We start from the raw sequence: 57,671 nt of genomic DNA, 5'->3' as shown, positions 1-57,671 counted from the left end.
TTAGCGGATTGCCGCCACGTTGGGCCAAGAGAGCGAAAGACGTCGGCTACCTCGAGCGCGCGATGCACCACGAAGGCGACCTATTCGCGATTCAAACCCTCAAGAGGGCTGATCACCTCACGCAGAATATCGGTGGCGACCTGGGCATAAAGCGCTGTGGTCTCAAGCTTCTTGTGCCCAAGCATGACTTGAATCACGCGGATATCGACCTTCTGTTCCAGTAGATGAGTGGCAAAGCTATGGCGCAAAGTGTGCATGGACACGCGCTTGTCGATTCCGGCGGCCTCGGCGGCCGCATGGATCGCCCGGTTGAGTTGACGGGTGCTGAGAGATTCAATCGGGTTGAGCCCGGGAAAGAGCCAGCCGCCGTCGAGCATCTTGCCTTGGGCTCGAGCCACTCGCCACCAGACCCGCAGCCGCTCAAGCAGGATCGGCGAGAGCATGGCGTATCGATCCTTCTGACCTTTGCCCTGTTCAACGCGCAGCGTCATGCGCTGGCTGTCGATGTCACCGACCTTCAGGGCTGCCACTTCACTGGCGCGCAATCCGGTCCCATAAGCAACGGCGAGCGCCGTCTGATGCTTGAGATTACTGGCTGCTGCTATCAGTCGACCCACTTCATCGCGACTGAGGATGACGGGCAAAGTGCGCGGGAGATAAATCGGACGCATCTTGGCCATTAATGCTTCTTGACCGAGCGTGGTGCCGAAGAAGAACTTCAACCCGGTAATCGCGGCGTTTAGAGAGACTGGCGACACGCCGCGGTCAACTAGATGCAACTGGTAGCGTCGCAATTCCTCAACGGTCGCGGTGTCGGGCGAGCGTCCGAGGAAGACTGTGAACTCGCGTACGACGCGAAGGTAGTTGGATTGCGTGGTCGGCGCGAGGCGACGCATCCGCATGTCGTCCATCATGCGCTGGCGTAACGGGCTGATAACTTCGGTGGATGTCGTCATGGCTCGGCTCCTGTCGAGTAACGAGGCGGATCGCCTCATCAATCAACATAGGAAATCAAGCCGGGTCCTTCCGAAAAACCACATGCCTCAAACGGAGGGCCTACCGCGCGAGCGGTTTAGTCCTCTGGCCGGGTGCTGCCTTTCAGTGATCGGCAGCACCCGGGACCCACTATGGACTTCTAACATAAGCAAAAAGCGGACGCTCAATCGCGGTCATCAGCGCATGGGCAGTCTGCACGGTAAGCCATGACCTGCCGAGGAAAAATGCTCATCGCTGGTGATACGTCGACGATGTCAATCGAGAGCATTGTGCGAATCGTCCGTGAATATGCGATGCGGAAGCCTGACGCTGTACTCGTGAAGAACGCCCAGCGTGCCCTTGACTTCCACTATCGATGCCTCTGCGAGCAGTTGCAAACGACGCGACGGGAATAAGTCACCGATGCTGCGACGGAACTCGCGGTGATAAGCGTCAAGAGCTTCGCCAACTACGCGATTCGCCCGAGTCCATTGGTCTCCGACGAACCGAAGAATCCATCTATCGAAGTAGTCATCCGATACAGAGACCAATTGTCCGTTTGCATCGACAATACGAAGGATTGCATCCTCTTCCATGAGTCGCTCCCAATCTGCGAGCGATTCCTGAACCAGACGAGGGTCTGCAAAAGCTGGTTCGTTATTCCGCAATATCTCAGACAGTGTGCGAGGTAAGAAGCTACCGATGGACGTTGGGCTCGCCAACCCCGCTTGGTAGGAATCTTGAAACTTGATGTCTGTCACATCTATAAGCCGGAACGGACGTCCACCCGTGTTGACGATGAATGCTAGAAGCCCAGTCCGTTCCTGCGGAGAGGTTCGATTGACCCACACTATCGGCTCGACTTCAACAGAAGAAGCCATTGTCCAAAACCGAGCTTCAAGCCTAGAAATCGTGTCTTCGTGATCGTTCTTATCCTCGTCGTCAAAATTCTCTCGCCACCATTCCGCTCTACGTTTTGGATTGAGCGGGCCGAAGCTCAAGTCATCGAATAGCGTAAGAACCTCTGGTGACGGCCCGCTCTGAGAGAGTGCGTAACGCAGGCTACCGGCACCTGACGGACAAAAGAGGAAGTGAACAGGGCGCATGACGGGGTTACTGGAAAAGGTTACAACTACAGACCGACGCGCGAGTATGTCTTAGCGTGCATCAACTCGACGACCCATTACGGCTGTACACAGACGGTTTTACGATGGGGCTATCTTCACGATAAGAACTCGTCCATCAGTATCGACTGCGTAGGTCACCGTGACTTTGTCTCCGCGATGCACGGAACTAGGTACTGACCATTCAACCTGTACGCCTTCTATACGGAATGCTGCGAGTGGACTTATTCCAAAACCGCCTCGTGGACCGGGTCGAGCCCAACGAACGTCGTCAACCGTCGTTTGGATGGTTTTGTGAGGCATGTTCGCTGCGTTGTGTCGAATCGGCCAGCTCGGCATTGCGATGACGAAAGCTATCGCGCCAGCGATTGCGAACGGCGTTATAAGCAAGCAGAACACGTCCCGCGGCGCTCGTGGCCTCGATCCGAGAACTTCGAGCAGATAAATGTGCGCATCGAGCTTTCTTCTTTCCCAGAAATTAAACGTTACTTTTTTGTTGGACATGCCCCTACTCCAATGGCTCATAAAGCAATGTACCTGATAAGGTCAAACCTTTATAGGCGTGACTCCATGTAACCGCGGAGTGCTCCCCATGAAGGCGAGGAGCTGAGATTCCGGGCTAGAGATTCGGAACGTTGCCCAATTCCATCACGCCAGTTGAGACCGGTGGTCCAATGCTTTTACGGCGTCCGGCCCACTTTCTGAAGGTAATCGGAGTAGTCTTTTCGTTCGGTAATCGCGAGACCGCTGTAATTTCGTAGGCTGATTGCGAGCCCATCGTTTCTTGTCTAGCCAAACATCGAAGGGCGGCATCAGTGCCGGCGCCCCAAACAACGACATATAGGCCCGAGCGACGAGCTATCCGAATTTTTCTCCGTTGTCTGTGCTATCGGATTGTCGGCGATCTAGCTTTCAGCGTCGAGCGTCCGCTGGTGGTCGAAATCTGCCTCATGTAGCGCTTGTTTGATGGAAAAGTCGAAGCTTTACGAAACCTCCAAGAAAGCCGTTACGATAGCAGTCGCGACGAAGTGTGGTCTCGCTGCTATCTGACTGACCTGCTCTTCAGAAGGATCGCAAACATAGAAAGCTCTAGCAAGACCAGACATCTCAGATTAAATATGGAAATTTTCCGTCAGAATAAGCTTGCAATCGGCGTACTCTTAGCGTGCACATTTGGTGTTTTTTACTTGTTTATCCTGCTTCCGTCAGCAGTCACACGAGACTTGAAGGAAAGTCCTTCAGTGACAGAACACGGGATGATAATTTCCATTGTTCAAGGGCGCGGAACTCCGACAAATATTCGAATCACGGTGCAAATCGGCTTGGACTCGATAAATATACCATCGACATTGGACGTTAAGGTCGGGGACGTCGTCGAGGTTACACACCTTCGCGATTACCCGAGTAGAGTTATTAAAGTTTGGGTCGAAACGACTGAGTAACAAAAATATTTAACCCGTACAACGTTCGACAATATGGACCTTGCGCGACGCCGCTGCGATTGTCGGCGATCTTTGCGAGGGAGTTGGGTGTCTCAACCTTCCCGGTTTCTGCCTGACACCGACGGCTCCACACGGACCCTGAGCGAACTCTCGTATTCTTAAAAACGGTCGTTGCGCGAGCCCGCTTCAACCTCTGCCTGACGTTGATATAGAGTTGCTAGCACGTTCAAGCCATATATACGTTACGCAGAGCTGGCTAACCCGAAAGGTCACTGGCCTAGCTAACGATAAGGTAACTGAATGATTCGGCGACAACTAGAGGGCGAGGTTCGTTATCCCACTCATTGCATGCAAAACGCACCATTCCATCATTAATGGCGACTTCGCACGACAAGATCAAGCCGTCGTACGAAGCGTCATGGCTGTACTCAAATCGAGAAACACCCGCGAAAATCAATTTGAATATTTGAATTCAGCTGGAGGCTTTCCAATTTGACTGTCCAAGCTCAGGGTCAGTTTGGCTTTAGTGCCGGCCCCGCAATGCATACCCCCGTTCTGATCGACAAAGCGTCCATCATTAAACTCAACGGATGTAACGCATGAATCATGCAATCGATGCGTTTCGTTCAAGAAGCAAAGGATTGAAGCTTCGGAATCGACATTCCTAATTCCATTGTTGGACATGAGTTGCTCATTCGCTTAGATTCGATCTTATGGATCGGAGCCACGAGAATACTCTCAACGACTTTTTCTGTCTTACCGAACGTCTGGAACTGGCCGAACCCGGTCCGACGTTGGACTGGCGAAGTGTGTAGCCGTTGATTAATCCGCATCAAGCAAAACCGACTTTTAACCGGCATGTTGCCTGCTCGAGACCTCTGTGGCTCGTCTTTGAGTATACAATCCGGCCACTCCTTCTAGCTATTACCGGCTTTTGGCAAATCATGCCTGTTACGTCGCTTGTCCTTAATCTACGGGTGCGCTCACGCCGCATTTTTTTTCTTCTCAATATCCTCGTCGTCATCAACCCGCAAGTCTTCCGTCAGCTTGTTCGTCTCGCGAACCGCGGCCGCGATGTCGGACGTTTTGGTCGCATTGAACACCACGAAGCTCCGTAGCCCCGCCTTAGCGTCAATCTCGAAGCACCGCTTTCCAGAGATTGTCGATTTCGCATCGTCGGCCTCGATCCTGGCGATCTCGTCTGCGAGCGGGTGGGCCTGTCTCTTGAGGATGGCACCGAGGCGCGCGTCGACCATCACCCGGTCGACGCTCCAAGATGCGCGATTCGAAAGCGCGTGTTCGCCGGCAAGCACGCTATCAGCCACGACATCGAGACCCATCGCCCTAAGCTTTGCAAGGTCAGCGCGAAGGCTTTCCGTGTTGACGCGGGCAGTACCGCGTTCGAGTCGCAGTTCGAGGCGGTTCGCGTCCACGCCGCTCTCTCGCAGCGCCAGCGTCAGCGTCACGGCGAAGTCGCTGGTCAGGAGTTGCTTCGGATAGACGGACACGCAAACGGTAATCTCGGCCAGGCGCGCGGCGAGCTTGCAGGCCTCGCGCACGATCCAGTCTCCGAGTGGAACGACAAGACCGCTTTGTTCGGCGACGCGCAGATAGGTTTCCGTACCGAGCCGTCCGAGCGTCGGATGGTTCCACCAGGGCTGGACCTCGACGGCGATCGCGTTCGTCGCACAGACGCGCACGCTGCAGGCAAGATCGAACTCACGCGCCTTGATCCCGATCGGCATGTCGTGCGCCAGATGCCTCTCGGTTTCGGCGGAAGTTTCCGCATCTTCAGTGTAGAAGGTGAAGGTGCCGCGCTGATTGCCCTTGGAACGATAGAGCGCGACGTCGGCAAAGCGGAAGAGCTCGTCCTCTTCAAGCGTATCTTGCGGCGTCAGCGCGATCCCGATCGACAGACCGACCTCGAGCCACCGCTCACCGTAGGCGATCGGCTGCGACACCGCCTCGATCAGGCGTTCCGCGAGTTCGACGACCTGCGGCCGCGAAAGGTTCGAGGCGGCGACGACGAATTCGTCGCCTCCGATCCGCGCGACGAGCTGACCCTCCGTCACCTCGCCCGTCAGACGGGCGCGACGGTGCGCAGCACGAGGTCGCCGATATCATGGCCGAACGTATCGTTGATTGGCTTGAAGTGATCGAGATCCAGATAAAAGAGCGCGAGTTCGCTGTCGGTCGCCGAAAGCGCCTGACGCATGAACTTGCGCAGACCGAGCCGGTTCGGCAGGCCCGTCGCCGGGTCGTGCTGGACTTCTTTCTGGGCGCGCGAAAGATCGGCGCGAGCGAAACGTCGGCGGTGATGTCGGTGGCGATCTTGACGATCTTGAAGGGCTTGCCGTTCAGGTCGTAGACGGGTTATAGGACGCCTGGATCCAGACCTCCGCCCCGTTCGCGGCGATGCGTCTGAACTTCGACGAGAGGACTTGCCCTCGCGCAGATCGCACCAGAAGCGCGCGTAAGCGGTATGCGCGGCGGTTTCCTTGTCGAGGAACACGCGATGGTGCTGGCCGAAAATTTCGCGGAGCGTGTAGGCCATCAGGATCAGGAAGTTGTCGTTCGCCTCGAGCACATTGCCGTCCATGTCGAACGATACGACACTCTGCGACTTGTTGATCGCGGCGATCTGGCCTTCGAAATAGGCGTTCTGCTACTTCTCCAGCGTGACGTCGACGGCATATTTGACGATCTCGAACGGGCGGCCTTCGATGTCGAGAATAGGGTTGTAAGTTGCACGCGGCCAGACGGCCTTCCCGTCCTTGCGGAATCGTCGATATTCGCCGGAAGCGTGCGAACCCTTCCGCAAATATTCCCAGAACGCAGCATAAGACGGATCGATCCTCGCCGGCAGTGATGAACATCCGATGATGATTGCCGACGACTTCATCGAGCCGGTAGCCGGTCGGGTCCAGAAACTTGTCATTGGCGTGAAGGATTGTGCCGTCGATCGCGAAATAAATGATGGCCTGCGAGATGTTGATGGCGGCGATCTGGTCGGCTTCATCGGCGGCCGACATCAAGCGGTTGGTGACGTCGCGCACCAGCATGACGATCTCGCCGACCGCGCCGTCCTCGGCGGCGATCGGTATGCAGGAAACCTCGGCCCAGAAGGACGTGCCATCGCGCTTCAATTGCTGCATCTCGCCAAAGAAGGCTTCGGCGGTTTCGAGGACCAGATCAATCTCGTCCGACGCGCTTGCGCCTGTTGCAAGCGGCTTGAAGATGCTGCGATTGCGCCCGATGAGTTCCCAACCCTTGTAGTCGAAGAGTTCCAAAAAGCGCTCGTTCACACGAAGGATGCTGCCGTCGGGTGCGAAGGCGATTCGCCCTATGCTTCTCTCCATTGCTTGCGCATCGGCGGAAGTAAGGAGTAATTCATCGGATTCTCAAGCATTGTCACCCGCCAATAAGAGTTCCGACCATACGCGCTGATGGCAGGAAAACGAAGTTAGCTTATGGATCGAATACGATGACCGCTTAACCTCTTCCCTCCGCGCAGATTCTTGGTTAACGACACGTATCGGAAAAAATTAAACTAGGCGGCGTGAGCGGATCTGACCAAGGTCAATCCTGCTGCGAGCGCGACAAAGGATACGAAGATCGCCGGCGACCAGTCCCGCGACGTCCCGTAGACCTGCCAAGTTAGGAACACGGGCGTCCCTAGTTTGACGACAGCATGGTTGCAATAGCTCTGCTGCTTGAGCGCTCGGAGATTGACATTCTTCCCGTCGGCGCTCATACGGCCGCCCTGTTCTGTTGCCACAACGCGATCAGGCTGACTCCATGTTCGGCTGGCGCATGAATGAAAAGCGCCCCCTGTTCGGAACGGTTGGACAGGGCGGAACCGAATCGGGTGCAAGCGGAGTGGACGTTAACTTGCCGATCGATTAGACGGGCGTGAGTTTTTTACCTTGTATTGAAAGACTTGGTAAGTGATCTGCTTATTGAAATTTCTGTATGCAATGATCCGCGCAACCGCAGCCAAGATTTTTTGATTACTCAACATACCTAAGCGAAATCGGCCATACGTGTCGTCGCTGGCGCAAATAGTTCGGAGAGACAAGTTATGACAAATCGCTTCAGGATCCCGTACGCCATTTTTATCGGTGCTCTTTTTCTGAGTGCGTGCGGGGGAGGTGGCGGCTCGAACAGCAGCACATCCACAAGTCCCACGACAACCGGGACCGCACCCGCGACAACGCCAGCAAGCGATGCGACGCCAGCCAGCGCTCCAGTAACTGCTAGCAGCCCAACAACAGCCAGCAGTCCGTCATCCGCCAGCAGCCCGTCCAACGCGACCGAAGCTCCCACGCTCGCTGCGAAGTTTGCGATCGCCGACGGCACCGCGCTCGGGACGCAACAGTGGCCAGCAGGCTCGACCAGTGCTGGCGGTACGGGACAGGCCATTGCAGGGTTGTCGTGCACAGTCGCCGGCAGCAGCTATAACTACGCGCATATATCAATCTATCAGGATGGCAAGCTACTCGCGCTGCCCTCGAGCATCGGGACCGTGGAGCCGACACTCGCATTGCAGACGGGTTGCGTGTATCCCGTTCACACCGTCGATAACACCGGAAAAGTAAGGATGGCGGCAAATCCGGCGTCGCCGTACACGCTCGGTCAGTTTTTCGCGGTCTGGGGGCAGACGCTCTCCAATACCAACATCGCGGGCGTGACGTCGAGCACAGTCACGACTTACGTGAACGATGGCGGCACGTTGATCCAGTACAGCGGCAACCTGTCAGATATCGCGCTTGTTCCAAACCGCGAAGTCACAATCATGCTCGGCTCGCCGCTCTCGCAGATCCCCACTTACGCCTGGAGCGATCCGCCTCCATTCGATCCGACGCCCATCACGCTCAGCTATGGCGGCACGGTTGGCAACCGTTACTGGCCTGACGGCGATACGGCTACCGGAGGAACTACGGGTCAGACGATCGATGGAATTATCTGTGCGGCAGGCATGGTCGAGACATACCACGTGCATGCGCATATCGCGATCTACAAGGACGCGCAATCACTGGCTTTGCCATCGCACATCGGCATCCCGGCAACTTGCAACTACGAGACCCATACGCACGACAACACGGGCATCGTTCATATGGAAACGCCCACGGTCAAGAACTTCACGCTTGGCAAATTCTTTGATTTATGGGGCGAACCGCTGACGCTCACGAACGTTGCCGGCGTGCAGGGGCCCGTAGTCGCATACATTAATGACAACGGCGATGTACGGCGTTACATGGGCGCGCTCGGTGACATAGAGTTGACATCGCATAGGTCGATCACGCTGCAAGTGGGCACGTCGATTCCAACGTTACCAACCTATACGTGGTACGACGAGGCTCAATAGTTCTATGCTTACTTGGTCGCGCTCCCGCAAATTGCCAAAGCGCATTTGCGTTGAAGCCTTCTTAATTCGCTGCTCGGCGATCAGCCTGCACGCGGCCATTTTGATGGAAATGCGATTGGCGCCATAAACTTCTTCTGAAGATGTCTTTTTCAAATATTAATAGCGTTGTTGCAAAAATCGACGGTGCAGGCGGGCGTTCACCCGCGATTCTAAATTCATGAAATACGCACGGACTGCGGGCGTGCAAGCGTGACCATGTGGTTGATGAAGCCAACACGGATGGCGACCTCCGTCGCTTGTGAACCAATGCAGCGCGCCCAAAGACAGTTCCCCGTGAGCGTTTTTTACCGGTACATCGTATTTTCGATCAGCGAACGTCGGTGGTAGCCAGTGTGCTTCTTCCATTCGCCTCGGCCATCTCGCGCGATGTCGTCGATCGCCTCATTGCGCCAGCTTGCTCCGGGTGTGCCCTCAGACCAAGGTTTGGCGCCTTCACGCGGCGGAATCGATGACGTAGCGCCGCGCCCAGCGATCGCCTGATGGCACTGCTTTGTATCGTATGCACCGTCACCACCTATCGTATCGATGGGCTCATCGGCAGGAATCTGGGCTAACAAACCGGACAATGCGCTGGCGTCGTCGACGTCTTGATGCGTCATCAGCGCGGCTCGTATCTGGCCCGTGTTCACGTCCAGCCCGAGATGGACCTTAGGCCACGTGTGCCGCTTGGAGTAGCCGTGCTTGCGCACCTTCCATTCGCCTTCGCCGTAGAGCTTCACGCCAGTACTATCCACAACCAGATGAATCGGGTCGCCGCTCGACATCTCGAGCAACGTCACCTGTAGTTCCTGTGCACGGCGGCTTAGCGTCGTATAGTTGGGCACAGGCAGGTCCGCAAACGCGAGTTCACGAAGACTTTGCACAAAACCCTGAGAGGCTCGAAGCGTCAAATGATAAACGTGCTTAAGCGTTAGCACGGCCTGAAGCATGGCGTCCGAGTAGACCTGCGGCCTGCCGCGCTTGACGGCTCTGGCTTCGCTACCGCTCATGAATGCGCTCTCGTCGATCCACATGGTCAAGCTGCCTCGTGCGATCAGCCCTGCGTTGTACTCCGCCCAGTTCCTGACTCGATAGATCCCTTTAGGCTCGCGGCTCTTGGGTTTGTCCTTGCGCATCTTCCCGCCAAATATCGAGAATCTACGCAGTTCCTTCCCAAGTTAACAGAGCCAGTCTCACGATCCTTGCGAGTGAACGTCACCCCTACAGCGATCGCTTTTTGCAACAACGCCAATATCAATCGCTAGGATGATGATGGGCTAAACACATAGCGCAAAAGCAACGAGTTCTACGACCGAGTCGAAGTGCTCCCCAGCTGGCTTGTCAAGAATATTGAGCGATCTGATGTGACGCAGAAATAGGCCAAAGTTTTGGGTGCGAAGGTCACAGACATGCCTTTTTCTATGGTCGATTGCGACGTCTGGTCCGGCGCTGCAGTGTACATTTGCCGCAGTCGATGATCGTGTTGATCGCCTTCGGCGCTTGAAGGAAGGAAGCAAGGCCTTGCCGCCGTGTCGAAGAACGGACTACATTTGGCGATCAGCTGATCAGCTCCGCCAGCATTGGCGGTCACATGCTATGGTTCGTCGGCGAGGCGACCCCCCTGCGTCACAATAGTTGTCGCCTCTGAATTTTCTTAGTGAAGAGATCAGAGGTGGTAGATTGAAGACGAAACAAACGTATTCAGCCGAGTTTAAAGAGCAGGCGCTTGCGAAGGTCCTAAACCGCGGAAGCCGTACAGTCGGATCCGTGGCCGACGAATTGAACATGAATGCACTGACCTTAAGGAAGTGGATGAGAGGTAGCGCCACGGCAGGTCGGAGCTTGGACTCCGGACACGCAAAACGTCCAGAAGACTGGTCGCCGGAAGAGCGACTGGTGGCTTTGCATGAGAGCCATGGGTTGGTCGATGAAGCCCTGAACGCGTGGTGTCGCGAGCGGGGTTTGTTTGCCCATCATCTTGCGCAGTGGGGTGCGGATTTTTGCGTCGCCGGCAGGGCTGGCCATCGCCAAGAGAGCGCTCAGGAGATCCGTGAACTGAAGCAGGCCAATATGCAACTTCAGCGCGAATTGAACCGTAAGGAGAAGGCCTTGGCTGAAGCGGCAGCGCTGTTGGTGCTGCAAAAAAAGTATCGTGCGTTGTTCGAGGACGAGGCGTCATGACCGCCCTTGAAGATCGCAAAACAGTGATCCGTTTGATCGGCGAGGCCACCTCGGCCGGGGCTCGGCAAGCACCTGCGTGTAGCATACTGGGATTGAGCGAGCGTACTGTGCAACGTTGGCTGTGCGGTGAACCTGACTCGCTCGATGGGCGCTCGACGCGACACTATGAACCGTCCCATAAGCTTTCTGCTGATGAACGCGCGGAACTGCTGGCCGTGGCGAACTCTGCCGAATTCGGGCATCTGCCGCCCAGTCAAATCGTTCCCCGGCTGGCCGATCAGCAACGCTACATTGCCTCGGAATCAACCTTCTACCGCGTCCTGCGAGACGAGAACCAACTCGCTCACCGGCGCAGCGAGCGGGCGCCCCGCTCGTGCCGCAAGCCACGCGCTGTCATGGCCGATGCGCCGAACCAGCTTTACAGCTGGGATATCACTTACCTGCCTTCAGCGATTCGCGGGCAGTACTTTTATCTCTATCTATTTATGGACGTGTTCAGCCGCATGATCGTCGGCTGGCAGGTCTATGCCGAGGAGAGCGGTGCCCAGGCAAGCGAGGTCCTCAAGGATCTCTGCGCGCGTGAGGCGATACAGCCAGATCAAGTCATTCTGCATTCCGACAATGGTGGCCCGATGAAGGGCGCCACGATGCTGGCTACCTTGCAGTCCCTGGGCGTCATGCCGTCATTGAGTCGCCCGGGAGTCAGCAACGACAATCCTTATTCAGAATCGCTGTTCAAAACGCTGAAATACCGTCCGGCCTATCCGCTCAAACCGTTCGACACATTATGCGCCGCGCGCGATTGGGTCACCGAACTGGTGCGCTGGTACAACCATGAGCATCGCCACAGCGCGATTCGCTTCGTCACGCCAGCCCAGCGTCACCGAAATCTCGACCAAGACATCTTGAATCGTCGTGCAACCCTCTACGAGAGCGCTCGACAAAATAATCCGCTGCGATGGAAAAGCCAAACGCGCAACTGGCAACGCATTCATGTGGTCCATCTCAATCCGGATCGCGACGACAAAATCAGCGCCGTTTCGCAACCCCGTAACCAGGAGCTAAAAGCAGCTTAAATCTCATGCGTCGAGGCGACAACTAGCTTGAAAACTTCCGCGACCGCCCTTGATACCCCGATCACGCACTGCTTGAGGACCGAGCAGTCGCGGGCGACCGCCGACGTCGGCATTGGCGTGTGCATCGAAAGCTGTGAAGGCGACAGGGAACTGCGCAACGCGCTCGTCGGCACGGGAAGGTTCGAACTGAGTGAGAAGGCTCAGTGGCTCTACTAACCGCGCCCGATTCATGCGAGAGGATATGGCTAGATATTCTTCCCTTCAGGTGACTTGGGCGTAAGCGCCCGGCGATCCCAGGGGTTCGGCAGCCGACGTCAGCCTACTGTTGAAGCTGAGGCTGCCAAGAGGTGCGGCAAAAGCTCATCGAGCCGGCTGGCAGGCTGCGTAGGCAGTCGTGTGAGGATGTCTTTCAGATAGACATAGGGATCGTGCCCATTAAGCTTAGCCGACTGGATGAGACTCATCACTGCGGCTTGACGCCGGCCGGCGCGAGCTGAACCCGCGAAGAGCCAGGTTCCCCGGCTAACGCGATCAGCCTTACCTGGTTTTCGCACCAGTTGTTATCAACGGGAAGCTGCGGATCATCGAGGTATCGGGTTAGCGCTGCCCACCGCCGCAAACTGTAATCGAGCGCCTTCGCTATGGACGAACCCTCGTTCACGCGTGCACGCTGCAGAACCATCCAGGCGTGCAGCGCTTCGGCGACGGGACGCGCGCATCGTTGGCGAAGCGCTGCAGAACCATCCAGGCGTGCAGCGCTTCGGCGACGGGACGCGCGCATCGTTGGCGAAGTTCTAATTGATTTTCGCAGGAAAGATCACGAGCCTCGCGCTCGATATCTTGCAGCTGGCTGATGTAGCGCAACGCATTTTCAGCAATCTGGCTTCGACTGGCGACATGCAAGTCATAGAACTTACGGCGTGCGTGAGCAAGGCAAAAATCTCGCGCAGTTCTTAACATTAGCCAACCACGCCGGTGCACGCCCTTTACCGCTCCACGTCGCACCTGACTTGGGGTTGCGGTACTTGGCCGGCTGCGGGCCCGTTCATTATCCTCGACGCGCGTCAGTCGCCGTTGCTTTCCTGTTTAAGGTCTTGAGCTTATCTGGTCCGTCGTTCGAGACCGCGTCATCCAAGCAGACACCGAATTCGGTCTTTGCCCTTTGCGATCTAAGCGGGCGCACGTCCACGGCCAGTCCACGATGCACCGCGCTCTTAGGATTGCGGTACTTCGGCGCAACCTCGGGCCGTCTCCACGCACTAAACTTTTACTATCATTTTTCTTTACTCATACAAATTGCAGTCCATTTGGGCTATCTGCGGATCAATCCGCAAACGATTGGCACTGCGCCATCGATGAATATCCAATCAGGACAAACAATTCCGTTCGTCCGCAAGCCTGCTCGCAAGCACCCTCGATACCTAAAGTTTTCTAAAGTCGAGTCGTTAATAGACTCACCCGGGTAAGGCACTACCGACAAAGGGACGAACTAAGGCATTAACTGCCCTCTGTCGGGTCTTTTGAAATTCACAGCCTTGGGTACGATCTGTCAGCCAAAGGGACATCCCGTTCTCTGCGCTGACGCTAACCATCGAGTTTAGGGGAATAGACATGACCAAGTTCATCAAGTTTTTCGTTCGTGACGAGCGCGGCGTCAGCGCCATGGAATACGCCGTCCTGGCCGGTATCGTTGCAGTGGCGCTCGGCGCAATGGCCACGACGTTCAATTCAAGCGTCGCGACCATGTTCACGAGCATGTTCAAGACCATCTCGACGAGCCAAGCCAAGTAATACCGCCGTCCCGGGAGGTTCGGGCTTCGGTGTCCGAATCTCCACTTTTCTCCCTCTTCCGGATCGCACCATCGTGCAGACACTGTCCCTCGTCATCCGCCTTGCCGTACTGGTCGCACTGCTGTCGCTCGCAGTCGTCGACGTGCGCGAGCGACGCTTGCCAACCCGACAGGTCCTCATAATTGGTGCGCTGTTCTATGTAGATGCACTCGTCATGCGTATGCCGATTGCCGCGGTCCTCGAACACACGCTGATCGCGCTCGCCGCGTTCGCCGTCTGCGCGCTGTTGTTCGCCTTGAAGATGCTGGGCGGCGGTGACGCCAAGCTCGCTTCGATCGTCTTTCTCTGGGCTGGCGCGCCGTTGTGGCTGCCAGCGCTCATGCTGATCTCGGTGATCGGCACGGCGGTGTCGCTGGTCAGCCTCGCGACGCGCCGCATCAATCCCCACCGACGCACGCGTCTCGCCGCCGCGCTGGCCTTGTTCTCCGGTGCGCGCGGCGTGCCCTACGGTGTCGCGCTCGCCCTGGGTGGCGGAACGGTGATCGTGCTGCCCGCCGCGTTGCCCTTGTTCCTGTCGCGATAGAGGCCTTCTCCATGTCCAACATCATCAAAATCGGCATCCTGATCGTCGGTGCGATCCTGATCGCGCTGGTCGTGCGCGTAGTGGTGGCAAGCGTCTCGCGGCCGTCCGTCGCCACCGTCAACACGGAAAAGGTGCGCATCGCAAGCGACGACCTGCCGCAAGGGCTCCTCATGCGCGAAGACGACCTGAAGTGGAAGGACGTCGCGCTCGAAGCCGTGCCTGCAGGCGCAATCGTTTCCGGGGTGCCGGGCGCGGTCGAGCTGAAGGGCGCGCTGCTGCGCCATCCGGTCGCCGCCGGCACGGTGCTTGTCGCCGACGACGTGATCCTGCCGAACGCGCCGGGTTTTCTCGCGGCAACGCTCAAGCCGGGCATGCGGGCAGTGTCGGTCGCGGTGGACGACGTCTCGGGCAACGCGGGCCTGATCCAGCCGGGCGACTACGTCGACCTGCTGCTCACGCAACAGATGGACCACAAGACCGAAGCGCCGGACTTGGCGGTGTCGAGCGAGACGGTGGTCGAGCACGTGCGCGTTCTCGCGTCGGGGTCCGACATTATTCGCCCGAAAAGCGGCAACATGCCCGACCACAGCGAGCGCGCCCGCACGGTCACCATCGAAGTCACGCCGCACATGGGCGAAGTGGTGGCGGTCGCCGCGCGCCTCGGCAGCTTGTCGCTCGCGCTGCGCAGTTTCGCGACGGTCTCGAAGGACCGCAACCCGCTGGCCTCGGGCGTCGCGGTTTCGTCGAGCGCCGATGCCGGCACGCCAGACACCACCGCCGACACCCCGCGTGCCCCGGTCTGGGCCGGCGACATCTCGCGTGCGCTGCGCGACCTGCCGCGCGCGCGCGCCGTCGCGGTCACCAACGCCCCGATCAATGTCGCGGCGGCGCCGGCGCCGAAGGTCGTCACTGTCTATCGCGGCTCGGAGAAACCCGACACCAGCATGGGCGCCCAGCCGGGCGGCACGGGCACCGAAGGCTTGCCGCCACTGCCGGTTGCGCGTTAAGCGTATGCGTTCCTCCCGACATCGCACCCATTGCTCAAGACAGGAAGTCATGAAAACGCAGGTCAGTTCCTCACCCCTTAGCAGAGCGCTCGCGGCCATCGTGTTGTGGGCCGGATCCCTGCTGCTCGCGACGCCGGCCTTCGCCGCGACGCCTCTTCCCGCGACGCCTCGCGGGGTGCCGCTCAAGCCTGCCGCCATGGCCACCGCGGGCGAGCTCGATATCGACGCCGGCAAGGGCAGCCTCGTGCATCTGAACGAAGACGCGACGTCGGTGTTCGTCGCCGATCCGGCGATCGCCGACGTGCAAGCGCCCTCGCCGAAAGCCGTGTTCGTGCTCGGCAAGAAGGCCGGCACCACAACGCTCTACGTGCTCGGCGCAAACAACAAGACGCTCCTGCAGCGCACAGTCGTGGTGTCCCGCGACATGGGGGCGCTGCGCACGATGGTCGCGCAGCGTTTCCCTGCGATGAACCTGCAGCTCACGACCGGCAACGGCTCGCTGGAAATCTCTGGACAAGCCGCCAACGCCGCCGACGCCGATGCCGTCGTGCAATCGGTCACGCCGTATCTCGGCGAGAAGGAAGTGCTCGTCAACCGCATGACGATCGACCGGCCGCAGCAGGTGCAATTGCGCGTGCGCATCACGGAGGTCGATCGCAACATCACGCAGCAGCTCGGCATCAACTGGCAGTCGCTCGGCCACGCAGCCGGCAACTTCTTCGCGGGCGTCTACAGTGGCCGGCCACTCTACGACCTGACCAATCCGTTGACGAGCTCGACGGGCCAAGTCAGCTACCCGGTCAACCTGCCGACCAACAACGCCTACGGCATCTTCGGCGCGTTCCATACCAACGGAACCGACATCCAGGGCGTGCTCGACGCGCTGAACCAGGAAGGCCTAATCACGATCCTCGCGGAGCCGAGCCTCGTCGCGTTGTCGGGGCAGACCGCGAGCTTTCTCGCGGGCGGCGAATTCCCGATCCCGGTCTCGCAGATCAACGGCGTGATCTCGATCGAGTTCAAGCAGTTCGGGGTGAAGCTCGATTTCACGCCGACCGTCTTGAGCGAAGGGCGCATCAGCCTGAAAGTGCGTCCCGAAGTGAGCCAGATCGACACGACGGTAAGCGTCACGACTGGCGGCGTGACCGTGCCGGGCCTGAGCGTGCGCCGCGCTGATACCACCGTGGAACTCGCAAGCGGCCAGAGCTTCGCGATCGGCGGCCTGTTGCAGAGCAACACCACCGACGTGGTCTCGCAGATCCCGGGCATCGGCTCGATCCCGATCCTCGGCAAGCTCTTCTCGTCGTCGAACTACCAGAACAACAAGACCGAGCTCGTGATCATGGTGACGCCGTACCTGGTCGAGCCGACCAATCCGGGCCAGCTGCGCACGCCGATCGAATCGCTCGTCTCGCCGTCTAACGACGTGGAGTACAGCTTGCGCCGCCAGCAGGGCGACACGACCTCGTCGCAGGGCCCGCAGCCGCGTCTCGTCGGTGCGGCTGGATATGTCTACTGAGATCTACCGAGCCGAAACCATGAACTACGCACGCACCTTCAAGCTTCTCGCCGCCTGCATCGCGGCGCTCCCGCTAGCCGGCTGCCTGACGCCGCCGCGCGGCATGCCGGACGAAACGGTCATCGGCTACGACGGCCACAAGGCGATCGCCCCCGACTGCGAACCGCTCGAGCACCGCTCACTGCTGCTCGATGGCGGCTTGCCGCGCCCGACCATGGCGTGGGGCTGCGCGACCTATACGAATCTCGCCGCGCAGGTGGCCAATCCGCGCGACTTTGTGGCGCCCGCCAAACTGGCGCCGGCTGATGCCGCCGTCGCCGCGAGCGCGGTGCGCCGCTACGAGACCGGCCGGATCATTCCGCTCGACGAAGCGACTTCGCGCAGTTCGAAGTAAGCCCGCCGACGCCCTCCCGTATCCAGGAACCGATGCCATGAGCACCACCGACTTCAAGCTCGCGAAACCGAACTCGGCCGTGAGAGCCGCCGACTTCATCGCCTTCGTCTCCGACCGCGCAACCGAGCAGGTGCTGAAGAGCTTCGTGCTCGAGCAAGCAATGCCGCACGTTCACGTGGCCGTCGGCGACATCAACGCGGCGATCGCGTATGTCTCGAAGCTCGAGCGCTCGCCGCTCTTCCTTCTGATCGACCTGCATGGCTCAGCGATGCCGTTGTCCGACCTCGGCCGCATGTCCGAGGTGTGCGAGCCGTCGGTGCAAGTGGTCGCGCTCGGCGAGCGCAACGACGTCGGCCTCTTTCGCAGCCTGCTCAAGCTCGGCGTGCGCGACTACCTCGTGAAGCCGCTGACGGTGGAACTGCTCAAGCGCACCGTCAACGTACTGGAGGGCAAGGTCACCCAGGTCACCTCGGCGCGCGTCGGCAAGACGATCGCCTTCACGGGCACGCGTGGCGGCGTCGGAGTGACGACGCTCGCGCTCAATCTCGCGCGGCATCTGGCCGACACGACGCACCGCCGGGTCGCCTACATCGACCTCGACATGAACGGCGGCGGAGCCAACAGCATGCTCGGCATCCAGAGCAACGGCGGCCTGACCGACGCGCTCACTAACATGCACCGGCTTGATCCGCTCTATCTCGACCGCACGCTGGTCGCGAGCAGCGCGCGCCTGTTCGTCCTGTCGGCCGAGCTCGACTATTCGGTCGAGCATCCATTCCAGGCGGGCGCGTTGAAGCGCGTGCTGCAATTGCTGTGCGACAGCTTCCACTACGTGCTGATCGACATCGCCGATCCGGTCGGCCCGCTCGCCTCCGAGGCGCTCGACCACGCGACGCGCGTCTACCTGATCGCCGACCGCACCGTCCACTCGACGCGCCAGACCATCCGCATGCTGCGTTACATTGAGGATCGCGACAACGGCCCGCAGACCTCGCTCCTGCTCAACAGCCCAAACGCATCGACGGCGGGCAAGGTGCAGACCGTCGACTTCGTCTCGGCGGTCGGCCGCAACGTGCTGCATGAGGTGCAGTTCGAGGCGAAGGCGCTGTCGGTGGCCGAGAATCTCGGCGAGGCGCCGAAGGATAAGACCTCGACCGGCATCAACCAGTCGATCACCCGCATTGCGAACGACCTGACCGGGCAGCACGTGAGCACTGAGCGCTCGCTCCTGCAGATGTTCAAGCGCAGGAGGTCCTGATGTTCGGACAGAAACTGATCGCGCCCGGCGAGAACGTCGCGCCGCTCATCGTCAACGAAGCGCGCTCGCTGGGCGCGGAATCACATGTTGCGGCCAGTCCGCCGGCGGCCGTCACGCCAACCTACACGCCGATCGTGGCGGGCAACGAGGCACTGGTGCGCTCGGAGCTCTTCAAGATCGTGCGCACGGGCGTGTTCGCCTCGATGAACGCGTCGGCGGTGGTCGGCAAGACGCGCGAGCAGATGAAACCGGGCGTGGAGCAGCTCGTGCTCACGATCGCCGAGCGCGAGCGCCTGAACGTGACGATGTCCGAGCAGGGGCAGATGGTCGTGGAACTGCTCAACGACATGTTCGGTCTCGGTCCGATCGAGCCGCTGCTTGCCGACGACACTGTGTCCGACGTGCTCGTGAACGGTCCCGACCAGGTCTATGTGGAACGCTTCGGCCGCCTCGAACTCACGCCCTACAAGTTCCGCGACAACGCGCACGTGACGAGCGTGGCGCAACGCATCGCGGCGGGCGTGGGCCGCCGCGTGGACGAGAGCAGCCCGATGGTCGACGCGCGGCTCGCCGACGGCAGCCGCGTGAACGTCGTGCTGCCGCCGCTTGCGATCCACGGCGCGAGCATCTCTATCCGGAAATTCTCGAAGCGCAACATCACGCTGCACCGCATGGCCCAGCAGGGCAACATGTCCCACGCAATGGCAGACGTGCTGAAGCTCGCGAGCACCTGCCGGCTCAACATAATCGTGTCGGGCGGCACCGGCTCGGGCAAGACCACGTTGCTCAACGCGCTGTCCCACTTCATCGGGCTCGGCGAGCGCACCGTGACGATCGAGGACGCGGCTGAACTGCAGCTCGTGCAGCCGCACGTGGTGAGCCTGGAAACCCGGCCGGAAAACGCGGAAGGGCTCGGCGCGGTAACGCAGCGCGATCTTGTGCGCAACGCGCTGCGGATGCGCCCGGACCGCATCATCCTCGGCGAGACGCGCGGCGCCGAAGCCTTCGACGTGCTGCAGGCTATGAACACCGGTCACGACGGCTCGATGACCACGATCCACGCGAACACGCCGCGCGATGGCATCACGCGTCTGGAAAGCATGGTGATGATGGCCAACGGCAACCTGCCGCTGCTCTCCATTCGCCGCCAGATCGCGAGCGCCGTGCACCTGATCGTGCAGATCGAGCGGATGCGCGACGGCATGCGCCGCGTGACGCGCATCACCGAGGTGGTGGGCATGGAAGGCGACGTCATCATCACGCAGGACCTCTTCACCTTCCGTTTCGACGCGTCAGGCTACAGCGAGGAAGTGAAGGGCATCTACGAGAGTGCCTCGGTGCGCCCGGCCTTCTCCGAGCGCGCGGCCTATTACGGACTTGAGGACGCGCTGATGGAGGCGATGAAGTCATGAGTCCAGTCGACCTCTTCACGCTCTGCTCGTTCGTATGCGCGATCCTAGGCGGACTGATGGTGATCACCGTGCTCGACCTGCGTAGCAAGCTGCCGGAAGCGCGCATCAGGACGCGCATGCAGCAGTCGTTTGTGGCCAAGCCGACGGTAAAAGGCGTCCTCGAAGCTGACGCGATGTTTACCGTCGACCGTCGCGAGAACGCGCTCACCCGCTGGTTCAGCCCGAAGCTCGCGCGCTTGCGCACGGTGTCGGGCAAACGCGGTATCCGCATCGTGATCGGGGCGATCGTGGGCGGGGAGCTGGTCGCGCTGCTCATGACCCATTTCATGCCGTTGCCCGACTTCAGCAAGCCGCTCCTGATCTTCGGCCTGCCCGTGTTCCTCTGCATGCGCGCGTACAACGGACTCGTGCAGGGTTTTCGCAAGAAATTCCTCGACGGCTTCCCGGACGTCATTGACCTCATCGTGCGTGCGGTCCGCGCGGGCGTGCCAGTCACGCACGTGATCGGTTCGGCGGCGGAGGAGTGTCCGGAGCCGCTCAAACGCGAGTTCAAGCTGATGGGCGATTCGCTGCAGGTCGGGCGCGATCTCGACGAAGTGCTTGCCACCGCGATGCGGCGCATCGAGGTAGCCGACTTCTCGTTCTTCTGCGTGTGCCTGCTGCTGCAGCGCGAGACCGGCGGCCAGCTCGGCGAAACGCTCGAGAACCTAGCGGTCATCGTGCGCACGCGCCGCGAGATCCGCCAGAAGACCAAGGCGCTCACTGCCGAGGCCCGCATCACGACGAAGATCCTCGCCGCGATCCCGATCTGCATCATGGCCTGTCTCTACCTGATGAACCGGGACTACATCATGATCCTCTTTAACACGGAGGCCGGTCACAAGCTGCTCACCTACGCGCTCGTGTCGGTCGTCTTCGGTCTCGTGCTGATCAGCAAGCTGGCCCGCCTGGACACGTCGCGATGAGCCCCGAGAACACCCAGACCCTCATCAACCTGCTGATGCTGCTTGCGCTGTTCGCCGCGCTCGCCATCTGGTGGCAGACGAAGCACGGCGGCAACCGCGGACGCATTGCCGAGCGGGCGCGCCTGGCTGTGCGCAACCAGCAGCTCATCACTGCGCCCGAGGACGAGGTGGTGGAAGAGGAAGCGTTCAAGGCGCGCCTCGTGCGCCGTCTCGGCGCACTCGGCGAGAAGCTCCCGCTGTTTGACGCCAAATACCGCGCGAAGCTGCAGCGGGACATGGTGCAGAGCGGCTACCGCAGCCAGTCGGCCGCCTCCGTGCTGCTCTCGGTCAAGTTCTGCTTCGGTCTGGCGGCAGCCGCCGTGACGATCATGATGGGCACACACCTGCCCGTCGTGGGTCCCTATCCGCTAATGCGCGGCGTCGCGATGCTCGGCGCGTTCATTGTCGGCATGATGATTCCGGAATACGCCGTGTCGTTCCGCTCGTCGCGCCGCAACAAGCGCATGGCGGGTTCCCTGCCCGACGCGCTCGACCTGCTCGTCATCTGCACGAACGCCGGTAACAGCCTCGCCGTGAGCATCCGGCGCGTCGCCGACGAACTCGCGACCATCTGCCCGCCGCTGTCCGAGGAATTCATGCTGACCGCCGACGAACTCAAGCTCTCCGGCGACAGCACCCGCGCGCTGATGAGCCTCGGCGAGCGCATAGACCTGCCGTCGATCCGCGCGCTGATCTCGACCCTCACCCAGTCTATGCGGTACGGCACCCCCATCACGCAGGCGCTGCGCACGCTTTCGCGCACGGAGCGCCTGCAGCACATCGTCTCTCTCGAGGAGAAGGCGGCGAAGCTCGCCCCGAAGATGGTCCTGCCGATGATGCTGTTTATTCTCCCGGCGGTCGTCGCCGTTGCGGCCGGCCCGGCCGTCATCCAGCTCATGGACTTCCTGCACAAATGAACGCTTTACGACCCAACACGTTCGCGCGCGGCGCATGCTTCGCGGCCATCGCCGCCACGCTCGTCTTTGCCACGTCCGCATGCACGACGACCACGCAACGCGTCGCGGAGACGCGTCCCGTCACGCGCAACTCGGCGCCTAGTTCCATGAGCGAGTTACGCATCGCGCAAAGCGCGCTGGACTCGGGGAACATCGATCTCGCGACCACGCTCTTCGAGAAGGTGGTGAAGGCGGACCCTCATTCGGTGCCGGGCCTGGCGGGCCTTGGCGACACGCTTTACGCCGTGGGCGACTTCACGCGCGCGGGCGTGTACTACGAGCGCGCGAGCGCGGCCGACGCGAGCGCGGCCGCGCCGCTCGTCGGAAGCGCCCGAGTGGCGATTCGCCAGCGCCGTTTCGACGACGCCATCGCGACCTATCGCAAGGTGCTCGCGCGCACGCCGGACGAGCCGATGTCGTCGGCGGGGCTCGGCGTCGCGCTCGACATGAAGGGCGATCATGCGGCAGCGCAGGCGGTGCTGCGCCAGGCGCTCAAGACCAATCCTGGCGATCCGGTGCTGAGCGTGAACCTTGGCCTGTCGCTCGTGCTCGGGGGCAATCCGCGCGAGGGCGCGAACGTGCTGCTCGACGTGACGCGCTTTCCTGGCGCGCCGCCGCAGGCGCGCCAGGACCTGGCGCTCGCCTACGGGCTGCTCGGCAACGACGACGCGGCCGCGCAGATCCTCGGGCGCGACCTGCCGAAGGCTTCCGTGCAGGACAACCTGCGCTTCTACGAGGCGCAGCGCACGCGCACGGGCGCGGTCTCGAGCGGCGCGGCGCGGCCGACGGCGGTGCCACTCGCGTCCGTGCAAGCGGCGAGCATCAAGTGAAGGCCGCCGTCGTGTGCGCTTCGCAGCGCTTCCTGAACCGGCTGACACGCGAGGACGGCGGCGTGTCGGCTATCGAATTCGCAATCGCGTCGCCGCTCGTCTTCATCCTCGTGCTGGGAACCGTGGAACTGGCGGTGGACATGAGTATCGACGCGACGGTGCAAATGGCGGCGCAGAGCGCGTCGCGGGTGGGGCTGACCGTCACGCCGCCGAGCTCGGGCACACGCGAGGCGCAGGCCAAGAGCATCGTCCTGTCCGTGCTAGGCGGCTGGCTCAAGATGCCCCGCACCACGGTGACGGTCACCGAGCTCGACTACGGCAACTACAGCAACCTCGGCACTTCGAGCTATTCGGCCGGCGCGGGCGCCTACGGCGACGTGGTGTCGTACAACATCGTGCTGACGACACCGGGCGTCTCGGGTATTCCGCAATTGTTCGGCGTGCCGATGCTCACTTTCCAACGCAACTTCATCGTACAGAACGAAAAATGAGCAGCGTTCCTCCTTCGCTTCCGAAGCGCGTTCGCGCAGTCCTCGGCCGGCTCCTGCGCTCGGAGCGCGGCGTCGTCACGATTGAGCTCGCCATTATCGTGCCGCTGATCCTGTTTGTGATGCTCGGGTTCTGTGAGATCTACCTCTACATGCGCGCGAACAGCATGGTCCAGCAGGCGGCCTTCACGCTCGGCGATTCGCTCGGCCAGACACCGACCGTGATCGACGACGCGTCGACCAGCAACGCCAACAACCTCGGCGCAATGTGGAACGCCGCCGTGATGCTGAGCGCGCCGATCGCGCTGCAGAAGTCGGGCGCCGTGTACATCACGTCGATTTGCGACGGGACGACCACGCCATGCGGCACCGACAAGCCCGTGCAGTATTCGATGGCGTCGGGCGTGGCGAAGATCTGGTGGCAGCAGGGCGCGCCGTGGAACGCGAGCGGTCTCGGCTCGCACGTCGCGAGCGGCAATCTGCTGCCGGCCACCTGGCCATTTCGCAACGGCGATTCGGCCATCGTGGTGGAGGTGATGTACCAGTACGACCCGTTCGCGATCCTGCGGCAGTTCTGGGGCGCGGCCCCCGGCGTCCAGACGCTCTATCAGCGCATCTACGTGTTGCCGCGCTCCGGACAACCGCTCAAGCTGGTGGCCTCCTCATGAAGCCGAATTCTTCACCTGTACCCGCGTCCCGTCGGCGCGACCGCGTCGCGCGTTTCCTGCGGGACGACCGTGCCTCGATCACGGTCGTGTTCGCGTTCTGCATGAGCATGATGATCGCCGTGATGTCGATCGCACTGAACATGATCGACGGCGCCACCTCACGCGCGCGAGCGCAATGGGCTGGCGACATCGCCGGCATCTCGGCCGCGTGGAACTCGCAGCGCTTTAAGACGGTGTACGGCAACGATCTCATGCAGTGGCGCAAGGACGCGCGCGCATACTACGACGCGAACATGCCGACCGGCTTTATGAACATCACCATGCAGGCGAGCGATTTCAACGCCACGATGACGCAGAATTCCGCCGGCGCGCGGGTCGTGAGCGTCTCGACTACCAGCACGCTGCACCTGCTGGCGCCGGTCGTCGTCGACAACAACACCAGCAATGCCGGATCGAGCAGCGCAGCGGATCCGACGGCACTCGGTCCCAATCCCACCGTCTCGACCACCAACCAGATCACGTTCCAGCCGAAGGGCTCGATCGAACTCGTCATGGTGCTCGACAACACCGGGTCAATGGCGGATTCGATCGGCGGCGGCCAGAGCAAGATGGATGCGTTGAAGGCGGCGGCCAACACGCTGCTCGAAAAGCTCACGAACACGGACGTGGAAACGTACATCGGCATCGTGCCGTTTACGACGACGGTCAATCTGACGGGCGGGTTGCTCGGCAGCGGCACCTGGATGGCGCAGGACGCCTTCGCATACAACCATACCAACGTGGCCATGAAGCCGTCGCCGGACGGCACGGTGGCGGGCTGGGGCGGATGCGCAGCCGAGCCGCGCACGTCGGAAACCCACTATCTGTATCCGAACGCCTACAGCCCGGGCGACTCGATGAAGTTCACGCCGTATTACTACAACGTGCCGCAGACCGGCATGCAGGTGCGCAACTACACCGACGCGCTGTGTGGCACGCCCGCCAGCACGCAGTCGGCGCCGGTCATGGGCGTGCCGCTGACGATCGGCGGCGGGCGCGTGAACTATTGCGGATTTTCTCCGCAGGGGGCGGGCATCGGTTCCGTGTACGACAAGCTGAGTTCCGCCAAGTCCACGACGAAAGTGACGCAGAACGCCGATTGCATCGCAAACCCGGTGACATTCCTCACGAACGACGTCAATGGCAAGCTCAAGCCTGCCATCAGCCGGATGTCGCCGAACGGCTCCACTATCGTGCCCGGCGGCCTCCTGTGGGGCTGGCGCATGCTGGATTCGGACTGGTCGCAACAGAGCGCCGGCGTGAATAACGGTTGGATCTCCGACGACAAGACGCTGCCGCGTCCCGAAACCACGCTCGGCCTGCACCGCGTGCTGGTCGTGCTGTCGGACGGTGAAAATTCGGTCGGTTCCGCGAACACGGTCCCGGCGGACAACTACTTCAACGGCTTGTCGGGCGTGGGTTCGAACGACATCTCGGCGCCGACAATCGCGCGCTCGGACGGCACCCCGCTGATCGGCGGCAAGGTCGAAAATTCGACCGACCTCAACACCTTCCAGCTTGGCGTATGCAGTGCGATCAAGGCGAGCGGGGTGACGGTGTACACGATCACCTTCGGCAGCGTGTCGTCCGCGGCGATGTCGACGATGAGAAACTGCGCGACCACCGGCAATTACCTGCCGGCGCCAACCAACGATCAGCTCGACGCCGCTTTCGACACGATCGCCAATAATCTTTCCACACTCCGGCTGACTCAATGACAGGTGGCCCTTCGAGGAAGGGCCGTGGCGACTGGACGACATCGAATGGTTGCGATCGAGTTATTCGCCCGACGTATGCGATCGGTGGCTCACCCTTCTCATGCGACGGCAGTGCTCTTTGTCTCTAACATCGAAGTAATCAATGCGACTGCCAGCGGAGACGGGAGCGAAAAGGGGAATGGGGAAGGCATGCGGAGGGTTCCGAAGATGGCGAGCCCTTAAGAAGAGCAAAAAGGAAGCGGCAAGGAACAAAGGTCGTGCTTTCTCCGGAAATCCGAATTTTCTCTGTGAGAAAACGAAACCGTCATCGGAACATCCGGCTTAAAGACGGTTAGATTGCCCGCTGTGTCCCCTCCTCTGTCCGGCCCCGCTATGCTCGATCGAGTCAATGCTTTATTACCCGTCGGCGCGACGCATGACGGGTTAGCATATTGCGCATCGCGCAATCTGCCTTTGCAGGTACGCGCCCGACGGCAAGAAAGACGGCATCCGGCTCATACCCGTTTCAGAGGTCACGGGGAAGGACGAATGTTTCAACGTCCCGGGCGGTCACCCAAATTCCTCCGGGTGTGGTCACTTCTAACTCCTCTATACGAACGGCCCCCTTTGCCCTCGTTTTCAAGCGTGATAACGGACAGGATGGTTGCATCTCTATATTCGACCTTTTTACGGCCTGCTGCACCGTGCGTCCCTATGAAATCCGCTGACTTGCGCCTCAATCCACCCGCGAGCTAGAAACTCCTTGAAGTTTTCAGGTTTAGTAAGTCCCGGTCCGACCTAGTTTGTCATCTCACTTAATTTCCAACGCAACTTTCGACGTTCATCCTGCTGTGATTGTTATCATCGGCAAGGCCTGATGTTCAAATTGGTTTTTTGCTGACATGCTCCTTTTGATATGGCGTTTGGTTCGCCAATACTGCCCAAATCATTCGCGCCATCATGTTTGCAAGCGCGACCGCCACCACGTTCGAAGGTCGTCGCGTCTGTATTTGCTGGATCCATTTCGAAGGTTTTTTCGCATGTGCCAGAACACTTCTGGCGCCCTGGATCAGTAAAGTCCGCACGTAGGCGTCTCCTCTCTTGCTAATTCCTAGTAGCTGAACCTTTCCGCCCGATCCAGTTTGCCCTGGCACCAGCCCAAGCCATGCGGCAAACTCACGTCCTGACTTTAAAGGCTTCGGATCACCCATCGTCGCGACTGCTGCAGTCGCCGCCGACTCCCGGTATGGCAGCGATTGCCTTGCAAGCCTCGTCCTGCTTCATCCACGCATGCAGACGTCGCTCGATTTCAGTGATCTGCTTGTCAAGGTCTTCTAAGCCGCGCCATTGCTCACACGGCGTGTCTAAAAGAACGGCAGGCAAGCGCTGCAAAACACCCAGAACGGCCTTGTCCAATGCAATCCTGCTTCGAGCCATCACTTCGCCGTATTCAGTGGGCAAAACGAAGGTTGTTAGTTGCATGGTACGAAACTTCACGAGCTGTTGACGCATGCGATGCAGTGCCAAGACGTCTTGTTGTGCCTCGGTCTTTACGGCAATCGCCTTGCTATTCATCTGCGTGGCCATCCAGATCGCACGTGCATCGGCTGCATCATGACCCATTTCGATCAGTCGCCGAGCCCAGTGTTGATCGCCGCCGCCCTCTTCCATTTCAATTAGGCATGGAGAGCGATTTGCAAAGTGCTCGAGAACGCTGCCCGCTTGATTGATTTATTCCCAACCTTGCGGTGTCGGGATCGACCCAATGCTTTTGCATGACGTTCTTTGCGATGTCCACACCAACTATCGTATGCTTCGTTTTCGGACCCTCCGGTTTGCCTGTGAACATCTCATGATCGTCCAATTTGGGTACTTTGATGCCGGGGGCCTATTAAGGTCCGCCTGCGACGCGTCCTGGTCGATTTGCGGGGGTCGTTCATTTCGTTCCACCCTCAGGTTTCAACTAGTGTTGCGTCCCAGAAATAACTTTGCATAGACGGGCGACCTTTTGGAGGATCGAATCGGCAGTTGCTGTCCAGACGAACGCGCGCTTGTGCTGGTTGTACTGCGTCACATATTGTTCGATGCTGACAATCAACTGGCGCACATTCCTGAATGAGCCACGGCGGATGGCCTGTTGGGTAACAAGTCCAAACCAGCGCTCCACCTGATTGAGCCAGCTTGAATAAGTCGGCGTGAAATGCATGTGATAGCGCGGACGCCTCGCCAGCCATGCTTTCACCTTCGGGTGTTTATGCGTAGCATAGTTGTCGACGATCAGATGCACGTCAAGGTCTGCAGGGACCGCTTGGTCGACGTGGTTAAGGAAGGCGAGAAACTCCTGATGTCGATGGCGTGACTAGCATTGCGCGATGACTTCTCCGGTTGCAGCGTTCAGCGCGGCGAACAAGGTTGTGGTTCCGTGCCGCACGTAATCATGTGTGACGCCTTCCAGGTAGCCCAGCCCCATGGGCAACATCGGCTGCGTACGCTCCAACGCTTGGCATTGGCTCTTCTCGTCGACGCAGAGCACCAGGGCGTTGGTCGGCGGGCTTAGATACAGGCCGACAATATCGCGCACCTTCTCGACAAAGTAAGGATCAGTAGAAAGCTTAAAACTCTTCGAACGATGAGGCTGCGCTCCGAACAGCGAGAGGTAACGCGCCACGGAACTCTTCGAAATGCCGGTCTGTGAAGCAGCGGAACGAACGCTCCAGTGCGTAGCCCCATCCGGCTTCTCATGCAGCACCTTTGCCAGCAGTTCGGCCACCGCTTCATCGTCATGCGCACGTGGTCGCCCTGGGCGTGCTTCATCGTGCAAACCGGCGAGTCCACGTTCGACAAACCGCTTCTTCCAGTGCGTAATCGCTGGCGGAGTTACTTCGCACTGCCCCGCAATTTCTAGTGTGGTGTAACCGTCAGCAGCCATCAGAACTATCTTCGCCCGACGAACCAATGAATGAGGTAACGATCGCGAGCGGCTCATCGACAGTAACTGTTCACGCTCCAGTTCCGACACCACAACCTCGATTCCCTTGCGTCCCATGATCGCCTCCATTCCTCCAGATTCGATCATAAACCATTGCATAATTACGTAAAGTTATTTCTGGGACGCAACACTAGCCGGCCGTTGAAGTACCCGTCGCTGATGCGTTCGAGCGCATTAAGCCGAGTGGTGGGTTCGCACTTTTTAAACGCAAAACATGTTTGCGAGCATTCGACGTTGCTCGCGGATTCACGATATCGTGTTTCTCATTGCCTCCTTGCCCCTCAATCCGCGAGTGTGCGCATACGCGTTAGGTTGTAGCCGACCTGCGTCAGCACGAAGAGCTGGTCTACGCGCTCAAGTCCCCGATGCATGACCTGGCGAATTCGACCAACTGTCTTGCCCCATCCGAATACCTGCTCAATGCGCTTACGTTTTTGTTTGCTGACGGCGTATCCTGGCCAGCGCGTAGTTCGCTCGTCAATCGCTGAACCTCCGGGACGTCCATCGTTTTGCGCCACATGCGGCGTGACGCAATTCGCGCGACAACTGGCGACGAAGCCGGTGGCGTCGTAGTTCTTGTCCGCGCCCACCGTGGTGCCGAGCGGCGCAACACTCGCGGCATCGGCGAGCATCAGCACCGCCGCGTCGCGCTCGGCGGTGCCCGTCGCCAACGTCACCTGTGCGTTGACCACCAGGCCGTGCCGGTTGTCGGTCAGTACATGCCCCATATAACAGAGCATCGCTCCAGTTCCCTTGCTCTTGCGAAACAGGCGCGCCTGCTCGTCAGTCGTGGATTGATGCGTTTCGTTACTGCGTTTCTGTCCGCGCCAATTGTCACTCGGGGCGGGCGGTTCGTCAGGAGGCGTGTCATCGTCGTCTGAACTCGCCTTGGGCACAAAGCTCTTGTGCCTGGCCCATGCCTGAATCAACGTGCCATCGACGCTGAAGTGTTCTCGAGAAAGATACCCGCGTTGGCGCGCGGTCTCGACTGTCTCGTTGAACAGCAACACCAGCACGTCGTGCTCGAGCAACCGGTCGCGGTTCTTGCTGAACGTCGAGTGGTCCCATACGGTCCCGTCCATCGGCAGGCCGACGAACCAGCGGAACAGCATGTTGTAGGAAATCTGTTCCACCAGCATGCGCTCGCTACGAATTGAGTACAGCACCTGCAGCAAAAGAGCTCGCACCAGCTTCTCCGGCGCGATGCTCGGCCGGCCTCCTTTCGCGTTGGCTTCGTACATCCGTGCAAACACATCGTCCATGCGTTTGAGCGTGTCATTGAGCCACGTTCGAATCGGACGCAAAGGATGGTCCTTCGGCACAAAATCGTCCAACTTCAACACCGTGAACATTGATTCGGTAAAACCATCTGGCCCACGCATCCGTTCCATCTCGCTCTCATTGATGACATCGGTTCAACGTTTACCCCTTCGTCACGGATGACCGCTACATGAGGTATTTCACCAGCCTGCTAGTGTTGCGTCCCAGAAATAACTTTGCATAGACGGGCGACCTTTTGGAGGATCGAATCGGCAGTTGCTGTCCAGACGAACGCGCGCTTGTGCTGGTTGTACTGCGTCACATATTGTTCGATGCTGACAATCAACTGGCGCACATTCCTGAATGAGCCACGGCGGATGGCCTGTTGGGTAACAAGTCCAAACCAGCGCTCCACCTGATTGAGCCAGCTTGAATAAGTCGGCGTGAAATGCATGTGATAGCGCGGACGCCTCGCCAGCCATGCTTTCACCTTCGGGTGTTTATGCGTAGCATAGTTGTCGACGATCAGATGCACGTCAAGGTCTGCAGGGACCGCTTGGTCGACGTGGTTAAGGAAGGCGAGAAACTCCTGATGTCGATGGCGTGACTTGCATTGCGCGATGACTTCTCCGGTTGCAGCGTTCAGCGCGGCGAACAAGGTTGTGGTTCCGTGCCGCACGTAATCATGTGTGACGCCTTCCAGGTAGCCCAGCCCCATGGGCAACATCGGCTGCGTACGCTCCAACGCTTGGCATTGGCTCTTCTCGTCGACGCAGAGCACCAGGGCGTTGGTCGGCGGGCTTAGATACAGGCCGACAATATCGCGCACCTTCTCGACAAAGTAAGGATCAGTAGAAAGCTTAAAACTCTTCGAACGATGAGGCTGCACTCCGAACAGCGAGAGGTAACGCGCCACGGAACTCTTCGAAATGCCGGTCTGTGAAGCAGCGGAACGAACGCTCCAGTGCGTAGCCCCATCCGGCTTCTCATGCAGCACCTTTGCCAGCAGTTCGGCCACCGCTTCATCGTCATGCGCACGTGGTCGCCCTGGGCGTGCTTCATCGTGCAAACCGGCGAGTCCACGTTCGACAAACCGCTTCTTCCAGTGCGTAATCGCTGGCGGAGTTACTTCGCACTGCCCCGCAATTTCTAGTGTGGTGTAACCGTCAGCAGCCATCAGAACTATCTTCGCCCGACGAACCAATGAATGAGGTAACGATCGCGAGCGGCTCATCGACAGTAACTGTTCACGCTCCAGTTCCGACACCACAACCTCGATTCCCTTGCGTCCCATGATCGCCTCCATCCCAGATTCGATCATAAACCATTGCATAATTACGTAAAGTTATTTCTGGGACGCAACACTAGTCCACTGCGTCATTGACTTCGCACCCCATCTATGTTCGAATTTAGGGCATGGGAAAAATGAATCTGACTGATACCGAACGTGCGCAATTACTTTCAGCGGCACGCAGCCGAACGGTGCGCGCGGCGGACGTGCGACGTGCAAAATTGATCTTGATGCTCGAGGACGGTGAATCGCGCGACGGGATTATGAGCGCACTGGGCTGCGACTCGCGTTTCATCGCACGTTGGTCGGGGCGCTTCCTCAACGAGCGACTGGCCGGCATGTACGCTCGCCATCCCGGGCGCGCTCCTGAGCAGCCGCCTGCCAAGTTGGAAGCGCGTGTACTTAACCGCACCCTCAAGCACAAACCAGCCGACGGTTCGACACACTGGAGTAGCTACAAGCTCGCAGCAGAGCTGGGCGATGTGTCGGTCTCGGCCGTGCAGCGCATCTGGCGCAAGCATGGCATCAAGCCGCAGCGCCTGGAGCGGCACATGGTCTCTAACGATCCGGACTTCGAGACCAAGGCTGCCGACGTGATTGGGCTGTATTTGAACCCGCCGGCGCACGCGGCGGTGTTCTGCGTGGATGAGAAGACCGCGATCCAGGCACTTGAGCGTAAGGACCGGATGCTGCCGCTGTCGCCGGGACGCGCCGAGAGCCATGGCTTCGAATACAAACGCAACGGGACACTCAGCCTGTTCGCGGCGTTCAATACGGCGACCGGCGAGGTGCTGGGCAAGACCGCGTCGCGCCACACCAGCGAGCAGTTTGTGGCCTTTCTGACTGACGTCGTCGCCAGCCAGCCCAAACGTCGGGAAATCCACGTGATCTGCGATAACGTAAGCAGCCACAAGACGCAGCGGGTGGTCGACTTTCTCACCGCGCATCGCAACGTGCGCTTGCACTTCACGCCGACTTACTCTTCGTGGCTCAACCAGGTGGAAAACTGGTTCTCACGCATTCAGCGTGATGTGATTGCTCGCGGCGTCTTCACGTCGGTGAAGGATCTGGATCGCAAACTGATGCGTTATATCCGCGAGCACAATCAAAACCCGAAACCAATCAAGTGGAAATATGACGACCCTTCCCGTCGAATTCGCCCGGTGCCAAGTCAATGACGCAGTGGACTAGGCAATCCTAAGGCGTAAAAGATTCGGTCGCAGTATGGGTGCAACATTCGTTTCGCCTGCGTTTGACGGATCTCAAGACGCAATCGCCGTGTTGGAGCCCAAGGTTTAGATAGGAATTCGATTGCGTGGTGTATCTGATTTAGCCAGTTTTATGCACGGATTTTGCAGAAAGTTGATTGAAAGATACTTGACGTCTCACCCAGCCCGATCCTACAAAGACTCCGAGATTTGATAGACGTTAATTCACGAGTGCTGCAGCCGCGACCGGCCACACGAACGGCTGGCTGAGAAGCTGCTCCAGATCGTGCGATTTCAACGGCCTGCTGTAGTGATAACCCTGGATCTCGTTGCAGGCGTTGTCGCGAAGGAAGGCGAGTTGCGTTTCTGTTTCCACACCTTCCGCGATCACCTTGAGATTCAACTGGCGCCCAAGCGAGATCACGGCCATTGCGATTGCGCGGTCGTCGTCCTTGCCCGGCAGTTCGCGAACGAATGACTGGTCGATCTTGAGGCGCACGATCGGGAAGTGCTTCAACGCGCTGAGACTCGAATATCCCGTGCCGAAGTCGTCTATCGACAAACGCACACCCATCTCCTGCAACTGCCGCATTGTCGCGATCGCGCCGTCGAGATCCTGCATGATCACGCTTTCAGTCAGCTCCAGCTCGAGATACTGAGGATCCAGGCCGCTTTCGCTGAGCGCATGCGCCACGCGCGACACGAGTTCCTTCTGCAGGAATTGCCGCGCGGATACGTTGACGGACACCGTCATGGGTGCGAAGCCCATGTCCTGCCACAGCTTGTTCTGCATGCAGGCCTTGTGCAGCACCCAGTCGCCGATGGAAATGATGAGGCCCGTCTCCTCCGCAACCGGAATGAACGTGGCGGGCGAGATGTTGCCGTCGGTCGGATGCTGCCAGCGCAGCAGCGCCTCTACCCCGAACACGCTTTCCGTGCGCAGGTCGACTTGCGGCTGATACTCGAGATGAAACTCCCCGTTCGATAACGCCACGCGCAACTGCTCCTGCAGCCGCAGTTTTTCGTGCACCTTGATGTTCATCTCGTGCGTGTACATCTGGTAGTTGTTGCGCCCGAGTTCCTTGGCGCGGTACATGGCGGCATCGGCGTTCATCAGCAGGCTTTCGGCGTTGGCGCCGTCGGCCGGATAGCTCGCCACGCCCATGCTGCACGTCACCCGATATTGCTCGCCGTTCAGTTCGACCGGTTCCATGATCCGTTCGCGGATCTTCTCGATGGTCTTGTGGATGCCCGGCCCATTCTGCTCTTCGTCAAACAGGACGATCACGAATTCATCGCCGCCAAGACGAACCACCGTATCCGTTGCGCGCAGGCAATCGGACATGCGAGCCGCGACCGTGCGCAGCAGATCGTCGCCCGCGCGATGCCCGAGGCTGTCATTGATGAGCTTGAAGTTATCAAGGTCGATGAACACCACCGAGACGCCGCGCTCGTATCGCCGCGCATGCAGCAGTACCTGATTCAGGCGGTCGGAGAGCAAGGTACGGTTGGGCAAGCCTGTCAGCGCGTCATGATTGGCCATGTGCCGGATACGCTCTTCGGCACGATGCCGTTCGATGGCAATGCCCGCAATGCGGGTTCCCATTGCGATGACTTGCGATTCGATCGCACTGGGCTCGTGCGCGTCCTGGGCGAACAATGTGAGCGCGCCCAAGGCGCTGCCGTCGTGCGCGAGGATGGGAATCGCCCAGCATGCCTGGAAGCCGCTCAAGCCATACGCCTGCATCTGCTCCATGAAAGCCGGGTCCTTGCTTGCGTCCGGAATGTAGACGGGTTGGCGTGTGTGAATTGCCCGGCCGCTCGGACCTGCATCGAGGCTCACGGGCGAGCCGTTGATCCGCTTCCGGTACAGCTCGGAAAGCCCCGGCGCGGCGCCCAGTTTCAGATGCAGGCCGTCGTCGTCACGCAGCAACGCGACGCACGCAACACGCGAGATCTGCGATTCGAGCAGGCTTGCAAGATAGGACAACACCTCTTCGAGCGGCGTGCTGGTCGCGATCATTTCCAGCACTCGATTGTGCTCGGCGCGGCGCACTTCCGCGCGCTTGCGCGAACTGATGTCGCGCATGATCGCCACCACGCCGTTGTCCACGCGCACTACCTGACGCTGGAGCCATACTTTCGTGTCGTCGGTACACAGGTGCATCCATTCGTGTTCGTGGACCGTTCCGGTTTCCGCTACGGCCGCAAATTCATCGAACATGCCGTTCTGGCGCGCGTCGGGGAAGATCGCGTCGAGACTGCGGCCAACCAGCATCTCGCGGGGCAGTCCGAGCACGACGCTGCCACGCCGGTTGGCGTCGGTCATGACGAAGCCGAGAAGATTGCCGGCGCCATCGCGCTCCGAACGAAAGACGAAAAACGCGTCGAGGCTTCTTTCCGATGCCGCGTAATAGGTCTGCTGCGCCTGCCGTGCGCGGCGGCGGCTGACGGCAAGCTGCCAGCTCGACCGGCTGAGCGCAGCGGCAAGCACGATTAGCAAGGCGCTGGCAATGGCCGTCCACAGGACATAGTTGTGCCTGTGCTTGCGGAAAACCGATAGCTGCTCGCCCTGGCTGAGACCGACCATCGCAATCAGCGGAAAGCCGTGGATTGCGCGGATGGTGGTGTAACGCCGCACGCCCTGGTCCCACGGGCCGACCCTCGCACCGCTCGCAAGCGCCTGCTGCGCGACTGCAATTGCCACGGTCGATATCGACCTGCCCCACGACGTGGACTCGCCCGTTTGCTGGGCGCGCACGACGCCGTCCGTCCCGGCGAGCAGCAGCATGCCCTTGTCGCCCATGCGGGCATATTCATAACCGCTCGTGAAATAGGCCGGGTCCATGGCGAGCATCACGCTGCCGTTGAAGCTGCCATCGGCGTGCTCCAGGCGACGGCTGAAGGTGATCTCGGGCGTGTCAGTATCGTGATTGAGGCTGACGCGGCTCACGCAGGGCATCGATGCATCGATCTGCGCACGCAATGCCGCGAAGCACGGGTCCGTCGAGACATTCGAGGGCCCATGCGACCCGGACGCTGCAAACACGCTTCCGTCGGCTCCCGCGACCGACACTCGGAAAACGATGGACGGCGGCAGCAGGCCCTTCGCCTGCAGCTCGTCCATGGCTGTGCCGCCTTTGGTTTCGTAGGCGTACTTGACCGTCTTGAGCGTCTGGTCGATTGAACTGAGGTTGCGCACCAGTTGTGCTTCATAGGTGTCGGCGATCTCACGGCTCGACTGCGCAGCCGTATCTTCGGCAACATCGCCTTCAACCGAAATCAGATGGAACACCGCTGCCCACGCAATGCAAAGCAGCAGGCCCGTGAAAACGGGTATCAGGATGTAGACCTCGGCAAGCCGTTTCACGATTGCGCGCGCTCCCCGCCCGACGAATTGCGTGGGTCTCGCGGCAGCATTGCCTGCATCGAGGGCACTTTCCGGTTGTCGATCTGAAATACCGCGTTTCGCGGGTAACTCTCGGCGATTGAAGTTCATCGTGCCAATTCCGGTATCTCACTGCGCGATATGGAAAGACAATCGCGTCCTATGTATTTAGGGATAGGACGCCTTGTAAGCGCCTTTGTCGTGCCGCGCCGCTTTGCGCTAGTTGAGCGTCAGCAGCGGTTTGACACTTGCATCGATATCGCGGGAATCCATGTATCCAATGGCGTTCGGCGTCTCGGCAAGCGCTCGCTTGATTGCCGCAGGGTCCTGCACTTCGCGGGGCGGCTGGCCGCGGCCGGTGAAAATCAGCTTGGACCAGTAAGCCTTCATCTGCGAAGAGGACTTCCCCGTGATCCTGCGGTAGAACTCGCTGCGCGCGGCTGCATCCTCGGGCAGATCGACGGGTATGGCGCTGCCGCCACCCGGGAAGTAGGCCGCGCGGCCGAGGAAGATGTCCGCGATCTGCTGTTCGCTCAATGCCGTGAGCGTGCTCTTGGTGGATACGACCACGATGAGCTGGGCCATTGCCGACTCCCCGGACAACCCGAGAAGCATGGCGATCAATGCTGACCTGATGTATTGGTTGGCGTTTTTCACGGTGCACTCATCAGAAGACGAAGTCGAGCGCGGCGCTGATCACATTCGTGCCGCTGCCGAGTTGATAGTTCGGCTGGAAGTTGATGAATGAGCCGGTTGAGTTTGCGGGCAGCCAGACATGGTCGTACTGCACTTTAAGATCCACGTTCTTGACGACGTCCCAGCGCAACCCGAACGAAATGTCCTTCTGCCCCATGTTGTAGTTGTAGGCGAGAGTGGGGCGGTCAAGAGAATGCGCTTGCGAGTAGGTGGCGAACGGCGTGAACTTGCCCAGGCGATAACCGCCTGTCACATAGCCGCTCACGTAGCCCGGCGTGACCTGGTTCACGGTGACGCGTGCGAGTTCGCCCTGAACGAACCACGGGCCACTGTCGTAGGCCGCGGCGATGCTGTAGACATTCACCGGTTCTTTTTCAGGCAGGAAATCCAGCTTGACGTTGGCGTGAAGATATCCGGCGTGCAGCGTGAGGTTGCCGTATTCGACGGTATCGAACACACCGGTGATCGCGGTTCCATATGCTTTGAGCATGCCCGGGTTGACGTGAAACGAGCTGTAGCCGTAGAGCAGCTGAACAGTGTCCGCGACAGCGCCCAGACGCAACCGGTACGACATATCCGCGCCGTCGCTGTTGGTGATTGGCACGGTGTTATAAACCTCGATCGGCACCCGCACCCAGGGATTCGCATAACCCACGTTTCGATAGTCCGAGTTCAGGAAAGTAGGCAGCTCGATCCGCCCGGCACGCACGCTCAGGTCGGGGGTGATGGCGTACTTTACGTTGGCCCACTCGAGCGTTGGCACGAACGTGTTGTTGTAGCGATGCTCGGACACAACCTGGACAACAGCCGATAGCTTGTCGGTGAACTGGCCGGTGAGCTGCAGGCCGATCTTGCTGTCGTCGGCGAAGTCGTACTTGCGGCTATGGCCGGCACCGTTCGGCTCGAATGCGGTACTCGTGAAGTCGGCTGTGTCCAGGCTCGAATGGGTCATGCCGAGCGTGCCGAAGCCGCTCAGCGTGAACATGTGCTTTGCGTTGTCCGGAGCCGGGGTGTCATCCGCAAATGCGCAAGAGATGTATGAGGCGCAAAGAAATCCCATCGCGGCGATGCTGGCGGTGCCGGTGATCCACTGATGCAAATGGCGTTTTCTACTCATCATCAAGACGTTACATCGTGTGTTGTATGCGACTACTAACGGCCTCGAGGGAAGAATCTTGATAGCTAAATGATGTTTATGCTGGCTTACTCCACTGCGCTCGAGCTTCCAGTCCGAAAAAACAACAGTCTGAGCAGTTATTACTGTTGAAGCGCAGGACCACCGCACTCGCTTGATGCTTCGTGGGTTGCGGATGGTGGCGCTGCCTAGTTAAACGAAAAACCGCAGCGCAACCTCGCATCCAAATTCGAACGATTCACGGTTCAGATTACAGCGAGCATATGAGACGACCCTCGTAACGCGGCAATCGACTCGCGAACTTCAAACTAGCGCATGGAAAAATGAACGCCTGCAGGTTGCAGGCGTTCCACAAATCTATAGAGCAGGCGATCGGCAAACGGACGCCGCGCAATCTCAGGCATCGACTGCGTCCGGTGCAAGCCGCCTTGAACGAAGACTTATGTTTTCCGCGTACAGTCGTTTTCGCAATACACAAAGCTTGGTCGGAGCTCCAAACATTGTCGATGACTACCGCTCTCAAAAGCGCCATGGAGCAGGGTGTATCACCTATCCTTTAGCTAAAAACGTATGCATATAAGACCGGCGTGGGTTGCAGCTTAGCGGGCGCTACTTCGGAGCTTGAATCCGTAGGAAAATCATATAAGATAGGTGCCTTTCCAATGGTAAGAGGCTACAACATGTCAAGCGAGCCGCACTTTGACGATCCAGATCGTCCCATGAGATTAGTCGGACAGGTATATCGAACGTTTGCAGCTTTAGTCGACACGCCTTTGCGGCAGCTTGGATTCGCAATTGGCCAAATGCCAGTCTTGTTGACGTTGAAACGTGACGGTGCTCTGTCTCAAGCAGAACTGGCAAGCATCGCACAGGTCGAGCGGTCCAGTATGGCCCAACTTTTAAACCGTATGGAACGTGACAACTTGATCGACCGCGTGCCCGATCCAGCCGACAGGCGCAGCCGACTCATCTCGCTAACCGCACGTGCTTCTAAACAGATGCCTGACGGCAAACTAGTGATGGATGAAGCTTGCGAGACGGCCCTGACAGGCTTGACAAATGAAGAACGAACACAATTGCTGGGCTTTTTGGTCAGGATCGACGCCAATCTAGAGCGAGCGAGAGCTGAGAGTTGCAGTGTATAGCGCCTATCAGCCTTCACCCACTCGAGTAGCCTCTTAAGATCTTTCCTTGTGCTTCCGGATGATCTCTATCACCTCAACTGCAACGCCTGCGGGGCAGCAGCTACGCCGGCCGGTAGACGGTACAAACGTTTGCAGCCTACTGGTGCTGAACTCCCGTCAGGCAAGGTGAACCGTCCCGGTTCAGTGGACGCTGTTGGTGCCGAGGTTAAGCCGCCAGTGGGAAAACTTGATTGCAGAGCTGCGGGTAGTAGTATTTTCCTCAGCTTCGGCGGAAGAAATGTGACCGAGGGTTCCAGCAATCAAGGGTTGTTAAACGTGACGTCCATTCCAGCTTGGTGAACCCCTATCCGAATGGTAAATCAACCGGCTGTGTTGATCTGGTTGGCTTGCCCACACTGCTAGTTCAACGCATCAAGTACAAAACTCGTGCGCATTGAACTGCTGACGCGCTAGCCAACAATGTGCAGGGCGAAGACGTCGACCACAAAGCCAACTAAAGCCATCCCTCCAGGTCGCCACATAGGTAAGATCCAAAACCCACAGGTGGTTCGGTCGATCAGCCTAAAACTGCCGATTGATAAGGTCCAGCGGCGTGCGCAAAAACAAATCTGTTATTGTTGTGAAAGTATTCGCCACTCTAAATCTTTTGCACGAACCTTCCGCTGCGTACCCTTCGTTCGCATGGGACTCATATATGCGAAGGAAGACAGGCTATTGTCATCCCTGCTCGCGCCCCGAGGGAACGCTTGGCGTGGGCGGATATAACGCGACGCGAGGTTTTGGTGGCATAACGGCGGAGGTAGTTCCACGAGGCCGCATAGGTGTAGGCGACGCCCTAGCGCGCATCGACGAGTGATCCCAAGCCGCTTGCTTGAGAGTGTCGTACTCGCGACCGTCGGCTAGCGTGCCAGCAACGTCGAACGGGAGAGGCAATTTTTGATTTTCTGACGGCTCCGCAATTACAACACGTAAGAGCCCTGTCTCGCCCATTTTTCTTTTCAGTCTGATGACCTTGCTGGCTCATTGATGACTAATCACAGACGCAGGTACGTTCCTGGTCTGGTGATGATGAAGTCAGACGGCTAGACCGTTAGTTGAATTTTTTGGTTTAGCTGCGTGCGAGGTTTATCCCTGACTAACGGCATCCTGTCCGACGTTGACCGATGGAGTGGGCAACCATCAATGCGCGCGTCGGGTAGTAGTCAACCCGAAGGAGCCGTCGGACAATCCTAAAGCGGACGTTCAGAATAATCTATGCGATCGTCGGGGTCGAAAATAAGAATGAACATCCGACTTACCTAGACAACTGCGGGCAATCGTATGCCAAGTATGGATAGTGATCACGGCTAGGTGCAGCCCCCCGATCACGCCTGCAAGATGCCGCGTCTCGCGAACGTGGCTATGCACGCCGCAAGACAGCCGCTAACATTCACCCACCCAATTGCAATGGCTTTCCTACCGGCTTGATGCGCTCCCGCCAGGTTGCTTGGAGAGCTTTTTGTTATTTTTTTAATTTGCGGATGTCTAGTATTCGCTGGTGTGAAAGAAGCCGTCTGGGAGGAAGTGGGCAGTGTACGCAGCCGTTCCATCCATCCCCATTCGTACTGTGATTTTCTCTGGGTAGTCGTAGGCCGAACTCGTTCCAATATCGACGCCAGCGCCGATGACGCCGCCGATGATTGCGTTCCCGAACGTTAGAGCTTTTGTAGACGACTTCAATTTCAGTGTCCCGTCTGCAATGCCCGGCATCTGGCAAGCGACGTTTAAATCACCGTATGCACGCGTAACACTTACGGTGCCAGGTGTTGTGACAAACCACGTTCCGTTGCTATTGGTAAGTGAGCACGATGCACCCATAATCCGAGTTCCTCCCATCGAAGTTTGGACATTTATTGATTCGGTCCGCCCACTCACGATGGAGGTGCAGCTAGCGATGAATGGTATTGCGAAAAGAGCAACGAGTGCTTTGGAAAACTGCATTTGGAGACTCCAGAAATCGGAAAGTGCGATTCGAGTTTTTTTACTTAGCCATCGTTACTGGTTTATCGGCATTTTCCGAAAATACTTGAGGACACTGAACGCTGGCACCGTCTATGGGCCGTCGCCTAAAGTTTTTGATCGATCCGCCGTTGTGCAAAGGCTGCGCCAGCACATCCCCACGATAGATCTTGTCGTACAGCGCTTAGAAGCGATACCCGGCTTCTGCCTTCGCTTTCGCGTGTAACGCCATCTGCAGCTTCTGAACACGAATCGGAGTTGATAGGTTGCCCAATCTCCACGTCCTCACTACGTATTGCGTCTGTCTTGAACTGAGGCCCCTTCCCTCCACCAGCATTACCCGGCTTCAACGGTACTACGGGCCTCTCCGTCATCCCAAGGCGCCCGGCCTGTCCCTCACGGGCGTCCGGTTGGTCATCTTTGACCACGCCAAGGGACTTCCCGTGTTGCGTACGCTTTCCTTGTGTACATGCTGTCGCCACTACCCCGGCGCAGCGACTGGGTGTCCTGCATGCTCATCCCCCCAGTCGTATCAGCCTTCCCCGATAGGGTAGTCAGGTCGGCCTGCGCATCGTCCTTTTCGAGGCTTGCTCGGCGTTCACTCGCGTTACGGCCCGCACACTCGCGCTGTCACCGATTCGTGACACGGTTCACCGAAGGCTTCAACCGCTTCGTTACCTCCACGATTGCTCCGGTTGCTTCCGGCTGGAGCGGTTGCCGGGTGGGACTTGCACCCACTGGAAAGCGCCACCTTTTCACGGCGCACACCCACAAGGAACATTCGAAACTGTCGAAAACGGCCGATCATAATGCAGAGACGGCGCGCGGGCCGGTGGCACTATGAAGGGCTTCGGGGCCTAGTGTGAGAGGTAACGAGCCGGCAACGAGCCTAGCGGGCGACATATATAGCACCTCCAGTCATCCCAGCTAAGCGGCTAAGCGCGGTCTCGCTGCGAGCGCGATGCTAAATCCCATCGGCGCTACTCTCAAGTCTCCGGGTCCTCCTGCCGATATCCCGTTAGCGACGACGAGAAAACAGCGCTCGTTGCGCCCGGCTTAAGATCGACCTCGTTTTGAATTGTGTCCACCATGAAAATAAATTCGCGACGACTAGCTTTGCTTGTGCTGTCCTCCGCGTTAGCTTTAACCGCTTGCGCGCCCGTTACAAAAATGCAAACCAACCACGCTTCGGACTATGCGGCCAAGCCGGGGCGTATCTATGTGATGACAGCCTCTGACATGGGATGGGGGCAGGATTTCACGCAAGGTTTTCAACAAGAGTTCGGGATAATTGTCCACGATTGCGGTAGCGTTGCCGGCTTCGGTGAAATCTCAGGGCTTGAACTCAACAAGAACGGCCCCATGGAAAAAGCCGAGGAGTTCCACCCCGATACGCTGCTGAGTATTTCGCATGGAGGCGGGATTGTTACGATGGGAGGTGGTAACCGCCTATCTATTGCCTATGACGCAACATTGACAGATTGGGACCTAAAACGGCCCGTGTGGCGTGGCTCTTTCAATTTCGCCCGAGGCGGCACGCTTATCCCGCTGGCAGAACGTGGAGCTGTTTTCGCGGTTGACCTTACTAACGGCCTTAAACGTGACGGTCTGCTGAAGAGCTGCAGTGAGATCAAGTTGCAACCGGGCAATCGGCTCGAGCATAACGGGACGAGTGGCGGAAGCGCACTGAGTCAACCAAGTACTACCGTGATCAATGATAATCCGCATAATCACCGACGTGGGGCGGTGCCTATGAGCTCCCTAGAAGGCCTACTGCCAGGAGATGATCTTGGTCAGTAAGCCACCATCACCCGTCCGGTCTAAGAACTGTCTGGTACTTGTTGCGCTGGCACTAAGTGCTGCTTCGAATATCTGCTCAGCGCAGCAGACAAATGATGCTTCCAGTCTCTATGAGAAATTAAATTCGAGTGTCTGGACCGTGGTGGTCAATACCAGCACTTCAAAGCAATTGGGAAGTGCAGTCGTGGTACGAGACGGGCAACTCGTGACGAACTGCCATGTGCTATCAGGTGGGCGCTCGATTGCGGTTGTCCACCAGAACGTCAGCTATGGCGCTCGTCTAGTAGCGCCTGTGCCGAGCGTGATCTATGTCTCCTCACGGTTGAGAACTTCCACGCGAACCCCGTAAGCATAGCCCCGGCCAAAACCATCAAGGTCGGGCAACGCGTATTCGCGATCGGCTCTCCGTTAGGCCGGGAAAATACCTTGAGTGACGGACTGATTTCCGGGATAAATCGTGATCTTGCCGGCGCGGTGAACCACATCCAATTCAGTGCGCCTATCTCGCATGGATCGAGCGGTGGCGGGCTCTTCGACGGCGACGGCAGACTCGTCGGTATCACTTCAAGCATGATTCCCTCGTCCGAAGCTGAAAACATAAACTTCGCCATCCCCGCCGAGTGGATCGTAGATATAGCGGCCCGAGCTCAAGTGCAGCTTGCCAGGTGGCGTGAGCAACGAGCCGCCCGCCTTGCAACTACGTCGTCGTCACCGGCTCAACCCCTGGCAAACGCTCAGGAACGAGATGGTTTCGAGAAATCGACCGTGTCTGGCATTCCGATATTGCTCAGTTCTCACGCAAACTGGCGGCAAAACTGTCAGGCGTTGTCAATCCCGACTATAACAACGGTACAGGCGCCACAACACGGCACGCTTCAAATCAAAGACGGCGAATTCCCGGTCAGTTCGTCAACTGGCAATCAGTGCGCTGGGCGCACGATCGCGGGAGTCCAAGTGTTCTACACTTCCAATCCGAACTTTAAAGGCAAAGAAGTGATTAGATACATTAGTAGTGGCGCGCCCAGTGTAACGAGGACTGCGATTGTAGACGTCCGGTAGTTTCAAAATCCGCGGTCTGGAACTCACGCTGTGGCGCAAAGACGGCAATCCACCCCTCCAAAACCGGGACGACGAAAAGTCGCAAAAGGCGATTCGTCGATCACGCGAGAAGTCTGAACATCGACTCCTATACCAGACGTCACTTGGCCTGCTGGGCGAATTGCGCTCCCCTGAGCGCCAATCGGACTCGCCTATGCGTGCGAACTCTCAGGGATCATTAGCTGAACCGTCGTCCAGCTACTGCCCGCCGTACCGGCCAACGAATGAAGAAGTGGCGCTTGTCTCGCATCGCATTCGACCGGAAAGCACTCGGCCTGATTTGCTGCCAGCCAAATCGTCCGCGTGACCCCGTTCGTGAACGCAACATATGGGAACTCAGCGACACGTTCGCCCACCTTGCGGCGGAAGAAAAAAAAGAACGATTTCATCTCGGGCACCGGTTCGCGCGCCATCAAGCAACTGATGCAGGCTAATGGGACCGGATTCGGATCGCCATGACTAAAGCCCTTTACTGCGTGGTGAAACTTGTAGTCTGACCGCCAGCTTTGCTCATCTCCGTGCGCTTGTGCGCGGTGAATGCTGTACGGCTCGGCCTTCCAAAGCTCAAAAAAACGGAGCCTGTCAACTTCGACCACGGCACGTTCGTCGTTCATGTAGTTCGACCGGCTGACGCTCATGTAGGCGTCGCCCGCCGTCGTCGCAACCTTGAAAACCGCTTCGCGTCGATAACCATACGTCTTGATGCCTTCGAAGGTCTTCATCCTTGTCCCTGAGGTAATTAGTCGGCCCTGAACAATGGCCAAAGCCCTTACTGGCGGGCGCTTAAAGGCGAAACCGGATTGCTGGAATTGCAGGATACGGGCATCTTAACGCTCGAAACCCTACAGATTTGCCGTTCGCAGTTTCACAACAATCCAGGAAAGAGCTGGAGTAGATCCGCGCAACTGGAATCCTTCGCATCGAACTCCATTCACTTTACATACAGCATCGTCGAACGGCACTTCTTCGCACCGCACCGACATGCGTAGGCCGCTTTCAGCGCTTTGCTGGGTCGGCTTCCAGCATCCAGACAATAATCGATGAAAATTTCGTCGCCGACTTTGATCTTTTTGATCGCACGGATATAGACGCGATCGTCGTCCTGCTCGGCCTCGCAATTCGGTGCGCAGCTGTGATTAATCCAGCGCGCGGAGTTGCCGGCGACAGCACCGTCGATCACGCGGCCATCGCCGATCCCGAAGAAGAAAGTGTGCCCCGCCTCCGCTTCTGATCGGCCAAACCGTCGATTTGCTTCGTATTCAGACAGTACCTCGCCCTTGTATTCAAGCAAATAGTCGCCACGCGCCATGACCGCCGACGCGAATACCCCGCGCCCGTGAATGGTCGAACGTCGTACGTAAAACCTGCGCATGCCCCTGCTCCGAATATGATGCTTGACGAATGTCCCTCCGATGCAAAATCATACCGTTCCAGACGAGATCACAGCATGGGGCTCATGCGAAAGCGCACCTATTATATGAAACGCCAGCCCGCTCGAGGTACGCTGGTCCGTAATGACGACCGTGTGGCTGAGGTATTGGGTGGTGCCAGGGGCAATCGGGTCATGATTAGATCCGTGCACGGGGACGGGACGACGCGGATCACCGCGGTGAAGTGGCAAAATCTTGCGGCGCTGGGCGCATCCCTTTTTGAGTGACCCGGGTTTAACTTATGGTCCCGCAAGTTCGCAAAGGCTCGTTCATCATGGGCAAGGTCCTTTCCGAAGCATCGATTAGGGGCATTATGTCGGAACATACGTCGACTTCGGCTAGGTAAGTCACTCAGCTATGGTCTCTCGCCTCTTCTCCGAGTCGTGCCATATCTAAAGTTCACCTACGGTCTCAGGCGTTAGCACGCGTCGGCCAGATGAACCGCGTTTTCGGGGAATCAATCCGCAGGGTATGTTGTTGCCAACAAGGTACGCTTCGATGCACGGACTCACACATCGCATGCTCGATTCAGGGAGGCAAAACGGTATGTTGGAAGCGAAGACAGCAGAGCTAGAGCAGATCGGCACGCCTCAGTGGACAGACAGCGAGGTTGTACGATATTTGCGGACAGGCGAATACGACGGTTTTTTCGTAGGATGGCCGGGTTCTAACCTGGCTGATATAGCGACACGTGCGTCGCAGCGTCTTCGAAGTGCACTTGTAACAGAGACGATGCGGCGCTCAAGGGGGTTCGAGTCTGTCTCGCGTCTCCCAGTTGACCTCCACACATGGAACAGTGAAAAACTCAAGCCTATGGTGGATGGTCTCTTCAACCCGAGTGAACGCGCGACCGTCATTCGCCTGCTTTCAGATAACGTTGTATTTGTCACCCGAGCTAACCTGGAAAAAATCTTAATGGCTGAACGGTGGCTTTCTACGCTTGGGATGTGGCCAACATATTTTTGGAGAGCGTTAAGGCCCCGACGCTATCTGGACAGCCCTGCAATATAGTCGGCTTAAGCCAAGAAACGAGGTGCTACGTGTCGATGGATTACTTTGACGAGACCGACCCATTTGCCGATTTCGTCGTCCACGAGGCTGCGCACGTCTTTCACAACTCCAGACGCGTGGCTTGTGGGCTGGCCGCAAGCGCTCGCACCGATTACATCCTCGACATTGACTATCGTATGCGGGAGACGTTTGCATACGCCTGCGAGGCATGGAGCCGGATCAGTTCGGCCGCCGATTGTCGTGGTGATCGAAAGGCGTTGATTTTGCAGCATGCCGATAGGGGGTTGCCGAGCGACGACCGAGTGAACCATGACGAATACCTCGATGTCCTTTTTGACGCCACTCGCGCTCATAACGGTTGGCAACGGCTCGCCAAGCGGTGCGAACCAAGACAGCGAGCTTCCAAATCGTTTCAATCCGCTGTCGACTGACTTGGCAAGCTTCTCGGACGTCGGCAGCGCCTAGCAACCTAGAGCCACCCGGCTTAGGAGGAAAACGTAGTGGCTGCTCCAGCATATGTCTATACGATTGCGTGCGTTGCCGTGATGCTGGGCGAACCGGAGGCCTGGTTGGAGGAAATCGCGCTCATGAATCTGGAACCGGAAGACGGGTGTCTACAGATCGTCGATAAACTCGGTCCAGGTCGCGAGGAATCGAACACGGTAACCGCTTTTACGGAAGCGGGTATCGAAGCTTTGAGAGAGGCCATCGCAGAGGTGAAGCAAGGTCAACGCCGCACACTTTAGTCGCGCTTGGGCTGTTAGCTGACGGGAACGTTACCTGCGTCTCAAAGCGACCTTCGTCTCGCTCTCCGGCTCAAGTTCGCGATCCCGACGGTCGTATCGCTCGACAATCGGTAGATTTCAAGGTAGATGTCGCCTCAACGATTAAATTTAGGCGGCTTTTTGCTCCTGTCGGTGGTTGCGTTTGATGGGTTCAAAGTTGTCTGTGCGATCGGGATTCAAATGGACCGTTTTTACGCGCTTCCAGTTTCGAGTGGGGCCTTTCCATCGTAGCGGGTTGCGCTGCTTTGCCGCCTCGTAGAGCATCGCGCGGCGATCGAGGATCTGCTGGTCGAGGTTGGCGTGCCGTTGGGCAGGCGTGACGAAACGGATCGCGCTGTGACGATGTTCGTGGTTATACCAGCGCACCAACACGGTGACCCAAGCGCGCGCGGCAAATAGAGTGTCGAACGCCTGCAGAGGATAGGCCGGCCGATACTTCAGTGTTTTGAACAACGATTCCGAGAACGGGTTGTCGTTGCTCACGCCCGGTCGACTCAATGACGGCATGACACCCAGAGCCTGCAGGGTGGCGAGCATCGTGGCACCCTTCATTGGGCCGCCGTTATCCGAATGCAAAATCACCTGACCCGGTTTGATCGCTTCACGTGCACATAGGTCCTTCAGAAGCTCGCTGGCCTGGGCGCTGCTCTCTTCAGCGTAGACCTGCCAGCCGACGACCATCCGACTGAATACGTCCATGAACAGATAGAGATAGAAATACTGCCCGCGAACTGTCGTCGGCAGGTAAGTGATATCCCAGCTGAACAATTGATTGGGCTCGTCGGCACAAACTGCGCGAGGCTTGCTGCGGGCGCGCGCTGGTTGTTCACTGCGCCGATGAGCAAGCTGTTTCTCTTCACGCAGCACCCGGTAGAACGTCGATTCTGAGGCGATGTAGCGGCCCTGGTCGGCCAATCGAGGGACGATTTGGCTCGGTGGCAGATGAGCGAATTCGACAGAGTTGGCCACCGCCAGCAGTTCAGCGCGCTCATCGGTCGACAGCTTGTGAACAGCATCATGATGGCGTAAGGCGCGCCCATCCACTGCTTCAGGACCGCCGCCTTGCCAGCGCTGCACGGTGCGCGCGCTTAGCCCGAGCACAGCACATGCGCGTGCCTGACGAGCCCCGGCTGTAGTCGCCTTGCCGATCAGCTCCTGCAATGTCGCACGCTCTTCGGGGGAGCTCATTCGTCCTCGTCCCCGAACAGCGCCTGGTACTTTTTTGAAAGTATCAGCAACGCGGCCGCCTCCGCTAAAGCCTTTTCCTTGCGTTTCAATTCGCGCTGCAGCTGCGCATTGGCCTGTTTCAGCTCGCGCAGTTCTGGAGCGTTTGCACGTGCGCTGCTCGCGGTGCCGGCCGAGCAAAACTGGGCACGCCACTGGTCCAGATGATGAACAAACAAGCCACGTTCACGGCACCACGCGCTGAGTGCCTCGGCGCTCAGTCCATGGCTCTGCTGCAATGCCAGCAGGCGATCTTCCAAAGACCAATCTTCCGGGCGCCGTGCATCGACTGGCCCCGGGTTGCGGTTTGCGGCGTTAGACACGCGGATCCACTTCCTCAAAGTTAATACGTTCATGTTCAGTTCCGCGGCAACCGTTCCTACGGACCGGTTGCCGCGTTGCAGGACCTTTGCCAGCGCCTGCTCCCTGAATTCAACAGAATACGTCTGTTTGGCATTCAACCTACACCTCTGAGTTCTTCGGATTAAGAAAATTCAGAGGCGACATCTATTGTGACGCAGAGGGACAATGCTGAGCTTCGCTTTAACGTCGCGCCGCGTTTGCTGCGTCAATGACAACCGCTAAAGTTCTCCGCGCATCTTCAAGCTCCTGAACAGCGGCGGTCAACCGGGCAAGCTCAAGCGCAGAGGCTTGTCGTTCACCCGGTTTAGCGAAATGCGCTTCTATGGCAGCAGACGCCGCCTGTACCTCACGTGCAGCTTCCGCCATCCTTTTGAGCGCCTCCGCTTCACGTTCATTAAAACTCTCGTTTGCCACCGGTTATCAGCCTTCAGACGTGTAAGAGGCTAGCGGGTGCTGTCGTGCGTGATCAGCTCGACAGGTCTAAGAGCGATGTGTATCGGTACATGCTACTCTTGGTCATTCTATCTGCTGCAAGCATTCATGGAGGCCAACACGATACGCCAGTATGCCGCTGCGGCCGTTATTTTGGCATCGGGGCGCGACCAAATGGTAGTCGTGCCAAGGCTCTCCGAGATGGTTCTCACTGGCCGACGCCAGCAGCGTGACGCTGTCCCTAAGCTAACGTACGAGTGATCATGACGAACGACAGGCCGGAATATATTGGCCCGCTCACGACCCGCCGCGCCTGCATGTCGGCGACCAGCGTCCGATACTCATGATCACGACGGTACGAAGTTCAGTCAATCGCTACCGCAGTCGCGCAGCTCAAATCGCTGTTCCGCAATTCGACGAAATTTCGTGATTTGCGTGTCGGTTGAAGCTGCCGCATCTCTCCCAAACCTTGTCGATCCACATATGGCCGGAACAAAACGTAAATCCACCCGCCCGAGTGTTATCCGTAAGCCACTGAGCAAGTCGGCGCTCTTGCCGATGTCGGCACAATCAGCACGGGAGTTGTCGCTCGCTCATCATCTTGCGCTAGCTGCCTGTCGTGGTGAGCGTGCGAATCGGCATCAAATCAACGAATTGGTCCGTTCGGTCTATATGGCCTACTACCTTCAACGCATGGGCTTCGGTGAGGTGCCGTTTGAGTGCTATGAACACGCAGAAGCGGCTTTCGAAAATGCACTAGCAATAGCGGAGAAAAGTGCCAAGTGGACAATCCACGAGCAAGACGCGCCTGTGATCGAACGCGTGCTTGCACTTCACGACCGGCAATTGAGTGAGGCGCCGATGCACCGAGTGGTGGAAGCTGAAAAACAGCTGCGTCAATTTCTGGCCGGCGAAAGCGCCTCGCCGTTGGTTCGCCCGAGCCCAAAATAGCGGCTGGTCTCCTTTTCAACGTTCACGTTGAGAATTTAGACATGCCGAACACTAACATGTCGACCGCCGTAGACGAGGTTCGAAGATGTCACCACCACAAGAGGATTTCTGTCGCTCGAAACCATTTTGTGGGCTGTTCTGGCTGACTTCCAAACCCTTCATCCAACGCAACAAATGGATACCTTTGCTGTCTCAGAAGACGGAGAAATCGCAGAGATTGAGCCTTCAGCTGCACATGGTTTGTTTCCGCCCATCCACAAATTATGTGGTGCTCTCGTCCGATCTCCGAGTTGCAAGAACGGCAACTATTGACACTGCTTGGTCAACAGGCTTTTCACGGGCGCCGTTGCGCTCCGCATCGGGAGCGAGCGGCCAAAAGGCCGCCCAACGTGCTCTCGCCCGTTTTACACTGCGGGCGCTTCAATGGCTGCTTGGGTACTGCCGTTATCGTCGGCTACCGTCGCTGCCTTCGCAGCACTGCCTGAACCACTCACTTTCTTTGCAACTCTCTTTTTAGCGACAGGCTCTGTTTTCTTCGCAGCAACCTTCTTGCTAGCAGCAACGGATTGTCTCGGCGTTGCTTCCTTCACCTCATTTTTTGTGGCGGCGGCCTTTTTTGCGGTGATTTTCTTCGCTGCAACTTTCCGCGTTGACTTCTCTGCCGCATTCGCCTTGTTGCCTACAGCAGACGCTTTACGCGCCGCTTTGGTCGCGACTTCAGCAACAGGCGATGCACCCTCCTCCTCAATCAGGAATTTGGTTCGATCTTTGACGTTCGCAAGCCATGCCGGCGCGCGTCCTTTTCCGCTCCATGTTGCGCCCGACTTGCGGTCCCGATACTTGGCCGGCTGCGGTCCCGTTCGGTACCCACGCGGTTTCGCTGTCGTCGTTGCATCCGCGTTCTCAATTTCGGGAGAGGCTGAGTGAGCCGCCACCGCATCACCTTGAATCAAGAACCGAGTGCGGTCTTTCGCTTTAGCGATCCAAGCCGGTGCTCTTCCCCGGCCGGTCCATGTGGCACCACTCTTCGGGTCCTGGAACTTGGGAGTGACCTTGCTGCCAATGGCATTGGATGCTTTCCGCCTTGACCCAATACCCAAACCGCTGTCCCCTTTTGCTTCCCTCTTCGCTTTCGCTGTTTCTTCAATATCTTCGGTGGTCAATCCGTGTTCCAGCAAAAGGCGACGAATCTGGTCTAGCGCAGACTGCGCTTTCTTTGCTATGAGTACGTCGGCTTGCGCCTGCAACTTCTTAAGCTTTTCTTGAATGACTTCGAGTGTGGGCATAGTTGCCTCCAATAGTGAATGCTTGCACTATGCCACGACACTTGATTTACGCAAGCAAACTTGTAAATTCAAAGCATTACATCCGCGTACATTGCTACTTTCGATTGCAGACTTACCGCTTCATCTTTAAGTTTGGATACTTGTGCATGAAGTTTGATATCGATTGTCGGCCGAAGAACAGCGGCGCCCTGTGTACTATTGGAACCTCATTCAGACTGTGTTGTTCATTCCTTTGTAGACACGAGCTGCGTTGCGCAAACTCAAGGATCGCTCCTACCTCCATCTTGAATCGAGGATTCGCACATCCGCCGTTGTTCTACGGATAAAGTAAGCAAAAAGAAGCATGCCCTGGAGCATTTGCCGCCGTGAGAGCAGACGTTTTTGAGAAGAGTCATTCAGTGAATCAGGTAAGTCGTAACAGAGACCGTCATTCACTCAAGCACCGCCCTATCAAGGGTAATATATCCCGCATCTGTTACGCGAGGAAATTCATATGGCCGAATTGAGTTGGTTTAACCAAATCCATCGAGAGTGGCAAGCGCTTAAGGTTCACGATGCTTCGCTCGACATCGAACAGTTCTATCGACATGTTGTATCCGCGTACAAATCGGGCTTTGCCCCGCTTGAGTCGATTGCCACGACCGCCAACGCCCTGCTCCTATCTTCAATTTCCGGTGCTCCGTATTTGGGCCGTAAGCTCCTCATGCAGATCGGCATCGACAAGCACCCCGCGTTGCGCGTCACTTATGCCCTGTCGCTCTTCGCTGGCACGGGCGGCGACAGCGATCCGGAATTGGCCAATCGCATCCTCGTCGACGTTTTGAAAGATGAAAACGCGCAAGACAAACTGAAGGGACTTTCAGCAGCGGCGCTGGGCGATAGTGCCCGGCTCGGGCGCGGCGAAGCACTTGATGTCGAGCTCGCGAAGGCAAGATACGAGATGGCATTCGGCTTTGGCCATCGCGAAGCTGCGCAGACGCTCGCGCTTTACTGGGAGAATCGCTGGGGATATTCGGCGTCAGGAGACTCGGTTCCCAACCGCGCCATTGCCCAGAAGTGGTACAAGCGTTGCGGTGAAAACAATCAAAAGATCCTGCAAACAGCGAGCCCCGTCGCTTCATAGTTGGCGCGCGGAGATAACCGTGCGGCTCCGCATCGTTCGTCGCGCGATGCTGGGTTTAAATGCCATACCGCAGGCCGACTATAACGTTGCCGGTCTTCGATTGGCCCTGGATGCGACGCATCAACCAATAACGGCGTCTGATCCGGCGCAGATTTGCATCAACCTATTTGTGCCGCCCCACACCGCATCCCAGACCATCTACACGAACTTGTCGTCATGATCAATTGAGAAATTGATCCTTGACGAAAGATTCATCAGAGCAAAATCATTTGTTGCAAGAGCTCCAACGCCTTGTTTTCGTTTAGAAGCCCGGTCCGCGCCTTCGCAGCAATTGTCTTCAGCAATGCTTCAGCGATGGGTGGAATCCCGCGCAAATGAGCAAGGTCACTCGCCACTGAAAGCGAAAGCGCTTCATCGGCCAAGTCTTTCCCAGTGTTCGACGGTTGGTTGTTTTGGTTGGCACCATCAACCGCATCAACGGGTTTCTTAAGGAAGTCTGCAGCGTTCGCTACAGTGGTGACATTTTCCATTAGGTTACCTGTAACGTCTTGGTCTGGGACGCTGACGGTTTGCGGTTGAGGCACCGTGCTAGTTTCGTCCACAAGATGTTTCGCTACCGCCGCTTGCGGTTTATAACTTGTTGCTGTGGGCGTCGCAGTCTTGCGTTTTCTTGAGGTCGGTGCGAGGAGCTCGTTCACGTGGTCAGGCACATCGTGCGTCTGTCGTGGCGTGTCGAGCCACCCCGCTGGCAGCTCTAGTACATCGGTAAAGCGTTTCACCTCGACATCGTCCAAACGCTTTTTCCCGTGCAACCGATGCGCCATGTTTGACTGGCTTAGGTTCAACATTCGGCTCAGCAGCGCTTTCGATCCATTGCGGGCAGTCAAGATATGAAGGTTCGCCTGTCGAACCTCTGGAATTGAAGGTGTGTTCGCCAGTTCAAGCGACTGTTGCTGCGCTGCCTTAGCCGCCCTGGAAACGCCCTTCGACTGATCGGTCTTCGCGCTTGCGCCGGCACCTTTCGGCTCAATCACCTTGGCCTTCTTGCTGGCTGGCGCGGGTGCAGTGCTGGTCTTTCTTGGCATATCGACATCCTTGGCTGTTACAGCTTCGCTCAAAACGGGGTGCTTTTTGTGATCGGCCGACTTATGACTTGGCGAAGGGTCCACTTGGTCATCAAATACGCTGTCAGTTGGCCTATTTTCCAGCGGAGAGCACAGTCGTGCGATCACGTCTGGTGGCAACGTTGGGTTTGGGTGATCAAAGAAACCATCGGGAAGACCAAGCGTCGTTTCCATGTGAAACGCTGTCTCGTGCGTAAAACGCTCACCGCTGACCAATTCTGCGATGCGGGCCAGATTCGAGTCGAGACCCAACGCTACATTTTCGGCACCAACAGCGTCGACGAGTACTTTGAACGCTCGAGTCTTGAATATAGATGCCGTCTGGGCGGGATCCTTTAACTGGACGGGTTTCCCGTAATGCTTCTTTTGCGTCTGCGATGCGCTGGTTGGCGGGTGCTGGCGCGCTGGACGTGGACCGCTGCCTCGCGAATCTGGACGCCCAAATGTACGACTCATAAAATTAAACTCCGAATGTTGCGCTCGCAATTGCAGCAGGAGCGAGAGTCCAGTAAGCAGTCAGACTGCTGCCAAGTAACCGAGCGATGGCTACAGCAAAAAACCGAATCTAAAATTTTGCCGAGCCTAAGCATCACAGCTCAACAATTAAAGACTCAAACTTATAAAAATCTGGGCGTTGGAAAATGTAAGCGCCTACGATGCAAAGTCCTCTGCATCAAGGCGGACTTCGGTCGCGCCGCTGCGTAAAGCCACGCGCTGCGTGACGGCCGTTATGCGCTGGCGGCCGTCAGCAAATATACGCAGCACGCGGCCTTCGCTTGCATCAGGACCCAGCCAGAAGTACTGCTCTAGCGCCGTCCTCGTGATCAGTGCCTTCACCTCGCGACCAGCGGTCACTACCGTGAACATAACGGCCCGGCCATTTTCCACGAGGGATGGTTGATGTGAGTGTTGCGCGCCGTTCATTTCTTCGTCACTTGTCAGATCTAAACCAAATCAACCGAATTATAGGTGCAAGTGTAGCAAGCTCCATGTAGCACTACACTGCCAATGAGCACACACGGAGCGTCCAGCAATGATGAACAGTCGAATACGGAGCGTTACTGATTGACGCTGTCCTTGAACGCTTTTCCTGCAGTGAACTTTACCGTCGTAGCTGCGGCAATCTGGAGCGCTTCGCCTGTTTTCGGATTGCGCCCCGCACGGGCGGCACGCGCGCCAGTACCGAACGAACCAAAACCAACTAATTGAACCGTATCGCCGGACACCACCGCTTGCGTGATCCTTGCCAGCACCTCATCGATGATTTCGCTGGTCAAGGCTTTGCTTGCGCCGGATTGTGCTGCGACTGCATCGACAAGTTCGTGTTTGTTCATCAGAATTTTCTCAATAATTAAGTTTCGTTGGTCAAACTTTACCATCAAGAATTAGGTCGGCACTAGAAGAGACCTCCGAGTTGATTTATTTGCATATGTTGCCATTCGCGTCGAGTTCCAGCCACCCACTACAGCGCGCAAGCCGAAAAGATGGCATCCGGATACACACAGCTGGGCGAACTGCTCAAGGGATCTCCCTCGCGATCTGCGCAGACACGAGGTAAAACTTCGTTGCGACCGCTGGGTTGCAACCATATTGGAACGTGGATTGTTCACCATGCATCTTGGGACAGCCTAGACGCAGACGCCGGGTCTGCAGCGTTACATCGGTTGCAGGGCGCAGCGCAAAGTGCGACCGTCGTAAAATTTGGTGTCGTCTGTTCCCGATGCGTACTGAGTTGATGAAAGGTAGCGCGGCATCGACGACTGCGACGGCGGGTCAGCTTCAATCCAGCTGCTCGGATCACATACGCTGAATACGTTGCCACTGGCGAAATGGCGACACTTGCCGGCAGAAACAGTGCCTCGAGTTCGCCTTAAGCGCTATTACCGCTCCAGTTAATCGGCGCGCTCAGTTTTCTGCTAATCATTGCGCATAGAGCATTGTCAGGCGACAGGCCTTAGCGCCACGTCGGCAGCCAACTCGCGGTCTACTTTTTGGGCGGACCGCTTCCAGCGTCAAGCCTGTAAAAATGAAGATATCAACACGCGGTTTGACCCTCGCAGTCGCACTGATAACATTATGTCGATCTGCGAGTGTTAGTTATCCTTATAGAATTTGAAATTGATAGATCGGTTGCAGCGTTCCCCTGTGACGATGACGAGCGAGAACTCCGTCTGCCGCTCGGGAGCGTCTTAAATCAAAATTGCTAGTGCCGTGAGAATCACTGGTCTCGATTCTGTGGAAGTTCGGCTGTGCAAACGCACTCGCTGCCGATTTCCTCGTTGGGCTGATAGACCCGATATTGACCCGTCTGCGGGCGTGGCTCCCGTGCGGGAAGTCGTCAATCTCATGCGCCTTCGTCGTCTGCTGCGCCTGACAGAGAACGTGCTGCACGCATCGCTGCTCGACGCGGCGGCCCCTGGTCGCTACCACCCCGCTTTCCGGTATGGCCGACAGTGCGCGGCACATGGCTACCACAGTGTGCTGTATCAACTCAACGATGAAGCTCCGAGCAGCCGCTTCCCGAACATCGGCGGCCTGTCAAACGGCTTTTACTTCTTCGAAGTGAATGACGCTTTGTGGCCACTCACTGCCCTTCCGCGTCGGGTGGTCTCGTTCCCTGTTGTGCGAAAATGTGGCTCCCAACAGAGCCTCTAGCCCAAACGTGGTTAGCGACGCGGTGGGTTCATCATCCACGGGTATCGTGTGCGATTGGCAGAAGGCCATCCAGTACGAGTGACGAAAATGGTAGATACCAGGGACTCAAGATCCGCCGCCGACTAACGCGCGCCGATTCGACTCCGACCTCGTGCACCAAGGCCGACAGCGACCTCAGCCGTCGACAGAAGCTGACCCAAAATTTTTCTGAAAATTGCTTCGATACGTGGATTGCAAGAACCGAGCGAAATCTGCCCCCGTGGTCGAACGCTTGCTGGCGCTGCACGACCAGCAAATGAGTGAAGCGCCGATGCGCCGAGTGGTGGAGGCTGAAAAACAACCACGCCAATTTTTGGCCAGCGCCTGCGCGTCACCACTGGTCCGCTTGAATTCGGACTAACAGTCGGTCTCCCCTCCGAGGATCGCGTTCACTACAGCCATGCCGCCCACCAAACGTTTCTGCTCCCGCACCCGCCTCCTGCTAAAGGCACGTCCCAAGCGCGGGGCGCTAGTGCGTTACCGCGACCGAGTTGCGGAGGTGCTGGGCGAGGCGCGGGACGGACGCGTCATGATCCGTTCGCTGCACGCCGATGGGGTCGAGCGAAGCAGCGCAATGAAGTGAACTGGGTCGCCCTTTACCACCGCGTTCGTCACGGTCCCCAAAATACGTCGATCGTTTCTGCTGCGGCGGATTTCGCGATGCCTACTTCGTTTTGCCACTGCATCGATGAGTTCCCGTTTTTTCACCTTCGCGTTCCCCGATGTAGCGAAAGACCGCCTGTTACCTGTCGGGGCAGGAGAATACTGCATCAGACATACCTCATTGGTTTATGAGGCAAAGCTGATCTTGTCGGGGCACCACTCGACGTGGCGCGGCCGGTTCTGCAAAGTCGGCAACTGACGCGACTGCGTCATCTGCTGCCGCCCTGCTCTCCCGGGAAATCCTGTTGGCAGTTGTAATGTGTTTCAGCACGTCATCTGCCGACGGTCTAGCCGACAATGCTATTCAGGCCGTAGTAATTAATACGCTTTACATCCTATTTATTACAAACGTTCAATAAACCTCGCGTTTCACCGTTTGCGGGCCGGAAAACTATTTTTAAGGCGCGTTGAGCCGGAAGAAGTTTGCGGCAGCGTGAAACATTCTTGCATTTTATGCCGCCGCCCTATGCTGGATATGACTTCCAGGGTGCCGACAATTCAACGTTGATTGTTTCACGAATTGCAGAGCTGCGGAATGATCTGGCACGCAGGATGTTGCGCGGTATTCGAGCAACAGTCGGTTAGCCGCCGTTCCAGCACACGGTCCGCCCGCGATTCAGCAAACCTCGATATTTCCCATCGAATGGCGGCGATGGACTTCCGATGGTCCAGTCGATCTATTGCCGGCTAACGATGCTCTGAACATTATGAGAAGACTTCCCCTGT

The 57,671-nt window shown here is 58.1% G+C and carries 43 protein-coding genes and 9 pseudogenes (1 of these 52 cut by a window edge); 27 read left to right on the top strand and 25 right to left on the bottom strand.

What is annotated here, in order from left to right; translation table 11 throughout:
• From AXG89_RS31615 to AXG89_RS45065, 7 genes and pseudogenes are all read right to left on the bottom strand, one after another.
• Positions 1-71: pseudogene (locus AXG89_RS31615) on the bottom strand (IS91 family transposase); its annotated part reaches 607 nt to the left of the window's first position; the annotation flags it as partial.
• A 9-nt stretch (positions 72-80) separates the two neighbouring features.
• Positions 81-956, bottom strand: coding sequence for a tyrosine-type recombinase/integrase (locus AXG89_RS31610; protein WP_062174522.1), 876 nt, complete (start codon positions 954-956; stop codon positions 81-83).
• 294 nt (positions 957-1,250) lie between these two features.
• Positions 1,251-2,081 carry a DUF3658 domain-containing protein gene (locus AXG89_RS31605; RefSeq protein WP_082771679.1) on the bottom strand — a complete coding sequence of 277 codons (831 nt, stop codon included), beginning with the start codon at positions 2,079-2,081 and terminating at the stop codon, positions 1,251-1,253.
• 2,443 nt (positions 2,082-4,524) lie between these two features.
• Positions 4,525-5,613, bottom strand: coding sequence for an EAL domain-containing protein (locus tag AXG89_RS31595; protein WP_062174516.1), 1,089 nt, complete (start codon positions 5,611-5,613; stop codon positions 4,525-4,527).
• An 8-nt stretch (positions 5,614-5,621) separates the two neighbouring features.
• Entirely contained in the window at positions 5,622-6,140 is a 519-nt protein-coding gene (locus tag AXG89_RS44105) for a GGDEF domain-containing protein (RefSeq protein WP_062174514.1), read from the bottom strand.
• Positions 6,141-6,206: 66 nt separating this feature from the next.
• A complete protein-coding gene (locus tag AXG89_RS43760; RefSeq protein WP_062174513.1) occupies positions 6,207-6,443 on the bottom strand; it encodes a PAS domain-containing protein in 237 nt (78 codons plus the stop codon).
• Positions 6,433-6,900 (bottom strand): annotated as a pseudogene (locus AXG89_RS45065) (PAS domain-containing protein); the annotation flags it as partial. The pseudogene AXG89_RS45065 and the gene AXG89_RS43760, both read right to left, overlap by 11 nt.
• Before the next feature lie 722 nt (positions 6,901-7,622).
• Here AXG89_RS45065 and AXG89_RS31565 point away from each other — a divergent pair.
• The gene (locus AXG89_RS31565) at positions 7,623-8,909 is read left to right on the top strand and encodes a hypothetical protein (RefSeq protein WP_205583103.1); all 1,287 of its coding nucleotides are present in this window, start codon (positions 7,623-7,625) and stop codon (positions 8,907-8,909) included.
• A 215-nt stretch (positions 8,910-9,124) separates the two neighbouring features.
• On the opposite strand, the pseudogene AXG89_RS31560 reads toward AXG89_RS31565, so the two are convergent.
• A pseudogene (locus AXG89_RS31560) lies at positions 9,125-10,084 on the bottom strand (IS5 family transposase).
• 544 nt (positions 10,085-10,628) lie between these two features.
• On the opposite strand from AXG89_RS31560, the gene AXG89_RS45060 reads away from it, so the two are divergent.
• The 3 genes from AXG89_RS45060 to AXG89_RS31550 are packed head-to-tail and all read left to right on the top strand — an operon-like array spanning position 10,629 to position 12,421.
• Positions 10,629-11,129, top strand: a complete 501-nt coding sequence (locus AXG89_RS45060) for a transposase (RefSeq protein ID WP_062172171.1) — start codon at positions 10,629-10,631, stop codon at positions 11,127-11,129.
• Positions 11,126-12,205, top strand: coding sequence for an IS3 family transposase (locus AXG89_RS31555; RefSeq protein ID WP_062172173.1), 1,080 nt, complete (start codon positions 11,126-11,128; stop codon positions 12,203-12,205). Before AXG89_RS45060 ends, AXG89_RS31555 begins: the two co-directional genes overlap by 4 nt.
• 27 nt (positions 12,206-12,232) lie before the next feature.
• Positions 12,233-12,421, top strand: coding sequence for a hypothetical protein (locus AXG89_RS31550; RefSeq protein WP_062174501.1), 189 nt, complete (start codon positions 12,233-12,235; stop codon positions 12,419-12,421).
• Positions 12,422-12,524: 103 nt separating this feature from the next.
• On the opposite strand, the pseudogene AXG89_RS31545 reads toward AXG89_RS31550, so the two are convergent.
• Both AXG89_RS31545 and AXG89_RS31540 read right to left on the bottom strand, forming a co-directional pair.
• A pseudogene (locus AXG89_RS31545) lies at positions 12,525-13,141 on the bottom strand (IS66 family transposase); the annotation flags it as partial.
• Positions 13,119-13,199 (bottom strand): annotated as a pseudogene (locus AXG89_RS31540) (H-NS histone family protein); the annotation flags it as partial. The pseudogenes AXG89_RS31545 and AXG89_RS31540, both read right to left, overlap by 23 nt.
• Positions 13,200-13,816: 617 nt before the next feature.
• Here AXG89_RS31540 and AXG89_RS31535 point away from each other — a divergent pair.
• The 14 genes and pseudogenes from AXG89_RS31535 to AXG89_RS45055 all read left to right on the top strand — a co-directional run.
• Positions 13,817-13,996 carry a Flp family type IVb pilin gene (locus AXG89_RS31535; RefSeq protein WP_062174499.1) on the top strand — a complete coding sequence of 60 codons (180 nt, stop codon included), beginning with the start codon at positions 13,817-13,819 and terminating at the stop codon, positions 13,994-13,996.
• A 73-nt stretch (positions 13,997-14,069) separates the two neighbouring features.
• Positions 14,070-14,579, top strand: a complete 510-nt coding sequence (locus AXG89_RS31530) for an A24 family peptidase (protein WP_062174497.1) — start codon at positions 14,070-14,072, stop codon at positions 14,577-14,579.
• An 11-nt stretch (positions 14,580-14,590) separates the two neighbouring features.
• The gene (cpaB, locus tag AXG89_RS31525) at positions 14,591-15,586 is read left to right on the top strand and encodes a Flp pilus assembly protein CpaB (RefSeq protein WP_062174495.1); all 996 of its coding nucleotides are present in this window, start codon (positions 14,591-14,593) and stop codon (positions 15,584-15,586) included.
• Positions 15,587-15,635: 49 nt separating this feature from the next.
• The gene (locus tag AXG89_RS31520) at positions 15,636-17,105 is read left to right on the top strand and encodes a type II and III secretion system protein family protein (protein WP_062174493.1); all 1,470 of its coding nucleotides are present in this window, start codon (positions 15,636-15,638) and stop codon (positions 17,103-17,105) included.
• Positions 17,095-17,499, top strand: coding sequence for a CpaD family pilus assembly lipoprotein (locus tag AXG89_RS31515; RefSeq protein WP_236873597.1), 405 nt, complete (start codon positions 17,095-17,097; stop codon positions 17,497-17,499). The genes AXG89_RS31520 and AXG89_RS31515 overlap by 11 nt, the downstream gene beginning before the upstream one ends.
• A 37-nt stretch (positions 17,500-17,536) precedes the next feature.
• Entirely contained in the window at positions 17,537-18,757 is a 1,221-nt protein-coding gene (locus AXG89_RS31510; protein WP_062174489.1) for an AAA family ATPase, read from the top strand.
• Positions 18,757-20,169, top strand: a complete 1,413-nt coding sequence (locus AXG89_RS31505) for a CpaF family protein (RefSeq protein WP_062174487.1) — start codon at positions 18,757-18,759, stop codon at positions 20,167-20,169. Before AXG89_RS31510 ends, AXG89_RS31505 begins: the two co-directional genes overlap by 1 nt.
• 56 nt (positions 20,170-20,225) lie before the next feature.
• Positions 20,226-21,134 (top strand): type II secretion system F family protein, encoded by a 909-nt coding sequence (locus AXG89_RS31500; RefSeq protein WP_236873596.1) that lies wholly within the window; start codon positions 20,226-20,228, stop codon positions 21,132-21,134.
• Positions 21,131-22,090 carry a type II secretion system F family protein gene (locus AXG89_RS31495; RefSeq protein ID WP_062174482.1) on the top strand — a complete coding sequence of 320 codons (960 nt, stop codon included), beginning with the start codon at positions 21,131-21,133 and terminating at the stop codon, positions 22,088-22,090. Before AXG89_RS31500 ends, AXG89_RS31495 begins: the two co-directional genes overlap by 4 nt.
• A complete protein-coding gene (locus AXG89_RS31490; protein ID WP_062174480.1) occupies positions 22,087-22,959 on the top strand; it encodes a tetratricopeptide repeat protein in 873 nt (290 codons plus the stop codon). Before AXG89_RS31495 ends, AXG89_RS31490 begins: the two co-directional genes overlap by 4 nt.
• Entirely contained in the window at positions 22,956-23,450 is a 495-nt protein-coding gene (locus AXG89_RS31485; RefSeq protein ID WP_069638477.1) for a TadE/TadG family type IV pilus assembly protein, read from the top strand. Before AXG89_RS31490 ends, AXG89_RS31485 begins: the two co-directional genes overlap by 4 nt.
• Entirely contained in the window at positions 23,447-24,115 is a 669-nt protein-coding gene (locus tag AXG89_RS31480) for a TadE/TadG family type IV pilus assembly protein (RefSeq protein ID WP_062174478.1), read from the top strand. The genes AXG89_RS31485 and AXG89_RS31480 overlap by 4 nt, the downstream gene beginning before the upstream one ends.
• Entirely contained in the window at positions 24,112-25,872 is a 1,761-nt protein-coding gene (locus AXG89_RS31475) for a VWA domain-containing protein (RefSeq protein ID WP_062174476.1), read from the top strand. The genes AXG89_RS31480 and AXG89_RS31475 overlap by 4 nt, the downstream gene beginning before the upstream one ends.
• A 460-nt stretch (positions 25,873-26,332) precedes the next feature.
• A pseudogene (locus tag AXG89_RS45055) lies at positions 26,333-26,413 on the top strand (phage portal protein); the annotation flags it as partial.
• A 319-nt stretch (positions 26,414-26,732) separates the two neighbouring features.
• Here AXG89_RS45055 and AXG89_RS31465 read toward each other — a convergent pair.
• The 4 genes and pseudogenes from AXG89_RS31465 to AXG89_RS31450 form a co-directional block, all read right to left on the bottom strand.
• Positions 26,733-27,700: pseudogene (locus tag AXG89_RS31465) on the bottom strand (IS110 family transposase).
• Positions 27,701-27,814: 114 nt separating this feature from the next.
• A pseudogene (locus AXG89_RS31460) lies at positions 27,815-28,897 on the bottom strand (IS630 family transposase).
• Positions 28,898-29,121: 224 nt separating this feature from the next.
• A complete protein-coding gene (locus AXG89_RS31455) occupies positions 29,122-30,222 on the bottom strand; it encodes an IS5 family transposase (RefSeq protein ID WP_062174889.1) in 1,101 nt (366 codons plus the stop codon).
• A gap of 89 nt (positions 30,223-30,311) precedes the next feature.
• Complete coding sequence (locus tag AXG89_RS31450) at positions 30,312-31,394, bottom strand: IS630 family transposase (protein WP_119024744.1); 1,083 nt, start codon at positions 31,392-31,394, stop codon at positions 30,312-30,314.
• 122 nt (positions 31,395-31,516) lie between these two features.
• Between AXG89_RS31450 and AXG89_RS31445 the strand changes: the two genes are divergently transcribed.
• Positions 31,517-32,569, top strand: coding sequence for an IS630 family transposase (locus AXG89_RS31445; RefSeq protein ID WP_062174470.1), 1,053 nt, complete (start codon positions 31,517-31,519; stop codon positions 32,567-32,569).
• A gap of 250 nt (positions 32,570-32,819) precedes the next feature.
• Here the strand turns inward: AXG89_RS31445 and AXG89_RS43750 are convergent, their stop codons facing one another.
• The 3 genes from AXG89_RS43750 to AXG89_RS31430 all read right to left on the bottom strand — a co-directional run bounded on the left by AXG89_RS43750 (position 32,820) and on the right by AXG89_RS31430 (position 37,668).
• Positions 32,820-36,098 (bottom strand): bifunctional diguanylate cyclase/phosphodiesterase, encoded by a 3,279-nt coding sequence (locus tag AXG89_RS43750; protein ID WP_062174468.1) that lies wholly within the window; start codon positions 36,096-36,098, stop codon positions 32,820-32,822.
• Positions 36,099-36,206: 108 nt separating this feature from the next.
• A complete protein-coding gene (locus tag AXG89_RS31435) occupies positions 36,207-36,644 on the bottom strand; it encodes a phosphate ABC transporter substrate-binding protein (RefSeq protein ID WP_082771678.1) in 438 nt (145 codons plus the stop codon).
• A 10-nt stretch (positions 36,645-36,654) separates the two neighbouring features.
• Positions 36,655-37,668 carry a hypothetical protein gene (locus tag AXG89_RS31430; RefSeq protein ID WP_162916168.1) on the bottom strand — a complete coding sequence of 338 codons (1,014 nt, stop codon included), beginning with the start codon at positions 37,666-37,668 and terminating at the stop codon, positions 36,655-36,657.
• Between the two features lie 830 nt (positions 37,669-38,498).
• On the opposite strand from AXG89_RS31430, the gene AXG89_RS31420 reads away from it, so the two are divergent.
• Positions 38,499-38,963, top strand: a complete 465-nt coding sequence (locus AXG89_RS31420; protein ID WP_062174888.1) for a MarR family winged helix-turn-helix transcriptional regulator — start codon at positions 38,499-38,501, stop codon at positions 38,961-38,963.
• Between the two features lie 336 nt (positions 38,964-39,299).
• Here AXG89_RS31420 and AXG89_RS43745 read toward each other — a convergent pair.
• Positions 39,300-39,584: pseudogene (locus AXG89_RS43745) on the bottom strand (DDE-type integrase/transposase/recombinase); the annotation flags it as partial.
• 2,547 nt (positions 39,585-42,131) lie between these two features.
• On the opposite strand from AXG89_RS43745, the gene AXG89_RS31400 reads away from it, so the two are divergent.
• On the top strand, positions 42,132-42,761 hold the full coding sequence (locus AXG89_RS31400) for a hypothetical protein (protein WP_062174461.1): 630 nt from the start codon (positions 42,132-42,134) through the stop codon (positions 42,759-42,761).
• A gap of 117 nt (positions 42,762-42,878) precedes the next feature.
• On the top strand, positions 42,879-43,820 hold the full coding sequence (locus AXG89_RS31395; protein ID WP_082771677.1) for a S1C family serine protease: 942 nt from the start codon (positions 42,879-42,881) through the stop codon (positions 43,818-43,820).
• A 191-nt stretch (positions 43,821-44,011) separates the two neighbouring features.
• On the opposite strand, the gene AXG89_RS31390 is transcribed toward AXG89_RS31395, so the two are convergent.
• Both AXG89_RS31390 and AXG89_RS31385 read right to left on the bottom strand, forming a co-directional pair.
• Positions 44,012-44,581 (bottom strand): plasmid fertility inhibition factor family protein, encoded by a 570-nt coding sequence (locus AXG89_RS31390; protein ID WP_062174457.1) that lies wholly within the window; start codon positions 44,579-44,581, stop codon positions 44,012-44,014.
• Between the two features lie 209 nt (positions 44,582-44,790).
• A complete protein-coding gene (locus AXG89_RS31385; RefSeq protein ID WP_236873595.1) occupies positions 44,791-45,168 on the bottom strand; it encodes an SET domain-containing protein in 378 nt (125 codons plus the stop codon).
• Positions 45,169-46,335: 1,167 nt separating this feature from the next.
• On the opposite strand from AXG89_RS31385, the gene AXG89_RS43740 reads away from it, so the two are divergent.
• Both AXG89_RS43740 and AXG89_RS31370 read left to right on the top strand, forming a co-directional pair.
• Positions 46,336-46,731, top strand: a complete 396-nt coding sequence (locus AXG89_RS43740) for a hypothetical protein (protein ID WP_236873594.1) — start codon at positions 46,336-46,338, stop codon at positions 46,729-46,731.
• A gap of 69 nt (positions 46,732-46,800) precedes the next feature.
• Positions 46,801-47,046: a hypothetical protein gene (locus AXG89_RS31370; RefSeq protein ID WP_062174451.1), complete on the top strand. Its 246-nt coding sequence runs from the start codon at positions 46,801-46,803 to the stop codon at positions 47,044-47,046.
• A gap of 147 nt (positions 47,047-47,193) precedes the next feature.
• On the opposite strand, the gene AXG89_RS31365 is transcribed toward AXG89_RS31370, so the two are convergent.
• A protein-coding gene (locus tag AXG89_RS31365) for an IS3 family transposase (protein ID WP_236873577.1) occupies positions 47,194-48,770 on the bottom strand; the annotation gives its coding sequence in 2 pieces (ribosomal slippage) (positions 47,194-48,311 and positions 48,311-48,770; 1,578 coding nt in all).
• Between the two features lie 817 nt (positions 48,771-49,587).
• Here AXG89_RS31365 and AXG89_RS31350 point away from each other — a divergent pair.
• A complete protein-coding gene (locus AXG89_RS31350; protein ID WP_236873593.1) occupies positions 49,588-50,055 on the top strand; it encodes a hypothetical protein in 468 nt (155 codons plus the stop codon).
• Between the two features lie 404 nt (positions 50,056-50,459).
• Here AXG89_RS31350 and AXG89_RS31345 read toward each other — a convergent pair whose 3' ends face one another.
• Positions 50,460-51,341: an H-NS family nucleoid-associated regulatory protein gene (locus AXG89_RS31345; RefSeq protein WP_062174441.1), complete on the bottom strand. Its 882-nt coding sequence runs from the start codon at positions 51,339-51,341 to the stop codon at positions 50,460-50,462.
• 493 nt (positions 51,342-51,834) lie between these two features.
• Between AXG89_RS31345 and AXG89_RS31340 the strand changes: the two genes are divergently transcribed.
• A complete protein-coding gene (locus AXG89_RS31340) occupies positions 51,835-52,464 on the top strand; it encodes a hypothetical protein (protein ID WP_062174439.1) in 630 nt (209 codons plus the stop codon).
• Positions 52,465-52,718: 254 nt separating this feature from the next.
• On the opposite strand, the gene AXG89_RS42515 is transcribed toward AXG89_RS31340, so the two are convergent.
• The 3 genes from AXG89_RS42515 to AXG89_RS31320 form a co-directional block, all read right to left on the bottom strand.
• Positions 52,719-54,044 (bottom strand): hypothetical protein, encoded by a 1,326-nt coding sequence (locus tag AXG89_RS42515; RefSeq protein ID WP_069638476.1) that lies wholly within the window; start codon positions 54,042-54,044, stop codon positions 52,719-52,721.
• Positions 54,045-54,239: 195 nt separating this feature from the next.
• Positions 54,240-54,455, bottom strand: coding sequence for a DUF1488 family protein (locus AXG89_RS31325; RefSeq protein ID WP_162916167.1), 216 nt, complete (start codon positions 54,453-54,455; stop codon positions 54,240-54,242).
• A gap of 191 nt (positions 54,456-54,646) precedes the next feature.
• Positions 54,647-54,922: an HU family DNA-binding protein gene (locus AXG89_RS31320; RefSeq protein WP_062174431.1), complete on the bottom strand. Its 276-nt coding sequence runs from the start codon at positions 54,920-54,922 to the stop codon at positions 54,647-54,649.
• Positions 54,923-55,913: 991 nt separating this feature from the next.
• Here AXG89_RS31320 and AXG89_RS31315 point away from each other — a divergent pair.
• On the top strand, positions 55,914-56,243 hold the full coding sequence (locus AXG89_RS31315; protein ID WP_062174429.1) for a hypothetical protein: 330 nt from the start codon (positions 55,914-55,916) through the stop codon (positions 56,241-56,243).
• Positions 56,244-57,671: the final 1,428 nt, after the last annotated feature.

The organism is Burkholderia sp. PAMC 26561 (assembly GCF_001557535.2).
Classification (GTDB): Bacteria; Pseudomonadota; Gammaproteobacteria; order Burkholderiales; family Burkholderiaceae; genus Caballeronia.
This window is presented reverse-complemented; position numbering and strand designations above follow the sequence as displayed.

What these genes read in the sequence shown, in the direction of transcription:
- AXG89_RS31610 (WP_062174522.1), bottom strand. Translation starts at nt 956, where the DNA reads ATGACGACATCCACCGAAGTTATCAGCCCGTTACGCCAGCGCATGATG.
- AXG89_RS31605 (WP_082771679.1), bottom strand. Translation starts at nt 2,081, where the DNA reads ATGCGCCCTGTTCACTTCCTCTTTTGTCCGTCAGGTGCCGGTAGCCTG.
- AXG89_RS44105 (WP_062174514.1), bottom strand. Translation starts at nt 6,140, where the DNA reads ATGGACGGCAATGTGCTCGAGGCGAACGACAACTTCCTGATCCTGATG.
- AXG89_RS43760 (WP_062174513.1), bottom strand. Translation starts at nt 6,443, where the DNA reads ATGAAGTCGTCGGCAATCATCATCGGATGTTCATCACTGCCGGCGAGG.
- AXG89_RS31565 (WP_205583103.1), top strand. Translation starts at nt 7,623, where the DNA reads ATGACAAATCGCTTCAGGATCCCGTACGCCATTTTTATCGGTGCTCTT.
- AXG89_RS31555 (WP_062172173.1), top strand. Translation starts at nt 11,126, where the DNA reads ATGACCGCCCTTGAAGATCGCAAAACAGTGATCCGTTTGATCGGCGAG.
- AXG89_RS31535 (WP_062174499.1), top strand. Translation starts at nt 13,817, where the DNA reads ATGACCAAGTTCATCAAGTTTTTCGTTCGTGACGAGCGCGGCGTCAGC.
- cpaB (WP_062174495.1), top strand. Translation starts at nt 14,591, where the DNA reads ATGTCCAACATCATCAAAATCGGCATCCTGATCGTCGGTGCGATCCTG.
- AXG89_RS31520 (WP_062174493.1), top strand. Translation starts at nt 15,636, where the DNA reads ATGAAAACGCAGGTCAGTTCCTCACCCCTTAGCAGAGCGCTCGCGGCC.
- AXG89_RS31515 (WP_236873597.1), top strand. Translation starts at nt 17,095, where the DNA reads ATGTCTACTGAGATCTACCGAGCCGAAACCATGAACTACGCACGCACC.
- AXG89_RS31510 (WP_062174489.1), top strand. Translation starts at nt 17,537, where the DNA reads ATGAGCACCACCGACTTCAAGCTCGCGAAACCGAACTCGGCCGTGAGA.
- AXG89_RS31505 (WP_062174487.1), top strand. Translation starts at nt 18,757, where the DNA reads ATGTTCGGACAGAAACTGATCGCGCCCGGCGAGAACGTCGCGCCGCTC.
- AXG89_RS31500 (WP_236873596.1), top strand. Translation starts at nt 20,226, where the DNA reads ATGGTGATCACCGTGCTCGACCTGCGTAGCAAGCTGCCGGAAGCGCGC.
- AXG89_RS31495 (WP_062174482.1), top strand. Translation starts at nt 21,131, where the DNA reads ATGAGCCCCGAGAACACCCAGACCCTCATCAACCTGCTGATGCTGCTT.
- AXG89_RS31490 (WP_062174480.1), top strand. Translation starts at nt 22,087, where the DNA reads ATGAACGCTTTACGACCCAACACGTTCGCGCGCGGCGCATGCTTCGCG.
- AXG89_RS31480 (WP_062174478.1), top strand. Translation starts at nt 23,447, where the DNA reads ATGAGCAGCGTTCCTCCTTCGCTTCCGAAGCGCGTTCGCGCAGTCCTC.
- AXG89_RS31475 (WP_062174476.1), top strand. Translation starts at nt 24,112, where the DNA reads ATGAAGCCGAATTCTTCACCTGTACCCGCGTCCCGTCGGCGCGACCGC.
- AXG89_RS31455 (WP_062174889.1), bottom strand. Translation starts at nt 30,222, where the DNA reads ATGCGTGGGCCAGATGGTTTTACCGAATCAATGTTCACGGTGTTGAAG.
- AXG89_RS31450 (WP_119024744.1), bottom strand. Translation starts at nt 31,394, where the DNA reads ATGGGACGCAAGGGAATCGAGGTTGTGGTGTCGGAACTGGAGCGTGAA.
- AXG89_RS31445 (WP_062174470.1), top strand. Translation starts at nt 31,517, where the DNA reads ATGGGAAAAATGAATCTGACTGATACCGAACGTGCGCAATTACTTTCA.
- AXG89_RS43750 (WP_062174468.1), bottom strand. Translation starts at nt 36,098, where the DNA reads ATGAACTTCAATCGCCGAGAGTTACCCGCGAAACGCGGTATTTCAGAT.
- AXG89_RS31430 (WP_162916168.1), bottom strand. Translation starts at nt 37,668, where the DNA reads ATGTTCACGCTGAGCGGCTTCGGCACGCTCGGCATGACCCATTCGAGC.
- AXG89_RS31420 (WP_062174888.1), top strand. Translation starts at nt 38,499, where the DNA reads ATGTCAAGCGAGCCGCACTTTGACGATCCAGATCGTCCCATGAGATTA.
- AXG89_RS31400 (WP_062174461.1), top strand. Translation starts at nt 42,132, where the DNA reads ATGCAAACCAACCACGCTTCGGACTATGCGGCCAAGCCGGGGCGTATC.
- AXG89_RS31390 (WP_062174457.1), bottom strand. Translation starts at nt 44,581, where the DNA reads ATGAAGACCTTCGAAGGCATCAAGACGTATGGTTATCGACGCGAAGCG.
- AXG89_RS31385 (WP_236873595.1), bottom strand. Translation starts at nt 45,168, where the DNA reads ATGGCGCGTGGCGACTATTTGCTTGAATACAAGGGCGAGGTACTGTCT.
- AXG89_RS43740 (WP_236873594.1), top strand. Translation starts at nt 46,336, where the DNA reads ATGGATTACTTTGACGAGACCGACCCATTTGCCGATTTCGTCGTCCAC.
- AXG89_RS31350 (WP_236873593.1), top strand. Translation starts at nt 49,588, where the DNA reads ATGGCCGGAACAAAACGTAAATCCACCCGCCCGAGTGTTATCCGTAAG.
- AXG89_RS31345 (WP_062174441.1), bottom strand. Translation starts at nt 51,341, where the DNA reads ATGCCCACACTCGAAGTCATTCAAGAAAAGCTTAAGAAGTTGCAGGCG.
- AXG89_RS31340 (WP_062174439.1), top strand. Translation starts at nt 51,835, where the DNA reads ATGGCCGAATTGAGTTGGTTTAACCAAATCCATCGAGAGTGGCAAGCG.
- AXG89_RS42515 (WP_069638476.1), bottom strand. Translation starts at nt 54,044, where the DNA reads ATGAGTCGTACATTTGGGCGTCCAGATTCGCGAGGCAGCGGTCCACGT.
- AXG89_RS31325 (WP_162916167.1), bottom strand. Translation starts at nt 54,455, where the DNA reads ATGTTCACGGTAGTGACCGCTGGTCGCGAGGTGAAGGCACTGATCACG.
- AXG89_RS31320 (WP_062174431.1), bottom strand. Translation starts at nt 54,922, where the DNA reads ATGAACAAACACGAACTTGTCGATGCAGTCGCAGCACAATCCGGCGCA.